Source organism: Bradyrhizobium sp. Pha-3 (assembly GCF_042258325.1).
Lineage (GTDB): Bacteria > Pseudomonadota > Alphaproteobacteria > Rhizobiales > Xanthobacteraceae > Bradyrhizobium > Bradyrhizobium elkanii.
Window position 1 is genome coordinate 3,582,496 of the sequence record NZ_CP170151.1, and the last position, 57,029, is coordinate 3,639,524.

A 57,029-nucleotide genomic window follows, 5' to 3' on the forward strand; every position below is an offset into this window, starting at 1 on the left:
GATGGCGAGACACTCGCAGCGTTTGCCGCGACCGGCGCGGTGCTGGCGATCCATCTTTCGATCCATCTGCTCGACAAGGTCGTGGCCGATCTCACGCCGCACTATGGCGCGGATTGCCCGGTTGCGATCGTCTGGCGCGCGAGCTGGCCGGACCAGCGCATCGTGCGCGCCACGCTCGCGACGCTCGATACTGCCGTCGGCCCCGAGCTCGAACGCACTGCGCTCATTCTGGTCGGCAAGACGCTCGGCGCGGACGAATTCGCCGAGAGCCGTCTCTATGCAGCCGACTACGACCGCCGCTACCGTCCGGTCGGGGTGGCGCCGCGCTTTCCGGAATCGTCGCCGGAATCATCGCAATGACCGCGGGGCTTGTCATCTCTGCGCCGGCATCCGGCGTCGGCAAGACGACGCTGACCCTGGCGTTGGCGCGCGCCTATCGCAATCGCGGCGTGAGGGTGCAATGCCTCAAGAGTGGGCCTGATTACATCGATCCCGCCTTTCACGCGGTCGCCACGGGACGCGCGTCAGTTAACATCGATAGCTGGGCGATGGCGCGCGAAGCGATCGCGCAATTGGCAGGCCGCGGCGCGGATGCCGATCTCGTGCTGGCGGAAGGCTCGATGGGATTGTTCGACGGCGTCGCCGCGCGTGGCGTCTCGGGGACCGGCGCCACCGCCGACATTGCCGAGATGATGGGTTGGCCGGTGCTGCTGGTGATCGATCCCTCCGGTCAGGCGCAGACCGCGGCGGCGGTCGCTGCGGGATTGCGCGACTTTCGGGCCGGTGTGCAGCTTGCCGGCGTCGTCCTCAATCGCGTCGCGAGCGCGCGGCATGAAGCCCTGGTGCGCAATGCCATGGCGGGCGCGGGCATTCCGGTATTGGGATCGCTGCCGCGCCACGCCGAGATCGCCTTGCCGAAGCGTCATCTCGGCCTGGTACAGGCCGAAGAGCAGGCTCAGATCGACGGTTTGATTGACGAAGCCGCACGCTTCGTCGCCGAGCATGTCGATCTCGACGCCGTGCTGAAATCGGCCAAGGTCTGGTCGCCGCAACCAGCCGTGCGCAGCCTGGACATCACGCCGCCCGGTCAGCGCATTGCGCTGGCGCGTGATGCCGCATTCTCGTTCGTCTATCCTCACATGCTGGAAGCCTGGCGCGCGGCCGGCGCAGAGATCGTGACGTTCTCGCCGCTTGCCGACGAAGGCCCCGACGCGGACGCCGATGTGTGCTGGCTGCCCGGCGGCTATCCCGAGCTGCATGCCGGCCGGCTTGCGGCCAACGGACGATTTCTTTCGCAACTCCGCGCCTTCGCCGAGACGAGGCCGGTGCATGGCGAATGCGGGGGCTACATGGTGCTGGGCGCCGCGTTGACCGATGCCGACGGCTTGCGCCACGAGATGGCGGGATTGCTCGGCCTTGAGACGAGCTATGCCAAGCGCCGCATGCATCTGGGCTACCGGCTCGCCGAGCTTGCTGCACCGATGCCCGGCCACGGCCCCAGCGCACGCCTGCGCGGCCACGAGTTTCACTATTCGACGATCATCGCGCAGCCCGACACGCCGCTTGCGGTGGTGCGCGATGCGACCGGCGCGATCGTTGCGGAGACCGGATCGCGGCGCGGCTGTGCGACCGGTACATTCTTCCATCTGATTGCGGAGGACCGGTGAGCGTATTCGTTTCCTTCGTCTCGGCCGGTCCGGGCGATCCCGAGCTCCTGACGGTGAAAGGCGCCGCGCGGCTGCGCGAGGCCGATGTGGTGCTCTATGACGATCTTGCCTCGGGCGCGATCCTCGATCTCGCGCGCCCCGGCGCCAATCTCGTCGCGGTCGGCAAGCGTGCCGGCCGCCTGTCGGCGAAGCAGCACCATGTCAGCCGGCTGCTGGTCGATTACGCTGCCGCCGGCGTGGGGGTGGTGCGGCTGAAATCGGGCGACGCCGGCATTTTTGGTCGGCTCGAGGAGGAGATCGAAGCGCTGCGCGCGGCGGGCATCGGCTACGAGATCATTCCCGGCGTGACCTCGGCCTCGGTTGCCGCCGCGCAGGCCGGCATTCCGCTGACGCGACGGCTGACCTCGCGCCGGGTCCAGTTCGTGACCGGCGCCGATGTGACGGGCGAATTGCCCGCGGACCTGAACTGGGCGGCGCTGGCCGATCCGGAAGCGACCACCGTCGTCTATATGGGGCGGCGAACCTTCCCGGCATTGGCCGCAAGGCTGATCGCGCACGGCCTCGCGCCCGACACGCCCGCGCTGCTGGCGGAATCGCTCGGCCACGCCGACGAGCGGCTGCTTCGCACCACGATCGCAGCGCTGGCCGAAGAGCTCACGCATGCCGGCGCGGCCACGGCGGCTGCCGTTATCCTGTTCGGTGCGCTGGCGCCGGAACGAGGGTGACGCGGCCATGTTGACGCTGTCCCTGATCGGCATCGGTTGTGGTGATCCCCGGCAGCTCACTTTCGCTGCGACCGCCGCGATCAATGCCGCCGACCTGATCCTGATCCCGCGCAAGGGGACGGCGAAGTCGGATCTCGCCGAGTTGCGTCGAACGATCTGCGCGGAAGCGTTGAGCAATGACCGCACACGCATTGCCGAGTTCGACCTGCCGGTGCGTGACGCCGGCGAAGAGGATTATCGCAAGGGTGTGGACGATTGGCATGATGCGATCGCTGCGACGTGGTCGCAGGAAATTGCGCGCAACCTCGGCGGGGAGGGACGCGTCGCCCTGCTGATCTGGGGCGATCCCTCGCTCTACGATTCGAGCCTGCGGATCGCGCGGCGGCTCGATCCGTTGCCATCGATCGAGGTGATCCCGGGCATTACGTCGATCCAGGCGCTGTGCGCAGCGCACGCGCTGCCGCTCAATGAGATCGGCGAGCCGTTCCTCGTGACGACCGGCCGACGGCTGCGCGAGGGTGGCTGGCCGCCCGGCATCGACACCGTGGTCGTGATGCTCGACGGCGGCGCCGCGTTCCAGACGCTGGATCCTGCCGGGCTGCAAATCTGGTGGGGCGCCTATCTCGGCATGCCCGATCAGATCATCATGGCGGGCGAACTGGCAGAGGTCGGCCCTCGCATCGTCGCCGCACGACGAGAGGCACGTGAGCGGCACGGCTGGATCATGGACAGCTATGTCCTGAAGCGGAAATCGTGATCCAGATTTTGCTCCGGCATTCCATGCAGACGGCCGCTAGGTCTTCAATCCGCGAATCGAAGGTTGGATGGTCAGGCGGTAGGCGACGAGCCTGTCGCCATCGAACTGCTCGAGGGTCGTCTCGCAGACCGGGCAACGATACTCGCCCTTGCTTCCAGATCCGGACGCCAGCTCAAGGCGTCGGAATCCGGCCCCGCAGCGCGGGCATGTAACGTCGTCCTTCTTCATCAACTCACCCCAGAACAACACCGGCGCTGCTTTTTAGCGCAGACCGCGCGGCGGAACTATGTTCATGGCCGCGGAGCGACGGATCATTCGTGCATGGAAGCAACGACGCGACCACGATGGTGCTTGAGGCCGCGCAGCCAGATGGTGCGGAACGAACCAGCGATTTCAATGCATTCCGCAAATTCGGCAATGGGTTGGCTTGGCGGGGTCAGGTGTCTCGGTGCTGCGTCGCAATAATGGCTGCCATGTCGCTGTGCCGGAGATTCTGCGTCTGCTCAATCCCTCGGCAACGCGCGATCGCCGGTGCGCATGGGGCCCACCGGCGATCAATCGCGATCAGCTATTGCCGGATCAGACGGACCACGTCCTGCCTCAGCAGGTAGAGCGAGACGGCGAGCAGCACGACGTCCTTCATCAGGAACGGCACGTTGCCGGTCATCGCGGGGAAGCCACCGGCGGCAACGTCCCAGCCATCGGGCATGAACGGAATGATGGTGACGGTCGCGATGAAGGTGCCGGTCGAGCCGAGGGCGCCGAGCACGCCGAGCCGCTTGTCCCAGAAGCCCGCGAGCAGCAGCGAACCGAACGTCCACTCTGAGGCGCCAAGGAAATAGCTGGCGCCGGCATGGCCGAACGCTGGATAGAGCCACCAGATCAGCGGCCCGTTGCTGATGAACGGGACCAGCCGTTCGAATTCATACGGAAACCACTTCTGGTAACCGAAGAACAAGAACATGATCACCATCGCGGCCCGGACGACGTGATAGTCGAGATCCTCCGCCAGCAGGCCGGACCTGTCGAGCGCGCGGACAAGCGGATTGTGTGTGGTGTTAGCAAGCGTGGTCATGGTCGTGATCCTTTCGCGTGACATCGCTCGGTCGCTTCACGCGACTGCCGGGAAGTCGATGTCGGTGTCGTTGATGCGGTTGAAGACGTTGGTGAAGACCGTGGTCGCAAACGCCAGGCTGATCTCGACCAGCTGCGCGTCGCTGTAGCCGGCGGACTTGATCGCGGCGAAATCCTCGTCGCTGACGGTGCCGCTGGACTGCGCGAGCTTGCGGACGAAATGCACGAGCGCATCGCGCTTGGCGTCACCGGTCGGCGCACCGTTGCGGATCTGCTTGAGCACATCCGCATTCACGCCGGCGAGCCTGGCGAGATGCGAGTGCGCGGCGACACAATAATCGCAGCCGCCGGCGGCGCTGATGACGAGCTTGACGATCTCCAGGTCGCGCCGGGGCAGGCTGCCGCCAGTCAGCACGGCATCGGCCGCGAGGATCGACTTGAGCGCGGCCGGACCGTGGGCCGCAATCGCCGCGTAGGTGTTCGGGACGCCGCCGATCGCCTTCTTGATCTGGGCGTAGACCTGGCCCGACGGGCCGGTATCGGCTTCGAGGTTCGGAACTGAAAGACGAGACATGGTGGCACTCCTTGTTCGGGGTGGTGAACGATTGCGGAGTGACGATATGATCGGGATATGAGACATTGAATGTTCATACTGCTCGTTTATATGCTCAATCGTCTCATGCGCTGCTTCAGGGGGATTGGCCATGGATTGGCTCAGCCGGCTGTTCGAGATGATGCCGGTGCGCGGGCGGCTCGACTTGCGCTGCAGCTACAGCGTGCCCTGGCGTATCGAGCAGGGACCGGGCCTAACCAACGAGATCCCCTATCATGCGGTGCTTGCCGGCTCGGCGATCCTGGACGCCGCCGCGGGCGGACGGCCGTTGCTGCTGAAGCCCGGCGACATCCTCCTGCTTCCCGGCAACCCGCGACACGTGATGCACGACGGAAGCGGCGCGACACCGCTGCCGGCGCGCAACCGGGCGGCGGAGAATTTCACGATCAGCGAAAACCTCGGATCGGACGAACGGCTTGACCTGTTGTGCGGGCACTTCGCGATTGCACCCCCGCACGACCGCCTGTTGCGCAATTATCTTCCGCCGCGTCTTGTCGTGCATGCCGGCACGCGCGCGGGAAAGGGAACGGCTGCGCAGCTCGCCGGGCTCGTGTCGCTGATGCGCAGCGAAACGGCCGACGATCATCTCGGCGGCCACGCCATGCTGAATGCGCTGTCCACGGCAATGTTCGCGCTTGTGCTGCGGCTTGCGAGCGAGACCGATGCAACGTCACGGGGACTTCTCGCCCTGGTCGGTGATCCCAGGCTCGCGCCGGCCGTGGCCGCCATGTTCAAGGAGCCCGCGCGCGCGTGGTCGCTGCCGGAGCTCGCACGGCTCTGCAACATGTCGCGCGCCACGCTGGCGCGCCAGTTCCAGGACAAGCTCAGGCGATCGGCCAGCGATCTGCTCACCGATATCAGGATGACGCTTGCGGCGAACGAGTTGAAGGGATCGTCGCTTTCGACCGGCGCCGTGGCGGAGATGGTCGGGTATCAATCGGAGGCCGCCTTTCAGCGCGCCTTCAAGAGCCACATGGGCGTGACGCCGGCGCAGTGGCGAAAGACGCAGCCGCCGGAACAGGAGGTGTCGCTGGGACCTGCTGCACCGGCTGATCGGAAAGGCAGTTCGCCGACCGTGGATGCGTAGCGTGCCCCGTGCCTCGCTCACGTTTCGGTGCGGGAGGCGCAGAGTGCGCTCGATCAAGACTTGCGATGCCTTGCGTTGACCGCGATCGCGGCGGCGGCGGTGCGGTTCTCGACGCCGAGCTTGGCGTAGATCTGCTCGAGGTGCTTGTCGACGGTGCGCGGGCTGAGGCCGAGGATCTGCGCGATGTCGCGGTTGGTCTTGCCCTTGGAGAGCCAGGACAGCACCTCGCCCTCGCGGGTGGTCAGGCCGAGCTCGCTGGAGAACTCGGCCGGCATGTCGCCGCTGGTGTCCTTGGCGAGCCGCAATAGGAATTCGTTGGGCCCGAGCTTGCCCATGTATTGCAGCCGCAGCTGCTCGTTGCCGGGGAATGACGCCACGGTCGCCGTCTTCTTTCCCGTGCCGCCCTTCTGCGCCTGCTCGAGCCATTGCGGCATCGGATCCGGCAGCGCGAAATTGTCGGCTGCGTCGGCGAGCGTATCCGACAGCAGTCGCTGTGCCTGCGGCGTCGCCCACAGCAGCGCGCCAGCGCTGTTCACGGCGAGCAGATAGCGGCCGGAGACGTCGAGCGCCGCGCGGGCGCTCTGCGTCATTCGCGCATTGGCGAGATGGACCCGGATGCGCGCCAGCATCTCCTCGACCACGATCGGCTTCGTCACATAGTCGACGCCGCCGGCCTCCAGCCCGCGCACGATATGCTCGGTTTCGGCGAGACCCGTCATGAAGATGATCGGCACGCCGTCGAGCCCTGCGTCGCGCTTCAGCCGCCGGCAGGTCTCGAAACCGTCCATGCCGGGCATCACGGCATCGAGCAGCACGATATCGGGCGTGATCTGGTCGACGATGCGCATCGCCGAGGCGCCGTCGAGCGCCACCATCACGGTCATGCCGGCGCCGTCGAGGGCGTCGGTCAGCAGGCGCAACGTCTCGGGCGAGTCGTCGACGACGAGCGCGACGTCGCGCTTCTTCTGTTCAATGGTCATAGCTGTGCAATGTCTTCAACGTCGCCATATATTGATCGAGATCGAACCGGTCGATCAGCGTGTGCATCTGGCCGACGAAATCGGCATGTTCGGGACACTCATTGCCGATCTCGTCGAGCTTGAGCTGGATCGCCCTGACATAGCCGAGCTGGCCGAGGCTGATCAGCTCTTCGACATATTTCACCGGCGGCCGCGAGCCGCTCTCGGGCTTCCATTGCGGAGGCGGAACCGGCTCGGCCTCATACTGCCACTCGATCTTGAGCAATTGGCGGATGGTCTCGAGCAGCCGCGGAATGTCGATCGGCTTCATCAGGTATCCGTCATGGAATGGCTGCGCCAGCGGCGCACCGTGGGCCTCCAGCGCGCTGGCCGAAATCATCAGGATGCGTGCCTGGTGATGGCCTTCGGCGCGCAAGGTTTCGGCGACCGTCCAGCCGTCCATGCCCGCCATCGAGATATCGAGCAGAAACAGGTCCGGCCGGCAATGCTGCGCGAGGGCAAGACAGCCTGGCCCGTCCGGCGCGCTGAGCAGGATGAAGCCGAGCGGCGTCAGGATCTCACGCAACAGGTCGCGGTGGGTCGGGTCGTCGTCGGTGATCAGGATGGTCTTGCGCGGACCGTGATAGCCGTACACGGGAGCATCGACCGGCGCATCGCGGCGTGGATTGGTGACCTCCGACAGCAGCAGCTTGACGCGGAACGTGCTGCCGATGCCGACCGTGCTCAGGACCTTGATGTCGCCGCCCATCACACCCGCGAGCAGGCGGCTGATGGTGAGGCCGAGCCCGGTGCCGGTCTGCGGCTGGGTGACGCCAAGCGCGCCGCGCTCGAACGGCGCGAATATCCGCTCGAGGTCGTCGGGCTGGATGCCCGGCCCGGTATCGATTACCTCGAACTCAGCGACGGGGCTGCGGTAATGCACCACGAACTGCACCTGGCCGGATTGCGTGAACTTGATCGCATTCGACAGCAGGTTGATCAGGATCTGCCGCAGCCGCTTCTCGTCGGCATAGACCACGACCGGCAGCACGGCCGGCCGTTTGAACACGAAATCGATGCCCTTTGCCGCCGCCTGTAGGCGGAACATGCCGACCAGCTGCTCGAGGAAGTCATTCAACCGCACCTCGTCGCGCGACAGGTAGAGCCGGCCAGCCTCGATCTTGGAGATATCGAGGATGCCGTCGATCAGGCCCGAGAGATGATCGGCGCTGCGGCGGACGACCCGCACCTGCTCGCGCGGCCGCACCTGCAGGCTGTCGTCCTGTTCCAGCAATTGCGCGTAGCCGGAGATCGCATTCAGCGGCGAGCGAAGCTCGTGGCTGAGGCCCACGACGTACCGACTCTTGGCGAGATTGGCTGACTCCGCGACCTCCTTGGCACGTTGCAGTTCGGCATCGGTGCGCTTGTGGGCGTCGATTTCCTGGATCAGCAGCGTGGTCTGCCGGCGTGTTTCCGCTTCCGCGGCGCGTCGGCTTTGTTGCGCCAGCACGAACAGCCAGGCGACGACGCCGATGATGAGGGTCAGCGCGAAGAATACCTTCCAGAGCACGTCGGCCAGCAGTTCGTTGGCATGCACGGCCGCCGTGGTCTGCAGGTAGATCAGGCCGAGCACCAGCGCCACCAGGCCGGCCGAGACGGCGAACACGCCGAGGTAATGCCCGAGCTGCGAGTTGATGCGGGCATAGATCGGCTGCGGCATCACCTTGCCCAGCGCATCCGACACCTGCGCGCCGATCCGGCCATGCGGCTTGCAGAGGTCATGGCAGCGTGCGTCGAGCGAGCAGCACAGCGAGCAGATCGGGCCGGCATAGGCCGGGCAGGAAGCCATGTCCTCGGGCTCGAACGCATGTTCGCAGATGCAGCACTGGATCGATTCAATGTTCTGCCAGCTCCGCTTCGGCTTGCGCGCGATGTAGTATTTGCCGTCGGTCGCCCAGGCAATGAGGGGAGCCGTGACGAAGGCGACCGCAAGTGCAACGAAGGCTGACAGCGCTTTCGCGGTCGGGCCGAACAGGCCGTAGAACGCGCTGATCGAGACCACGGTGGCGATCGTCATCGCGCCGACGCCGACCGGATTGATATCGCAGAGATGGGCGCGCTTGAACTCGATGTGCTGCGGCCGCAAGCCGAGCGGCTTGTTGATGACGAGATCGGCCACCAGCGCGCCGACCCAGGCGATCGCGACGTTGGAGTAGAGCGCCAGCGTCTGCTCCAGCGCCTTGTAGACGCCGATCTCCATCAGCAGCAGCGCGACGACGACGTTGAACACCAGCCACACCACGCGGCCGGGATGCGAGTGGGTGAGGCGGGAGAAGAAGTTCGACCAGGCGATCGAGCCGGCATAGGCGTTGGTGACGTTGATCTTGACCTGCGACAGGATCACGAACGTCCCGGTCAGCGCCATCGCCAGATCCGGCTGCGACAGCACGTAGCGGAACGCCTCGAGGTACATGTTGGCGGGCTCGGCCGCGTGCTCGGCCGAAACGCCGTGGCTGAGCGCGAAGAAGGCGAGGAACGAGCCGGCCAGCAGCTTGAGCGCACCGAGCACGATCCAGCCGGGACCGGCGCTCAGCAGCGCGATCCACCAGGCCTTGCGCGAGGTGCGGCGGTCGCGCGGCAGAAAGCGCAGGAAGTCGACCTGCTCGCCGATTTGCGCCACCAGCGCAAACACGACGGAGGCCGCGGTGCCGAACAGCAGCAGATCGAGATTCCCTGCGGGATCGCCGTGATCGCCGGCGAATTTGCGCCACTCGGTGAACGAATGCGGATTGGCCCAGGCGATCGCCGCGAACGGCATGATGTGGAGGATGACCCACAGCGGCTGGGTCCAGAGCTGGAAGCGGCTGATCAGCGTGATGCCGTAGATCACCAGCGGAATGATCACGACCGCGCTGATCAGATAGCCGATCGGCCGCGGGATGCCGAAGCACATGTCCAGCGCGCTGGCCAGGATCACCGCCTCGATCGCGAAGAAGATGAAGGTGAAGGAGGCGTAGATCAGCGAGGTGATGGTCGAGCCGATATAGCCGAAGCCGGCGCCGCGGGTCAGCAGGTCAATGTCGATGCCGCTTTTCGCGGCATGGTAGGCGATTGGAAGTCCGCAGAGGAAGATGATGACGCTGACCACCAGGATCGCGGCGGAGGCGTTCATTGCGCCGTAGTTCAGCGTGATGGTGCCGCCGATCGCCTCCAGCGCAAGGAACGAGATCGCGCCGAGCGCGGTGTTGGCGACCCGGGCGGCGGACCAGCGCCGCGCGCTCTTGGCGGTGAAGCGCAGCGCGTAGTCTTCCAGCGTCTGGTTGGCGACCCATTGATTATACTGGCGCCTGACGCGGTCTATCCGCTGCCGCCCTGCCACTCGTTTGAACTCCTGGTCCACGATGCGCTGATCGCGGGCAAATCCCGTACCAAAAACCTACGTCGCTATTTTGCGGTGCAGTATACGCGATCTCACGTATCAGTGCGCTGCACAAAAGTGAGCAATCCTAGCCTCATCAATAAGCGTTCTTGAACCAATGGGGTGCTCATGTCAGACGATACAAAACCAGGACTGCCGTCTCCGCTCCGCCGCAAGCTCTTGATGGGAATGGCCGCTTTGCCGGCCATGTCGATGCTGGGCCGTCCCGCATTTGCCGACGTTCCTGCAACCTCTGCGGTCAACACCACCGGTCTTGCAGTCACCGATAGCGAGGTCACGGTCGGCATCCTGCATTCGGTGACCGGCACCATGGCGATCTCCGAGACCGGGTCGGTCGAGGCCGAGAAGCTCGCGATCGAGCAGATCAACGCCGCCGGCGGCGTGCTCGGCCGCAAGATCAAGTTTATCCAGGAGGACGGCGCCAGCGACTGGCCGACCTTCGCGGAAAAGGCCAAGAAGCTGCTGGTCAACGACAAATGCGCGGCCGTGATGGGCTGCTGGACGTCGGCCTCGCGCAAGGCGGTGCTGCCGGTGTTCGAGCAGTACAACGGCATGCTGTACTACCCGACCTTCTATGAAGGCCTCGAGCAATCCAAGAACGTCATCTACACCGGCCAGGAGGCGACCCAGCAGATCATCGCCGGTCTCGACTGGGTCAACAAGACCAAGGGCGCCAAGAGCTTCTACCTGCTCGGCTCGGACTACATCTGGCCGCGCACCTCGAACAAGATCGCGCGCAAGCACATCGAGAACCATCTGCAAGGCTGCAAGGTGGTCGGCGAGGAATACTTCCCGCTCGGCTCGACCCAGTTCAACTCGGTCATCAACAAGATCAAGCTGACCAAGCCGGACGTGATCTACGCGATCATCGTCGGCGGCTCCAACGTCGCATTCTACAAGCAGCTCAAGGCGGCCGGCATCGACTTGTCCAAGCAGACGCTGCTCACGATCTCGGTCACCGAGGACGAGATCGACGGTATCGGCGGCGAGAACATCGCCGGCGCCTATGCCTGCATGAAGTACTTCCAGTCGCTCGACAATGCGAACAACAAGGCCTTCGTGCCCGCCTTCAAGAAGATGTGGGGCGAGAAGACCGTGATCGGAGACGTCACCCAGGCTGCCTATCTCGGCCCGTGGCTGTGGAAGTTGACGGTGGAGAAGGCCGGCTCCTTCGACATCGACAAGGTGGCGGCGGCGTCGCCCGGCGTCGAGTTCAAGGGCGCGCCGGAAGGTTACGTCCGGATCCACGAGAACCATCATCTGTGGTCGAAGACCCGCGTCGGACGCGCCAAGGCCGACGGTCAGTATGAGCTGATCTACGAGACCGCCGATCTCGTCGAGCCGGATCCGTTCCCCAAGGGATACCAGTAGCCAGTAGCCCGCATGAGCGGAGTTATATGCGGGACCGTCCCGGGTATCGCTACCGCTCACCCGGGCTACGAAGCTCTACAACGCATCGCGGCGTGGACGTCGTCGTCCGCGCCACGGAACGAGCGTCGCTTGACCGGCGGCGCGTGCCCCTTGGACTGGAGGACATCATGTTCGGCGACTATTCGATCAGCGATCTCGGCGCCATCCTTGCGATGCAGGGATTTGCCGGGCTCATCCTGTTCTCCGTCTATGTGCTGATGGCGCTGGGGCTCGCCATCATCTTCGGCCAGATGGGCGTCATCAACATGGCCCATGGCGAGTTCATGATCCTCGGCGCCTACGTCACCTGGATGACGTCGAACGCCGTGCAGCATGTCGCGCCCTGGCTGTTCCCCGGCTACTTCTTCATCGCAATGATCCTGGCGTTCATCGCCTCCGCTGCGCTCGGCATGCTGGTCGAATGGGCGCTGATACGTCATCTCTACAAGCGTCCGCTCGACACGCTGCTGGCGACTTGGGGTCTTAGCCTGATCCTGCAACAGGCCTATCGCTCGATCTTCGGCGCGCGCGAGGTCGGCGTCGAACTGCCGGAATGGATGATGGGCTCCTGGCAGGCGACCGACTCCATCCAGATCCCGATCAACGGCATGTTCGTGATGGCGCTGACCATCCTGATCACGATCGCGGTCGCCTATGTGCTGTTCTGGTCGAGCTGGGGCAAGCAGGTACGCGCCGTGGTGCAGAACCGCGTGATGGCGGGCGCCGTCGGCATCAATACCGAGAAGGTCGATCGTTACACCTTTGGCCTGGGTTGCGGCATCGCCGGGATCGCGGGCTCGGCCTTCACCATGATCGGCTCGACCGGACCGACCGCCGGCCAGCTCTACATCGTCGACACCTTCCTGGTCGTCGTGTTCGGCGGCGCCGCGTCGTTGTTCGGCACCATCGCTTCCGCCTTCTCGATCTCGCAGACCCAATCGACGCTGGAATTCTTCCTGTCGGGATCGATGGCCAAGGTGATCACGCTGCTGACGATCGTCGCGATCCTGATGGTGCGTCCGCAGGGGCTCTTCGCGCTCAAGGTCCGCAAATAAGAACAAGCAGGCTGGTCATGATCATCAACTCGCGCTTTTTCAATCGCTCCGAACTGCTCGGCTTCCTTGCGCTCGCGGTGCTGCTGTTTCTCATCCTGCCGCTATCGCTCGATATCTTCCGCCTCAACCTGGTCGCCAAATATCTGACCTACGCCTTCGTCGGGATCGGCCTCGTGCTGTGCTGGGGCTATGGCGGCATCCTGAGCCTGGGGCAGGGCGTGTTCTTCGGCCTCGGCGGCTACTGCATGGCGATGTACCTCAAGCTCGAGGCGTCCTCGGTCGCGAACACCAAGATCCAGTCGACGCCGGGCATCCCGGACTTCATGGATTGGAACCAGCTCACCTCGCTGCCCTTCTTCTGGAAGCCGTTCCACAGCTTCCCGGTAGCGCTGATCGCGATCATCGTGGTGCCGGCGATCTTCTCCTTCATCATCGGCGCTGCGATGTTCAAGCGCCGGGTCGGCGGCGTCTATTTTGCGATCATCACGCAGGCGATCGCCGCGATCATGACCATCCTGATCGTGGGCCAGCAGGGCTACACCGGCGGCATCAACGGGATCACCGACCTGCGAACGCTGCATGGCTGGGATATCCGGACCGATCACGCCAAGTACATCCTCTATTTCGTGGAGGTGGTATTGTTGTTTGGCTGCATCTGCGCCGCGCAGTTCATCCGCCTGACAAAACTCGGGCGCATCCTGGTGGCGATGAGAGAGCAGGAGGATCGCGTGCGCTTCTCCGGTTACAGCGTCGCCAACTTCAAGATCTTCGCGTTCTGCGCCGCGGCCGTGTTCGCTGCGATCGGCGGCGCCATGTTCACGCTCGAGGTCGGCTTCATGTCGCCGTCCTTCGTCGGCATCGTGCCGTCGATCGAAATGGTGATCTACACCGCGGTCGGCGGCCGGATGTCGATCTTCGGCGCAGTCTGGGGCGCGCTGCTGGTCAATTTCGCCAAGACCAGCCTCTCGGAGTCCTTTCCGCAGCTCTGGCTGTTCGGTCTCGGCGCGCTGTTCATCGCGGTCGTGCTCGCCTTCCCGAACGGGCTCTCCGGCATCTGGGCTGACCACGTCCAGCCGCGCATCGATCGCCTGTTGGCATCACGCAAATCGAAATCGGCGGCCGGCCTGATCGCCGACGGCGCACCGGCCGAGTGAGGAGGGATCATCATGCTCGTCGGCCATCAGCCCAAGGACTTCCTGCTCGCGGTCTCCGGTCTCACGGTGTCCTTTGACGGCTTCAAGGCCGTCAACGATCTCTCCTTCTATGTCGAGGAGAACGAGATCCGCGTCATTATCGGCCCGAACGGTGCCGGCAAGACCACGGTGCTCGACCTGATCTGCGGCAAGACAAGGGCGACGTCAGGCTCGATCCAGTTCCGCGGCCGGGAGCTGACCAGGTTGCGCGAGAACGAGATCGTGCAGGCCGGGGTGGGGCGCAAGTTCCAGACGCCGTCGGTGTTCGAGGATCTCACCGTGTTCGAGAACCTCGAGATTTCCTTTCCGCGCGGCCGCACCGTGTTCGGTTCGTTGACCTTCCAGCGCGACGACACCGTCAAGCAGCGGGTCGAGGAGGTCGCCGAGATGATCTTCCTGAAGGACAAGCTCAATACCTTTGCCGACCAGCTCAGCCACGGCCAGAAGCAGTGGCTCGAGATCGGCATGCTGCTGATCCAGGATCCGGACCTCTTGATGCTCGACGAGCCGGTCGCCGGCATGAGCGTCTCCGAGCGCGCCAAGACCGCCGAGCTGCTCAACCGGATCATCAAGGACCGTTCGGTCCTGGTGATCGAGCACGACATGAAGTTCGTCGAGGACATCGCGCACAAGGTCACGGTGCTGCACCAGGGACAGATCCTGTCCGAGGGGACGATGGAGCACGTCAAGAACGATCCGAAAGTCATCGAAGTGTATTTGGGCCACTGAGGAACTGGGACGATGCTGGCAATCAATGATCTTCACGTTGCCTACGGCCAGAGCGAGGTGCTGCACGGCCTCAACGTCTCGGTCGCGCCCAACGAGATCGTCGCGATCATGGGCCGCAACGGCATGGGCAAGACCACGCTGATGAAGTCGCTGATGGGTATCCTGCCGGCCAAGAGCGGCAAGGTGACTATGGACGGCACCGAGCTCGGTGCGATGAAGAGCTACGAGCGGGTAGCGAAGGGGCTCGCCTACGTCCCTCAAGGCCGCATGATCTTCTCCACCATGACGGTCAAGGAGAACATCGAGACCGGGCTCGTGGTGTCCGGCGGCTCCGAAGTGCCCGGCGATATCTACGAGCTGTTTCCGGTGCTGCTCGAGATGAAGGGCCGCCGCGCCGGCAATCTCTCGGGCGGGCAACAGCAGCAGCTCGCGATCGCCCGGGCGCTGGCGACCAAGCCGAAGGTGCTGCTGCTCGATGAGCCGACCGAAGGCATCCAGCCGTCGATCATCAAGGACATGGCGCGCACGTTGAAGCGGATCCGCGATGAGCGAGGGCTTTCGATCGTCGTCTCCGAGCAGGTTCTCAGCTTCGCGCTCGACATCGCCGACCGCGTGCTCGTCATCGAGAACGGCGAGATCGTCCGCGACGATCCGCGCGCCAGCGTCGATGCCGCGCAGATCTCGAAATATCTGTCTGTGTAACCACCAGTAAACGAAGGGGAGCAATGCGATGCCAGATACACTGATCAAGGTCGATCTCAGCAAGTCGGCCTATGAAAACGACAAGATCCATAACCGCTGGCATCCGGAGGTTCCGATCGTCGAGTGGGTCAGCCCCGGCGACGACTTCATCATCGAGACCGTCGACTGGACCGGCGGCTTCATCAAGAACAACGATTCCGCCGACGACGTGCGCGACATCGACCTGTCGATCGTGCACTTCCTGTCCGGCCCGATCGGCGTCAAGGGCGCCGAGCCCGGGGATCTCCTCGTCGTCGACCTGCTCGACGTCGGTCCGTTGAAGGAGAGCCTGTGGGGCTTCAATGGCTTCTTCTCCAAGCAGAATGGCGGCGGCTTCCTTACCGACCATTTCCCGCTGGCGCAGAAGTCGATCTGGGACATCAAGGGCCTCTACACCTCGTCGCGCCACGTCCCCGGCGTCAACTTCGCCGGCCTGATCCATCCCGGCCTGATCGGCTGTCTGCCCGATGCCAAGATGCTGGCGGCCTGGAATGCGCGCGAAGCCGAGCTGATCGCGACCAACCCGACCCGGGTGCCGGGCCTTGCCAATCCGCCGTTCGCGCCGACCGCGCATGCCGGCCAGGCGAGGGGCGACGTCAAGGCCAAGATCGGCCTCGAGGGCGCCCGCACCGTGCCGCCGCGCGAGCATGGCGGCAATTGCGACATCAAGGATCTGTCGCGCGGCTCGAAGATCTACTTCCCGGTCTATGTGCCGGGCGGCGGGCTCTCGATGGGCGATCTGCATTTCAGCCAAGGCGACGGCGAGATCACCTTCTGCGGCGCCATCGAAATGGCCGGCTGGCTGCACATCAAGGTCGATGTCATCAAGGACGGCGTCTCGAAATACGGTATCAAGAACCCCGTGTTCAAGCCGTCGCCGATCACGCCGAACTACAAGGACTATCTGATCTTCGAGGGTATCTCGGTCGACGAGGCCGGCAAGCAGCACTATCTCGACGTCCACATCGCCTATCGCCAGGCCTGCCTGAACGCGATCGAATATCTGAAGAAGTTCGGCTACTCCGGCGCCCAGGCCTATTCGATCCTCGGCACCGCGCCGTGCCAGGGCCACATCTCCGGCGTGGTCGACGTGCCGAATGCCTGCGCCACGCTGTGGCTGCCGACGGAGATCTTCGACTTCGACGTCATGCCGTCGTCGGCGGGACCGATCAAGCATATCAAGGGCGACGTGCAGATGCCGATCTCGCCCGACAAATGATCCCTGAGTGATCCCTGCGCGAAGGGTGCGGGACGGCTCGCGTATTGGCCGCCCCGCATCCATCGCCGGATGTCACACGACTGCGCAAGGATTAAGGAAATGCCGATCTACGAATATCTCTGCAACGACTGTGGGCCGTTCACCGACATGCGGCCGATGGCGGAATGCGACCTGCCGCAGGATTGCCCGCAATGCGAGGCGACGTCGCCGCGCGTGATCCTCACCGCGCCGGCGTTCTTCTGCATGCCCTCGGACAAGCGCAAGGCGCACGCCACCAATGAGCAGAGCCGGCATGCGCCGAAGACGCTCGATCAGTACAAGGCCGCGCACGGCCCGGGCTGCGGCTGCTGCTCCACCGGAAAGAAGAAGCCGGCGCGGCTGATGACCAAGACCAAGAGCGGCGCCAAGGGCTTTCCGACCGCGCGGCCCTGGATGATCAGCCACTAGAAGCGTTTTCGAGCGAAGTGGATACCGGTTCGCGTTAAGAAAACGCGTCAAACAAGAGTCTGGAGCCCATCCCGATTCAATCGGAACGGGAAAGGCCCTAGAAGCGCGGCTGGTCGTCAAGCTTGCTCAGCGACCTTCAGGGCTTCGGTGCGGATCTCCTCGACCAGCCGTTCCTTCAGGGCGACGAATTCAGGCGTGGTCTTGATCTTGTAGGAGCGGGGATGCGGCAGGTCGACGGCGATCTCGGCCTTGATGCGGCCGGGCCGCGCGCTCATCACGATGACGCGGCTGCCGAGGAAGATCGCTTCCTCGATGTCGTGGGTGACGAACAGCACCGTCTTCTGGTCGCGCTCCCAGATCCCGAGCAGCATCTCCTGCATCAGCGCGCGCGTCTGGTTGTCCAGCGCGCCGAACGGCTCGTCGAGCAGCAGGATCTTTGGATCGTTGGCCAGCGCGCGGGCGATCGCGGTGCGCTGCTGCATGCCGCCCGACAGCTGCTTGGGCCAGTGATTTTCGAAGCCCGATAGCCCGACCCGGCGGATGAACGCATCGGCGATGTCGTGGCGCTCGCCTTGCGCAACGCCGCGCTCGCGCAGGCCGAAGGCGATGTTCTCCCGCACCGTCAGCCAGGGGAACAGGGTGTAGGACTGGAACACCATGCCGCGGTCGGCGCCGGGGGCCGTGACCTCGCGCCCGTCGAGCGTGACGCGCCCGCTGGTCGGCCGGTCGAGCCCAGCGATGATCCGGAGCAGGGTGGACTTTCCGCATCCGGAGGGGCCGAGGATCGTGACGAAGTCGTTGTCGCCGACGTCGAGCGTGGTCGGCTCGAGCGCTCTCGTCGGCGCGTTGCCGGCACGGGCGGCGAAGGTTCGCGAGACCTGATCGATCCTGAGCGCGGTCATGCGAGCTTCCACGGGAACAGCCAGGCGTTGAAGGCCTTGAACAGGAAATCGGAGATCAGGCCGATCAGCCCGATCACGATGATGCCGAAGATGATCTGGCCGGTGTTGAGCAGCGCCTGGCTGTCGGTGATCATGTGCCCGATGCCCGACGACGAGCCGATCAACTCGGCCACGATGACGTAGGTCCAGGCCCAGCCCAGCACCAGCCTGAGAATTTCAGCGATCTCGGGCGCGGCGGAGGGCAGCAGCACGCGGCGGATGATGCCGCGGTCGCGGGCGCCGAGCGTGTAGGCGGCCTCGACCAGGTCGAGCCTTGTGGCACCGACGGTCACGGCCACCATCAAGATGATCTGAAACACCGCGCCGATGAAGATCACAAGCAGCTTCTGCAACTCGCCGATGCCGGCCCACAGGATCAGCAGCGGGATGAAGGCGGATGCCGGCAGATAGCGCGCAAAGGACACAAACGGTTCGAGAAAGGCCTCGATTGGCTTGTAGGCGCCCATCAAAACGCCGAGCGGCACCGCGATGACGGCAGCAAGCACAAACCCGCCGATCACGCGCCAGATTGTCATCCCGATGTCGAATAGAAAGCCCTGCTTGGCGAGCAGCTCATAGCCCTCCTGCACCATGGTGAGCGGGTTGGCGAGGAAAGTCTTCGACACGTGGCCGCCGAACGTCGCCCAGGACCAGAGGGCGACGAACAGCACGAAGAAGGCGAGGCCATAGGCCACGCGCTGCTTCGATGTCGTGGGCTCGAGAGGACGCATCAGATGATCCGGGCGTATCTTATGCGCCGGTCCCGCCGCTGTGTCGCGAGGCGGGACCGGCCGAAATGGTTGCTGCGTTACTTGATGAAGCTTGCGTCGTAGATGTCCTCGACCTTCGGCGCGGCCTTGATGATGCCGACCTCGAGCAGGAGCTCGGCAGCGTCCTTGTTGAAGGTGAGGAAGTCGCCGGCGAAGAATTTCTGGTTGGCGGCCTTGTCCTGCCAGCGCAGGTACTTTGCCGAGTTGCCGAACTGCTCGCCGCTCTGCTTCACGTCAGCGCCCATGATCTCGTAGGACTTGGCCTGGTCCTTGGCGATCATGTCGAGCGCCTCGAAATAGCTGTCGGCCAGCGCCTGGGCCGCCTTCGGATTGTCGGTGAGGAATTTCGGCGTGCAGCCGAAGGTGTCCATCACGATCGGGTAGTCGAGCGTGGTCGCGATGATCTTTCCCTTGTCGGGAGCGGCGCGCACCGTCGACAGATAGGGCTCGTAGGTCATCGCGGCATCGTTCTGGCCGGAGACGAAGGCCTGCGCCGCGGCGGCCGGCTCCAGATTCACCACGGTGACGTCCTTCACCGTGAGGCCGTTTTTCTTCAGCATCCAGGCCAACGCGAAATAGGGCGAGGTGCCCGGCGCCGATGCCGCGACGGTCTTGCCCTTGAGGTCCTTGATCGCGGCGACATCGTTGCGCACGGCCATGCCGTCGGCGCCATAGCTCTTGTCGAGCTGGAAGATCTGCTTGGTCGCGACGCCGTTGGCGTTCCAGGAGATCCAGGTCTCGACCGTCGTCGCCGCGCACTGGATGTCGCCCGAGGCGATCGCGAGATGGCGGTCCTTCTGCGGGATCTTCTTCAAGGTCACGTCGAGGCCGTTCTTCTTGAAGATGCCGGCCTCCTTGGCGAGCGTCAGCGGTGCGAAGCCGGTCCATCCTGAGATGCCGACGCCGACCTTGACGTCATCCGCTGACGCGGCGGTGGACGCGAGCAACACTGCGATTGCGGGCAATAGCTTGAAGGAACGCATGATTGTCGACCCCTTGAACGATGGATTGAACCCAGTTGATGTCTTCACGTCAGTGATGTCTTCACGTGAGTCGCGGCGGATTGCCGCATGAAGCATGTCGGCGGATGATGGCCCATGATGCATTGCATGAAATATGCCGCGCAAGCTGCCCTCAGCCTCCCTTGAAGCGAGCCACCAGGCGATGCGTCTCGCCCGGATAATGCAGCCGCACCGCCGTTACCGTGCGCGCGCTGCGCCAGGTGTAGCGGTCGATCACGAGACAGGGCGCGCCGACCGCGATGTCGAGCGCCGCGGCCGTGCGATCGTCGGCGACGACGGCGCTGATCGTATGCTCGGCTTCGGTCCACGGCACGTGATGCAGCAGCCACGACCCCGGCGGCTCGCGGGCAAAGTCCGCGTTTGCGGCCTCCGGGACCGTGGAGAGATCGATCAGCCTGTCCTCGACGGCGAACGGCACATTGTCGGCGCTGTGCCGGCAGGCGATCGCGACCACCTTGCCGGCCTTGTCCATGCCGAGCCGGGCGCGATCGGCTGATGTTGCGGTACGGCGCCGGCAATCGATCAGCTGATAGTCATAGCTGCGGCCGAGTGCGGTGATCTCGGCGCGGATGTCGGCGATCTTGAGCACCGCGGACAGATGCTGCGGACGGCGCACGAAGCTGCCGGCACGGCGCCGCCGCTCGATCAGGTCGGCCTGCGCCAGTTCCGACAACGCCTTGTTGACAGTCATGCGCGAGCAGCGATAGCGCGCCATCAATTGGTGCTCGAACGGGATGCGATGCCCCGGCGGCCATTCGCCGGTCAGGATCCGGGTCTCGATGTCGAGCCGGATGCGCTTGTAGAGCGTCGGTTTGCCGGCAGCATTCGGCTTGGCCTGGTCGGAGGCGAGACTCATGCGACGAGCCTCCGCACGCTTGCACTGAACCGCTCGCGCGCCTTGTCGCGCAGCCGGTGCCGTCCGCCCGCGACCACCTTGTCGCCGCCGGCCCAGACGCAATCGATCGCGTCGCTGCCGGTTGCAAACAGCCAGCCGTCGAGAACCGCATCGCCCGACCGTCCCGCGAGGGACGGATGCGCGGTGTCGAGAGACACGATGTCGGCGCGCGCGCCGGGCGCGAGCCCAGCCTTGGTCTGTGCCAGGGCCTGCGCGCCGCCAGCGAGCGCGTGATCGAACAGGGCGCGGCCGGTGGATGCGCCGGGACGCCCCGAGAGCACGTTGCGCTCGCGGTGCTTCAGCCGCTGGCCGTATTCGAGTTGGCGAAGTTCGTCGGCGACGCCGACCAGCACGTTGGAATCAGTTCCGATGCCGAACCGGCCGCCCGCCGCGAGGAATTCGCGCGCGGAAAAGATGCCGTCGCCGAGACTCGCTTCGGTGACAGGGCAAAGGCCGGCAACCGCGCCGCTACGGGCGAGCGCTGTGACCTCCTGCTCCGTCATGTGGGTCGCGTGAATCAGGCACCAGCGTTGATCGACGGGCGCATGTTCGAGCAGCCATTGCACCGGCCGCTGTCCCGACCAGGCGAGGCAATCTTCCACCTCGCGCACCTGTTCGGCTGCGTGGATGTGGATCGGATCCGCTCCGGCAAGCGGGATGATCGCGGCCAGCTCCTCCGGCGCCACGGCGCGCAGGCTATGCGGAGCGATGCCGATGTTGGCGCCAGGTAGATCTCGGATTGCCTCGCGCGAGGCAGTCATCAGCGCGGCGAACTGATCGACCGAGCAGATGAAGCGGCGCTGCCCGGCATGCGGTGCGACGCCGCCGAACGTGCTGTTGGCGTAGAAACTTGGCAGCAGCGTGAGCCCGATGCCGGAGGCGCTGGCGGCCTCTGTGATGCGCACGGCCATCTCGGCGGGATTGGCGTAGGGCGCGCCGTCCCGATCATGGTGCAGATAGTGGAACTCGCCGACGCGGGTAAAGCCCCGCTCGAGCATCTCGACATAGAGCAGGGTTGCGACGGCGGCGACGTCGTCCGGTGTCATGGTCAGCGCGAAGCGATACATCGTCTCGCGCCAGGTCCAGAACGTATCAGTCGTGTCGCCGCGCAGTTCGGCGAGGCCCGCCATGCCGCGCTGAAACGCGTGGCTGTGCAGGCTCGCCAATCCCGGAACCGCCAGTTGGTGACGTTCGTCGCCGGCGGCAGGCGCGACGCCCGCCGTCACCGAGGCGATCGCGCCATTGGCAACGACGACCTGCACGTCATTGGCCCAGCCCGAAGGCAGCAGCGCGAATGCGAAATGCAGTCGTGTCATTTTTCCACGCCGGCTGGACAGAACCCGAACACGATTATATGTCTAGACATATAAGTCAAGCATCCCACATCGAGGGGACGATAGCATGGCAGAGCGCTTCGACCGTATCTGGCACAACGCCCGGCTCGCCACGATGCGCAGCGACCGCGCTGATCTCGGCGAGATCGAGCGGGGGCTGATCGCGGCGCGTGAAGGCCGCATCGTCTATGCCGGCGTGCAGTCGGATTTTCCTGTGGATGCGGACGCCGTTGAACGGATCGATTGCGCCGGCCGCTGGATCACGCCCGGGCTCGTCGATTGCCACACCCATCTCGTCTTCGGCGGCAACCGCGCGCACGAGTTCGAGCTGCGCCTGAAAGGCGCGAGCTATGAGGAGATCGCGCGCGCCGGCGGCGGTATCGTCTCGACCGTCGCGGCGACGCGCAGCGCGACCGAGGCCGAGCTTGTCGCCGGCGCGCTGCCGCGGCTCGACGCGCTAATCGGCGAGGGCGCAACAACGGTCGAGATCAAGTCCGGCTATGGCCTCAATGCCGAGACCGAGATGCGGCAGCTTGCGGCGGCACGCAGCCTCGCCCGCCTGCGGCAAGTTGCGATCCGCACGTCGTTCCTCGGAGCACATGCGCTGCCGCTGGAGGCCAATGGCGACAAGGACGGTTACATCGATCTGGTCTGCAACGAGATGCTGCCGGCCGTGGCCAAGGCCGGCCTTGCCGATGCCGTCGACGGCTTCATGGAGGGGATCGCGTTTTCCGGAGAGCAGACGGCGCGGGTGTTCGAGGCGGCGCGCGCGTTGGGACTGCCCGTCAAGCTGCATGCGGATCAGCTGTCCAATCTCGGCGGCGCGGCGCTGGCCGCAAAATTTTCGGCGCTCTCAGCCGATCATCTCGAGCACACCGATGAAGCTGGCGCCGCGGCGATGGCGAAAGCCGGCACCGTCGCGGTCCTGCTGCCTGGCGCGTTCTATTTCATTCGTGAGACGCACAAGCCGCCGGTCGAGCTGTTTCGCAGCCACGGTGTGAACATGGCGCTGGCGACCGATTGCAATCCGGGCAGCTCGCCGCTCACCTCGCTCCTGCTGGCGATGAACATGGGTGCAACGCTGTTCCGGATGACGGTCGCCGAATGCCTCACAGGGGTGACGCGGGAAGGCGCGCGTGCGCTGGGCATGCTCGCCGAGACCGGCACGATCGAGGCCGGCAAATGGTGCGATCTGGCGATCTGGGACATCGAGCGTCCGGCCGAACTGGTCTACCGCATCGGCTTCAACCCGCTGCACAGCCGGGTGTGGAGGGGACAATGAACGATCGGGATTCGCCCGTCGTCGTAACGCCCGGAACCGTCGGCCTCGACGTCCTGGCGCGCGTGCTCGCCGGTGCGCCCATTGTGCTCGATCCATCGTGCTGGCCGCGCGTCGAGGCGGCCGCGGAGATCGTGGCGAAGGCGGCGCGCATCGACATTCCCGTCTACGGCATCAATACCGGTTTCGGGAAGCTGGCATCGACGCGAATCGCGCCTGATCAAACCGCGCTGCTTCAGCGCAACCTCATCCTGTCGCATTGCTGCGGGGTCGGTCCGAACACGCCCGAGCCGATCGTGCGCCTGATGATGGCGTTGAAAGTGATTTCGCTCGGGCGCGGCGCATCCGGCGTGCGCCGCGAGGTGATCGAGCAGTTGCAGGGCATGCTGGCGCACGGTGTCACTCCGCTGGTGCCGCAGCAGGGCTCGGTCGGTGCCTCCGGCGATCTGGCGCCGCTCGCTCATATGACCGCGGTCATGATCGGGGAGGGGCAGGCAATCCTTGATAGCAAAGCCGTGCCGGGCCGCGAAGCGCTTGCCGCTGCCGGCCTCGCGCCGTTGACGCTCGGCCCCAAGGAGGGGCTCGCGCTGATCAACGGCACGCAGTTTTCGACCGCCTATGCCATCTCCGGCCTGCTGCGTGCGCATCGCCTGGCGTGCGCCGCGCTGGTGACCGGCGCGCTGTCGGTCGATGCGGCGATGGCCTCCACGGTGCCGTTTCGTCCGGAGATTCAAGCTTTGCGTGGCCACGACGGGCAGATCGCCGCGGCCGCTGCCTTGACCGGACTGCTCGACGGCAGCGACATCAGGCAATCGCATCTCGAAGGCGACGAGCGCGTGCAGGATCCATATTGTCTGCGCTGCCAGCCGCAGGTTGCGGGCGCCGTGCTCGACCTGCTCGCGCAGGCCGCGCGCGGGCTGACCATTGAGGCCAATGCCGTGACGGACAATCCGCTGGTGCTGGTGGAGACCGGCGAGATCGTATCGGGCGGCAATTTCCACGCTGAGCCGGTGGCGTTCGCCGCCGACCAGATCGCGCTGGCGCTCGCGGAGATCGGCGCGACCAGCGAGCGCCGGATCGCGACCCTCGTCGATCCCGCCTTGAACTTCGGCCTGCCGCCGTTCCTGACGCCCGAACCCGGCATCAACTCCGGGTTCATGATTGCCGAGGTGACGGCCGCGGCGCTCTATGCCGAGAACAAGCAGCGTGCATTGCCTTGCTCGATCGACTCCACGCCGACCAGTGCCAACCAGGAGGATCATGTCTCGATGGCCGCCCATGCCGCGCGCCGGCTGTCGGACATGGCCGACAATCTCGCCGCCATCCTCGGCATCGAGCTGCTGGTCGCGGCGCAGGGCATCACGCTGCGCGCACCGCATGCGACCAGCGCACCGCTCGCGGCAGTCATTGCCGTGCTGCGGCAGCACGTTCCCGCACTCGCCGCCGACCGCTACATGGCCGACGATCTCGCGCGGGCCGCTTCGCTGATCGAAGCCGACACGTTGCCCGCCGCTGCGATCGCGGTGCTTTCGACCGATCCATTTCCAAGACTGACTTAGAAGACTCTGACCTAAAAGACTTGCTTAGCAGGGACATCCGTCATGAACCGCCGACTGGACAACGAACGCATCATCCGTGCACCCCGCGGCACCGACATCAGCGCCAAGAGCTGGCTGACGGAAGCACCGCTGCGCATGCTGATGAACAATCTGGACCCTGATGTCGCCGAGCGTCCGAGCGAGCTCGTGGTTTATGGCGGCATCGGCCGTGCGGCGCGCGACTGGGAGAGCTTTGACCGCATTGCCGCCTCGTTGCGCACGCTCGAGGGCGACCAGACGCTGCTGGTGCAGTCCGGCAAGCCGGTCGGCATTTTCCGGACCCATGCCGACGCGCCGCGCGTCCTGATCGCGAATTCCAACCTGGTGCCGCATTGGGCAACGCTCGATCATTTCAACGAGCTCGACCGCCAGGGCCTGATGATGTTCGGCCAGATGACGGCAGGCTCATGGATCTATATCGGCAGCCAGGGCATCGTGCAGGGGACTTATGAGACGTTTGTCGAGGTCGGCCGCCGGCATTATGGCGGCAGTCTCGTCGGCAAATGGATCCTGACGGCAGGTCTCGGCGGCATGGGCGGCGCCCAGCCACTGGCCGCGACGATGGCCGGTGCCTCGATGCTCGCGGTCGAATGCCAGCCGAGCCGCATCGAAATGCGGCTACGCACAGGTTATCTCGACCGCCAGGCGACGACGCTCGATGAAGCGCTGGCGATCATTGCTGAAGCGGCCAAGACCCATAAGCCGATGTCGGTCGGCCTGCTCGGCAATGCGGCCGAGATCTTTCCCGAGCTGGTGCGCCGCGGCGTGCGCCCGGCCATCGTCACCGACCAGACCAGCGCGCATGATCCGATCAACGGCTATTTGCCCAAGGGCTGGACGCTCGCCGATTGGGAAGCCAAACGCGCGGCCGACCCGAAGACGGTCGAGACCGCAGCCAAGACCTCGATGGTCGATCACGTCCAGGCCATGCTGGATTTCCACGCGCAGGGAATCCCGACGCTCGATTACGGCAACAACATCCGCCAGATGGCCAAGGACATGGGCCTGAAGCAGGCGTTCGATTTTCCGGGCTTCGTTCCGGCCTATATCCGCCCGCTGTTTTGCCGCGGCGTCGGACCGTTCCGCTGGGCGGCGCTGTCGGGCGATCCCGAGGACATCTTCAGGACCGATGCCAAGGTCAAGGAGCTGATGCCCAACGACAGCCACCTGCACAATTGGCTCGACATGGCCAAGGCGCGTATCAAGTTTCAGGGATTGCCGGCGCGGATTTGCTGGGTCGGGCTCGGCGACCGCCATCGGCTTGGCCTTGCCTTCAACGAGATGGTGGCGCGCGGCGAGCTCAAGGCACCGATCGTGATCGGGCGCGATCATCTCGACAGCGGCTCGGTGGCGAGCCCGAACCGCGAGACCGAGGCGATGCGCGACGGCTCCGACGCGGTGTCCGACTGGCCGCTGCTCAATGCTTTGCTCAACTGCGCGAGCGGCGCCACCTGGGTGTCGCTGCATCACGGTGGCGGCGTCGGCATCGGCTATTCGCAGCACGCCGGCATGGTGATCGTCGCTGACGGCACGCCGGAGGCGGCGCGCCGGCTCGAGCGTGTGCTGTGGAACGACCCGGCGACGGGCGTCATGCGCCACGCCGACGCCGGCTATGACACGGCGATCGAATGCGCCCGCGCCAACGGGCTCGATCTGCCCAGCCTGCGCTGAGGGGACTCCTGATCGGGAGTTGTTCGCGGGTTCAGCGGCATCTCCCGATCGCGGCGCAGGTTAACGAGCAATCTCGTCGCAGCTCTCAACCTTCCGGTTGATGTACGCGAGGTGACCGGCCGGACATGCCTTGATACGGGAAATCGGTGGTGCAGCTACCGGAGATAGGTGGCCCGTGGAGCGCTGCGCCTTTGATCCGTCGCGGGTGACACATTAATCTGCCTGCTTTCGCGTCAGCTTCGCTGACAGGATGAGCGGCCAGGGTCCTTGTCTCGCGGCAGATGGCATGCAATCTTCCGCAGCCGGCAATGCTGTTCGAGAGCAACAAGAACAATAATCCCTCTCGTCCCTCCAATTCTGTCGAGGGCCTGATCATGTCGAACCTTTCCCAAACGACATCCGCTCCGTGGCGGATAGGAGTGCTGTTCTCGCGAACCGGCTTCATGTCGGTCATCGAGGAGACCCAGTATCAGGGCACGCAACTCGCGATCGAAGAGGTGAATGAAGCGGGCGGCGTCTGCGGCCGCGAGCTGGTTCCCGTTGCCTATGACCCCGGATCGGACTCGGCCGCCTATGGCCATTACGCCAAGCGGTTGATGATCGAGGATCAGGTCAGCACGATCTTCGGCTGCTACACCTCGTCGAGCCGCAAGGCGGTGCTGCCGGTGGTCGAAAGGCTGAACGGTCTGCTCTGGTATCCGACGCTTTACGAAGGGTTCGAGGCGTCGCCCAACGTCATCTACACCGGCGCCTCGCCCAACCAGAACAGCCTCGCGCTGTGCCGCTATTTGATGGATACGTTCGGAACACGGTTCTATTTCGTGGGGTCGGATTATATCTATCCGCGCGAGTCCAACCGGGTGATGCGGGAGCTACTCAAGAGCAATGGCGGCTCGGTCGTTGGCGAGCGCTATGTCAATGTCTATGCGCGCTGGCAGGATTTTGTGCCGATCATCCAAGATATCAAGCGTGTCAGGCCCGACGTGATCTTCTCGACCGTCGTTGGCGAGGGCACGGTGTTCCTCTATCAGGCCTATGCGAATGTCGGGCTCGATCCAAGACAGGTGCCGATCGCCAGCCTGACCACGACGGAAGCCGAAATCGCCGCCATGGGCTTCGACGTCGGCGAGGGACACGTCACGGCGGCATCGTATTTCCAGGGCGTCGAGGGCAGCGCCAACAATGCGTTTGTGCAGCGCTTCAAGAAGCGGTTCGGCGCCGACATCTCGACCAACATGTGCGCCGAGGCGTCGTACTTCCAGCTGCATCTGTTCGCGAAGGCGCTTGAGCAGGTCAATTCGCTCGACACCGAAGTGCTCCGCTCGATGGTGTTCGGCACCAGCTTTGATGCACCGCAAGGTGCGGTCACCGTCAACCCGATGTCGGGTCATACCGACCTCTGGACCCGCATCGGGCGCGCCAACCGCCAGGGCCAGTTCGATGTCGTCAGCCAGTCGAAGGAGCCGGTGCATGCGGATCCGTTCCTGATCGGATATGGTCGTGCAACGCAAACAGGAAGCGTCCAATGAACGAAACGTCGCGTAAGCCGTCGCTGAGCCGAGACGTCGGCGGACGCAAGACCATGGTTCAGGAACTTGCCGATCTGTCGGCGGTGGTGGTCGCGCCGGTCGACGATCAGGTCGGCATGTTGCTGCGCGAGTTGCAGCGGTTCCGGATGCGGGTGCGGCAGGTCTGGCCGATGCCGGAGAGCGTGCCGGCCGATGCCGACGTGGTGTACTGCGAATATTCTCCTGACCTGGCGCGGCGCCTGCCATGGATTCCCGGCGATGCGCGCTCGGCGCTGGTTGTGATCTTGCCGGCGACGGAAACCGTTCACGCCGATGCGCTGTGTCATGCGACGCCGAACGCCATTCTGCCGCGGCCGTTCACGCAGAATGCAGTGCTGTCCAGCCTGGTGCTGGCGCGCAGTCAATTTGGTTATGAACGGCGGCTTCGCAGCAAGATCGAGAAGCTCGATGACAATCTGCGCTCGATGCGCACGGTGGAGCGCGCCAAGGCGATCCTGATGGCGACGCGGCAGATGCCGGAAACCGAGGCCTATGGCTTCATCAGACGACAGGCGATGGATCGTCGCGTGTCGGCAAGTGCAGTCGCCGCGGCGATTGTTGACTCGTTCGAACTGCTTGGCTACGATCATCAACAGTAAGCCCCAATAGCGGGGCCGGTGGCGACAGCGCCGCCTTCGACACAACCGGCAACAAAGCCCTCCCAATGCTCGCGTAAGCGCGCATCGGGAGGGCTTTTTGTTTTTTCAGTCCTGAAGGGAGCTAGGGATGAGCATTTCACGGCGGACTTTGCTGAGGAATACCGCGGCGCTTGGCGCGTTTGCCGGCGCCGGACTGCCGCACATCTGGATCAAGAACGCCGACCTCGCTTACGCCGCCGGCGGCGAGATCAAGGTCGGCGTGCTGTTCTCGCTGACGGGAACGACCGCGATCATCGAGGAATCGCTCAACAAGGCAACGCTGCTCGCCATCGAGGAGATCAATGCCGCAGGCGGCATCAAGGGCAGCAAGATCGTGCCGATCGTCGAGGACCCCGCGTCCGATCCGGCGACCTTCTCGGAGAAGGCTCGCAAGCTCGTCGTCGGCGACAAATGCGTCAGTGTGTTCGGCTCCTACACCTCGGCAAGCCGCAAGGCGGTGCTCCCGGTGTTCGAGCGGCAAAACAATCTCTATTGGTATCCGACGCTCTATGAAGGCCGCGAGTGCTCGAAGAACGTCATCTACACCGGCGCGGTGCCGAACCAGCAGCAGGACGAGTTCGTGCCCTGGCTAGTCAAGAAGTTCGGCAAGAAGTTCTACCTGATCGGCTCCAACTACATCTATCCGAAGGAAGAGAACAACTACTGCAAGAAGCTGCTTGAGAAGCTGGGCGGCGAGGTCGTGGCGGAAGAATATGTGCCGCTCGGCCATTCGGAATTCTCTTCCGTCATCAACAAGATCCGCTCGACGCAGCCGAACGTGATCTTCTCCACCGTGGTCGGCGATTCCGTGGTCGCGCTGCATCGTCAGTACAAGGCGGCCGGCCTCGATCCCGAGAAGATGCCGATGGCGAGCCTGACGACCTCCGAGAACGAAGTCGCCGCGATGGGCGGCGAGGCGGCCGCCGGTCACTTCACCTCGGCGCCGTACTTCATGGTGCACAAATCGCCGGAGAACGAGAAGTTCGTCGAGGCCTACAAGAAGCGTTGGGGCGCCGACAAGGTGACGCATTTCGTGTCGGAGGCCTGCTACTTCCAGACCTACCTGTTCAAGCAGGCGGTCGAGAAGCTCGCGACCAGCGACCTCACGCCGCCGAATATCCGCGACGCGGTCAAGGGTCAGGAAGTGATTGCACCGCAGGGCAAGGTCCGGATCGAGCCGGAGAACCTGCACACCTGGCTGTGGCCCAAGATCGCGCAGGCGAAGTCGAACGGACAGTTCGAGATTCTGGTCGAGGCCAAGGAGTGGCTGAAGCCGGTGCCTTACGCGGCCTATCCCGGACAGTCATGCACCGAGAAGGGCCTGGTCGAGAAGAGCTGACGACGGGGGCTGACGAAGGCCGTCGGCGTGCGGCGCCGACGGCCAGCGTCCCGAAACGAATGCGGCCTCTCGCACGAACGGGTGCGAGGGGCAGGGCGCACAAAACGAACATCGAAAGCGGATCCCGACGTGGACCAATTCATCGAACAAATCGTCACCGGCCTCAGTATTGGATCGATCCTGCTGCTGGTCGCGCTGGGCCTGTCGATCATTTACGGCTCGATGGGCATCATCAATCTCGCCCATGGCGAGTTCGTGATGCTGGGCGCCTACGCGGCCTGGGTGTTCCACACCTATCTCGGGCTCGGCCTGCTGGCGAGCCTGGTGCCGATCTTCCTCGTGGTCGCCGCGTTCGGCTGGGTCATCGAGCGTTATGTCCTGAGCCTGCTCAACAACCGGCCGCTGGACACGATTCTTGCGACCTGGGGCGTCGGCATCATGCTGCAGCAGGCGGTGCGGCTGATGGTCGGCAGCGAACTGCGCTACGTGCAGCTGCCGCCGGCGCTGTCCGACAGCATGGACGTGTTCGGCATCTCGGTATCGTCCTATCGGGTGTTCCTGTTCGTGGTGTCAGTCGCGCTGTTCGTGGCGACCTGGTTGCTGATGAACCGCACCACAGTCGGAATGAAGCTGCGCGCGATCATCCAGGACCGTTCGGTCGCCGCCTCGTTCGGCATCAACGCCAAACGGGTCTATGCGCTGACTTTCGCCTATGGCGCGGGACTGGCGGGACTGGCCGGCGCGCTGGTGTCGCCGCTGAAGAGCGTCTCGCCCGATATGGGCACCGGCTATGTGGTCGATGCCTTCATGGTGGTGGTGCTCGGCGGCGTGCAGAGCCTCGCCGGGACCGTGGCAAGCGCCTTCATCCTCGGCGAGCTCTCCGGCGGCATTGCCTTCCTGCAGAACGACACGGTGGCCAAGGCGATCGTGCTGCTCGCCATCGTCGTGCTCATCCGTTTCCGCCCCGAGGGGCTTTTCACCGCACGCGTGCGGGCCTGAGACAGATCGCTCATCTATGCCGTCGCATGTTCCTAACTCCAGCGGATTGCAGCGCCTGATCGCGCAGCTTGCGCCTCTGCTGATCGTCTGCGCCGCGGTGTTCGCGCTGCCGGTGCTGCTCAACAACGACTTCCTGCTCAACAAGGTCGCGCGTTATCTGGTGCTGGGAATCCTCACAGTATCGCTCGGGCTGTCCTGGGGATTCGGCGGCATCCTGAATCTCGGCCAAGCGATGAGCTTCGGGCTCGGCTCCTACGCCATGGCGATGGCGCTGAAGCTCAAGACCGTGCCGGTGCATACGGGAGCGAGCGGACTGCCCGACTTCATGGTCTGGAACAATGTCCAGCATTTGCCGTGGTTCTGGGAGCCGTTCCGCTCGTTGACCTTCGCGATCGCCGCCGGCCTGATCGTGCCGGCGCTGGTTGCGGCGGCGCTCGGCTGGTTCATGTTCCGGGGCCGCGTCACCGGCGTCTATGTCTCGATCATCACGCTCGCCACCATGGTGGTGATCAATCTCGTGATCATCGACCAGCAGAGCTACACGGGCGGCTTCAACGGCATCACCGATCTCGCCCAGCTCGAGATCTTCGGCGTCGCGTTCGATGCCTATGGCCGGGCAACCTACTATCTCGTTGCCAGCTGTGTCCTGCTCAGCCTGCTTGTCGCCTTTGCCTTCACAAGAACCAAGGCCGGCCTGATCGTGCAGGCGATCCGCGACCATGAGAGCAGGGTGCGCTACTTCGGCTACGACGTCGCGCTCTACCAGATCTTCGTGTTCGCGCTGTCGGCCGCGATCGCGGGCCTTGCCGGCATGCTCTACACGGTGGTGATGGAGTTTGCCTCGCCGACCTTCCTCGGCGTGCAGCTCTCGCTTTCGGTGGTGGTGTGGTGCGCGGTCGGCGGCCGGCAGAGCCTGGTCGGTGCGTTCCTTGGCGCGGTGCTGGTGGCGGGCATGCAGGGCGCGCTGTCGGAGTCCGCAGCGTTCCTGGAGACCTGGACGCTGGTGATGGGCGCGCTGTTCGTGCTCGTGGTGCTGTTCCTGCCGAAGGGGCTCGCCGGCCTCGCGCAGGTCGTGCTGCGCTGGATCGTGCAGCGCCGCCATGCGGCCGCGGGCGGGGTGGCGCAAGGCGTTGGCCAGACGGAGGGCAGCACATGAGCTCCCATCTCGATCTCCGCGACGTCTCGGTCAGCTTCAACGGTTTCAAGGCGCTCAATGCTCTCAACATGAGCGTGCGCAAGGGCGAGCTGCGCTGCCTGATCGGGCCGAACGGCGCCGGCAAGACCACGGCGCTGGACATCATCTGCGGCAAGGTGAAGCCGAGCGCCGGCACGGTGAGCTTCGATGGCACCGCGCTGCAGGATCTCGAGGAATACGAAATCGCCCGCGCCGGCGTTGGCCGCAAGTTCCAGGTGCCGAGCGTATTCCGCGAGCTCTCGGTCTCCGAGAACCTTGAAGTGGCGCGAGCCCACCGCACCTCCGTGCTTGGCAATTTGCGCTGGAATATCGGCAACTCAGGGCGCGAGCATGTCGAGCGTCTGGCCGAACTGGTCGGGCTCACCGAGCAGCTCGACCGGCCGGCCGCCTACCTGTCGCACGGTCAGACCCAGTGGCTGGAGATCGGCATGCTGGTCGCCCAGGACGCCGAGCTGATCCTGATGGACGAGCCCACCGCGGGCATGACGGCGCAGGAAACCCGCAAGACCGCTGAACTGTTCGCGCGGCTGAAGGGCAAGCACACCCTGATCGTGGTCGAGCACGACATGGGCTTCGTCAAGGCGATCGGCGACATCATCTCGGTGATGCATATGGGCCAGATGCTGGCGGAGGGCACCGCCGCTGAAGTCGAGGCGCATCCGGAAGTGCGCCGCGCCTATCTCGGATCGGGAGGCATCAGCCATGCTTGAGCTGACCGACGTCGACGCCTTCTACGGCAACAGCCGCGCCCTGCAGGGCATCAACCTGACGGTTGGCAATGGCGAATTCCTCTCGGTGCTCGGCCGCAACGGAGTCGGCAAGACCACGCTGATGCGCAGCATCCTCGGCCTGATGGACCGGTGTACCGGACGGCTGTCGCTCGACGGTGCCGACATCTCGCCGCTGCGGACCTATCAGCGCGCCAAGGCCGGTATTGCCTATGTGCCGCAGGGCCGCGGGATTTTGCCGAAGTTCACGGTGCGGGAAAACCTGACGCTCGGGACCTTCGCCGCGAAATCTGCCAACGGCATCGAGGAGTGGGTGCTCGAGCTGTTTCCGGTCCTCAAGGACTTTCTCAATCGCTATGGCGGCAACCTCTCCGGCGGCCAGCAGCAGCAGCTTGCGATCGCGCGTGCGCTGCTGGCCAAGCCCAAGGTCATCCTGCTGGACGAGCCGACCGAGGGTATCCAGCCGAACATCGTCGAGCAGATCGAGGACGTGATCGTCAGCCTCAATCGCGAGCGCCGCATCACGGTCGTGCTGGTCGAACAGAATGTCGCGTTCGCGCGGCGTGCGTCTCATCGCTTCGCGTTGCTCGAAAAGGGACGCGTCGTCGCCAAGGGCGCGATCGGTGAGCTCACCGATGATCTCATCCAGCTGCACATGGCCGTGTAGCGGGAATTATCGCTCAGGAAAGGGAGTCGAGACATGTTGCATGGAGACATATCGAGCAGCAAGGACACGGTCGGCGTTGCCGTGGTCAATTACAAGATGCCGCGCCTGCACACCAAGGCCGAGGTGCTGGATAACGCGCGCAACATCGCCAAGATGGTCGAGGGCATGAAGCTTGGCCTGCCGGGCATGGACCTCGTGATCTTTCCGGAATACTCGACCCACGGCATCATGTACGACTCCAAGGAGATGTACGAGACCGCGTCGTCGGTGCCGGGCGAGGAGACCCGCATCTTCGCGGACGCCTGCCGCAAGGCCAAGGTCTGGGGTGTGTTCTCGCTGACCGGCGAGCGCCACGAGGAGCATCCCAACAAGGCGCCGTACAACACGCTGATCCTGATGAACGACAAGGGCGAGATCGTCCAGAAGTATCGCAAGATCATGCCGTGGGTGCCGATCGAGGGCTGGTACCCCGGCGATTGCACCTACGTCTCGGACGGGCCGAAGGGGCTGAAGATCAGCCTGATCATCTGCGACGACGGCAACTATCCGGAGATCTGGCGTGACTGCGCGATGCGCGGCGCCGAGCTGATCGTGCGCTGCCAGGGCTACATGTATCCGGCCAAGGAGCAGCAGATCCAGATCTCGAAGTCGATGGCCTGGGCCAACAACTGCTACGTCGCGGTCGCCAACGCCTCCGGCTTCGACGGCGTCTATTCCTACTTCGGCCATTCCGCGCTCATCGGCTTCGACGGAAGGACGCTCGGCGAGTGCGGCACCGAGGAGAACGGCATCCAGTACGCGCAGCTCTCGGTGTCGCTGATCCGCGACGCCCGCCGCAACATGCAGTCGCAGAACCATCTCTTCAAGCTGATGCACCGCGGCTATACCGGCCTGATCAACTCCGGCGACGGCGATCGCGGCCACGCGGTCTGCCCCTACACCTTCTACAAGAACTGGATCACCGACCCCGAGGGCACCCGGGAAATGGTCGAGGCCATGACCCGTCCGACCGTCGGAACCGACGAATGCCCGATCGAGGGCATTCCGAACCAGAAAGTCGCACATCGTTGAGTGACATCGACGATCGGCGCCGGCGCGATGTTTCGCGCCGGCGTGGTTCGATGCAACGGCGGACACTTCCTCGCGGAGGAAACAGGGGGACATCATGAGCGGTCAATCGAATAGCGGGCTGGTTCATCAGACGGAAGGGCAGATCGACGACCTTCTCGGCCATGAATTCGAACACGAGCCGGTGCCGATGAGCGCCCGGCGCAGCGCCTTCTCGGTCACGATGGTGTGGCTGGGCTTTCCGATGATCATCACCGGCGCGATGACCGGATCGCTGCTGGTGCTGGGCATGGGGTTCAAGAATGCACTGGTGGCGATGATCGTCGGCAATCTGATCATGTTCGCCTATGTGGGCGCACTCGGCCTGATCGGCACCAGGCGCGGCATGAACTTCGCGCTGATCGCCAGCATCGTGTTCGGAAAGAAGGGCTATGTGCTGGCGTCGGGCCTGCTGTCGACCCTGCTGCTCGGCTGGTATGCGGTGCAGACCGGCATCACCGGCGCACTGATCTCCTCGACCTACGGCCTCAATTATGTGGCGATGACCATCGTTGCCGGCGTGCTCTATATCGGGATTACCTTCGTCGGCGTGAAGGGATTGCACTGGATCGGGCTGGCGTCGGTGCCGCTGTTTGTCGTGCTCGGCCTCTGGGTCGCGGCTGATGCCGCCTCGACCACGACGTCGGCGGCGATCTTCGCCTATGCCGGCAACAATGGCGTCGCCAGCATGTCGATGGGCGTCGGGCTTACCGTGGTGCTCGCGCTGTTCGTCGATGCGGGCACAGTGACAGCGGACTTCAACCGCTGGGCGCCGAGCGCGCGAGCGTCGCTGTTCGCCACGTTCAGCGCCTTTCCGTTCGCCAATCTGGTGGCGATGCTGGTCGGCGGCGTGATGACGGCGGCGCTCGCCGTGCCGAACGCCAATCCGTTCGGTGTCGACAACATGTTCGGCTACATGAACGGCAAGCAGCTGACCTGGCTCAGCATCCTCGCGTTCATCTTCCTCTATGCCAATCTCGGCTCGGTCTGCTCGCATTGCCTGTACAATGCGGCCACCGGCTGGTCGCGCATCCTTGGGACCAATATGCGGCTGATGGCGGTGGTGCTCGGCGCGCTTGGCATCCTGGTCGCTGCCGGCAATGTCTGGGCGTTCTTCATCCAGTGGCTGTCGCTGCTCGGCATCCTGGTGCCGCCGATCGGTGCGATCATCCTGGTCGACCAGTACCTGCTGCGGGCCGAGGCGCGGGCGGACGTGGACTGGCGTGCGAAGCCGTTTATCGCCTGGGGCATCGGGTCGCTGTTTGCCTTTGCGGTTGAAAACCTGATGCCGGGACTGTCCACTGCGATCTCCGCCGCGGTGGTCGCAGGCATCGTGTACGGGGCGATCGCACGGGTGGAGTCTCCGACCGAAAAGGTGGCGCGCCCCGCGTAAGCGATCAGCTCGATCAAGCAAGAGGATACATCAATGAGCGTCGACTATCAGATCCATGATCTCGGCAATTTGACCTTGCAGCGCGGCGCGACCATTCGCGACTGCAAGCTCGCCTACAAGACCTATGGCCAGCTCAACGCGGCCAAGGACAACGTCATCGTCTATCCGACCTGGTACTCGGGTCAGCACTACGACAATGAGTGGCTGATCGGACCGGGCAGGGCGCTCGATCCGGCAAAGTACTTCATCATCATTCCGAACATGCTCGGCAACGGGCTGTCGTCGTCGCCGAGCAACACGCCGGAACCGTATAATGGACCGCGTTTCCCGCAGGTGACGGCCTATGACAATGTGCGCGCCCAGCATCGGCTGGTGACCGAGAAATTCGGCATCAAGCACATCCGTCTGGTGGTCGGCTGGTCGATGGGCGCGTTGCAGACGTTCCATTGGGGCGCGCTGTATCCGGATATGATGGATCTGTTGGCGCCGTTCTGCGGCTCGGCGAAATGCTCGCGCCACAACTTCGTGTTCCTCGAAGGCGTCAAGGCGGCACTCACCGCGGATGCTGCGTGGAAGGAGGGCTGGTACACCGACAAGCCGGCCCGCGGCCTGCGCGCCGCCGCGCGTGTCTACGCCGGCTGGGGCTTTTCGCAGGCCTTCTATCGCGAGCAGCTCGACATCAAGGCGCTGGGCTATTCGTCGCTGGAGGACTTCCTGGTGGCGTTCTGGGAAGGCTTCTTCCTGCCGAAGGATCCGAACAACCTGCTGACCATGCTGTGGACCTGGCAGCACGGCGACATCAGCGACAACGAAATCTACAACGGCGACTTCAAGGCCGCGCTGAGAGCGATCAAGGCCAAGGCCTATGTCATGCCGGGTCAGACCGATCTCTATTTCCCGCCGGAGGACAGCGCGTTCGAGGTCGAGAACATGCCGAACGCCAAGCTCGTGCCGGTGCCGTCGATCTGGGGCCACTTCGCCGGCGGGCCGGGGACCAATCCGGTCGATGTCGCCTTCATCGACGGCAAGCTCAAGGAGCTGCTCGCATCGTGATATCGACCGGTTGCGAACGGCTGCCTGCGCGATCATGGGAGGCGTGAGCTTGTCCAATCCCGCTTTGCTGCTCGACCAGTACCGCATCCGCGAAGAGCCGTATTACCGGCCGCTCAAGGATGAGGTCGAACTGTTCGGTGCAGCCTATGCCAACCGCATGCCGGTGATGCTGAAAGGCCCGACCGGCTGCGGCAAGACCCGTTTCATCGAATACATGGCGTGGCGGCTCGGCCGCCCGCTGATCACGGTCGCCTGCCACGAGGACATGACGGCGGCGGATCTGGTGGGGCGCTGGCTGCTCGATGCAGAGGGCACGGTGTGGAGTGACGGGCCGCTCACCACAGCCGTGCGTCTTGGCGCGATCTGTTACCTCGACGAGATCGTCGAGGCGCGCCAGGACACGACGGTCGTGATCCATCCCTTGACCGACGATCGTCGTGTGCTGCCGCTGGAGAAGCGTGGTGAATTGATCCACGCCCATTCCGACTTCCAGCTCGTGATCTCCTACAATCCGGGCTACCAGAGTGCGATCAAGGACCTCAAGGAATCCACCAAGCAGCGCTTCGCGGCGCTGGATTTCGGCTATCCCGACCGGCCGGCGGAGACCGAGGTGGTGTCGCGCGAAGCCGGCATCGAGCCGAACCTCGCCGATCTCCTGGTGAAGATCGCCCAGCACAGCCGCAACCTGAAAGGCCAGGGGCTCGATGAAGGCGCCTCGACCCGGATGCTGGTCAATGCCGGCCGCCTGATCGGATGTGGCATCAGCCTCGAAAAGGCCTGCGAGACCACGATCGTCGTTCCCCTGACAGATGACGCGGACACCAGAAACACGTTGCGTGACGTGATCTCGGCCTGCGGGTAAGTGGACGTTTGCAGGTGGCGGTCGCGCAAATCAGTTCGCTCGATAGCTTCCGGTCCGGACGTCGGCTTACGGCCCTCTTGCGCGGCCATGACGATGTAGCTGCGGCCGTGCAGGCGGCGCGCGCCGCTCTGCAGCGAACCGGTTGGTTCGATCACCTGGCGGTCTGGGACGAGGCCGTGCACGCCCTGTTCGAGGCCAATCTCGGTCAAGCCGTGGTGCAGGGCTTTCTGCGTCTATCGGAGCAATGGCCGGCGCAGCGATCGGCCGATGATCTGATCGCGATCGGTCGTGCGGTGCGGGACATCGGCTGCAGTGCCGGAAGCCGCGTCGCCCATGCGTTGCTGACCGAATTGTCCAAGCTGCTGCCGCGGCTTGCGGGTGCAGGAGAACTCGCCGCGGTCCTCGTCGCGCTCGCCCAACTCGCCGCCACTGGGCCGGAATCGGCGAGCCTCGCGATCGGTCGGCTGGGGCAGTTTCTGGCGCATGCCGGCGGCGAGGAGTTTGCGGCGTGGGTTTCCGCCGGCTTGCGCGCGAGCGGCGGTCGCGCATCGCGCCGCCGCGCCTATTTCGCGCTCGACGATCAGCTTTCGGCGCAGCTGTTCGCAGCCGGCCGAAGCGGGGATGATTTCGCGCGGCTGGAGAAGCGCCTCGTTGCAACCACGATCGCGTTGTGGAACAGGAAGCCGCGTTTCCGCAAACTTGCCGTTACCCCGACGCCGGTGCCGCGGCGGACCTCGCTTGCCGCTGGTCTCGTCGGTCTGCCGCAGACCTTTCCCGGCTTCGAAGGCGAGGCAGCGGACGCTGTCTATCTCGCGGCGGTCGCGCATGCCGGCGCGCATCTGGTGCATTCCAACGCCCGCTTTCCGGTGGGGCGACTGAAGGCGCTGCAGATCGCGCTGGTCTCGCTGATCGAGGATGCCCGGGTCGAGACGCTGGCGCTCCGCGAGATGCCGGGGCTGCGCCGGCTGTGGCTGCCATTTCACAGCGCGACGCCGGCCGGCCAGGCAACCGCAGCCGGACTGATGATGCGGCTGACGCGGGCGCTGATCGATCCCGATTATCAGGATCCGGATGCGTGGGTGGCCAAGGGACAACAGCTGTTTGCCGCTGCCGCCGACCGCTGGAGCGATCCCGCCATCAGCCGCGAGATCGGTGGCCTGCTCGGCAACGACATCGGGCAGATGCGGCTGCAGTTCAACGCCAAGAGCTATGTCGTCGAACCTGCCTATCGCGACGACAATCTGGCGCTGTGGGATTTCGGCGACCAGCCGGACAGTCCGGTCGAGACGATCGAACTTGCCGTCGATTCCGTCCGGATCGAGCGGCGCGACGATGCGGGTGCCCAATCGGCCGACGACAACGCCAAGCCGGACGAGACGCTGCGCGCGAAGGCCGGCGCGGTCACGCTGCTGGACGGTTTTCCGGTCGCGACCTACCCGGAATGGGACTATGCGGCGCGTACCGAGCGGCCGGACTGGACCACGATCCTGGAGGCCGATGCCGCCGTTTCCGCGCAGCCCTTCGATTCCTCGACGGACGCCGAGGCGATGCGCTGGATCACGGAGTTGACCCGCGACGCGTCGATCGGCCGCCGTATCAGACACAAGGGCCAGCGCGACGGCGACGCGCTCGACATTGATGCGGCGATCGCCCTGACGATCGAGCGGCGCACCGGCAATATCAGCGAGCCCAGGGTCTACCAGCGCGATGCGCCCGGACCGCGCGATCTCGCCATCCTGCTGCTCTTGGACCTGTCGCAATCGACCGCCGATCGTGACCGCCGCGGCCGGACGGTCCTCGACGTCGAACGCAAGGCGGCCGCGATCATGGCGGCCGCGGTCGAGGCCGCCAATGATGCGATCGCGGTGCACGGTTTCAGCTCCGATGGCCGCGAGCGCGTGCGCTATCTGCGCATCAAGGGCTTTGCGGAGCCGATGGACGTAGTGGTTCGTGCGCGCCTCGCGGGCCTAGGCAGCAGCCATTCCACCCGGCTGGGCGCGGCATTGCGCCATGCCGGGGGCTACCTCGCCGAACGACGCGCGTTCCGGAAAGTGCTGCTGGTTCTGACCGACGGCGAGCCGTCCGACATCGACGTGCCGGATACGCAATATCTCGTTGAGGACGCTCGCCGTGCCGCGCAGCAGCTGCGGCGGCGCGGCACCGATATTTTCGCCTTTGGCATCGGCGAGCACAGATTTCCTCAGCTCGATCGGATTTTCGGCGAGCGCTATGCGCTCCGCGTGCCGCGCATCGAGGTGTTGCCGCAACGGGTGATGCAGCTCTACGCGGAACTGAAGAAATAGTCGCCGGCGCTAGCCCGTTGCCCGGGGCAGGGAGCCTTTTGCGGTGATCTCCGCCGAGAGTTCCTCGATCGTCTTGCGCTGCTCCATGGCGGCGCGGCGGATCAGCGCAAAGGCAGCCGGCTCGGCCAGCGCATGGGTGTGCATGACCTGAAGGACCGCGGCGAGCACGACGCGGCGGGATCGCAGCCGCTGCTCCAGCTTGAGCACCTGCTGCTTCAGCTCGCTGGTGCGCTCGCTTCGCTCGAAAGCCAGGACGAGCGCGGCATAGATGCCGGCCGATCGCAGCGGCTTCACCAGAAATGACGCCGGATCGAGGTCGAGCACCAGCTTCAGACGGCTCGGCGTCTCGGTGCCGAGCAGGGCGATGACCGGGCTTCGCCCAAGCGACGTCCGCAGTGCCGGCGAGGTGAGCGGCAGGAACTCGTCATCGATCAGCGTCACGTCGGGACGGCAGTCGATATTGGCGCCGGGCTCCCATGTGACGATCTCGATCCCGAGGCGCTCGAACTGACGCCTGACGATCGAGGCATCGCGCTCATCCTTGATGGCGACGAGCGCCTTGCGCCCCCGCAGCGAAAACGAAGACGGTTTGCTCATTTCACAACCCGCAAATGCGGCGCATTCGGCAACGTTCCATCCCTTGCCGGGCTGGCGGCGGTGTCGAGCTGCGTCAGATAAGGATCCGGCCTGACCGGTGCTTCAGCTTCCCAGAAGATGTCAAACTGTCCTTCGGCGTTCGAGACGGCCAGCCGCGGCGTCAGGACGCAGTGGTTGTTGCTGCCGTCGATCCAGACCGGACCTTGCGGCGAATTGTAGCGATGGCCGGCCGCGGCGCGCCGCACCTCGCCGATATCGGATGTGCCGGCGCGCTGCAGCGCGCGGGCCAGCAGATAGACCGCGACATAGGCGGATTGCCCGTCGACGGACGGGCTGCTGTGTTCGCCGTGGCGCGCCTTCCAGCGCGCCACGAAGGCCCGGTTCTCGGGCAGGCGAATGCTTTCGAAATAGGCCGACGAGGTGATGCATCCGGCCGACGCGGGACCCGCGATCTTGAGCTCGGGCTCGCACAGGCTGCAGCTCAGCATCGGGATGTCGAGGCCGGCCGCGGCGGTCGCCGCATGAAAGGCGCGGATGAAGTCGTAGCTCGAACTGCCGACCAGCGTGTTGAAGACGACCGGCGGCCGGCGCCGCACGATCTCGTCCACGATGTGCGTGACCGCGCTTTCACCGAGTTCGAGCAGGCGTTCGGCGAGAATGCGTCCTTTGGCCGCCGTCACCAGCTCGCGGGTGACGCGATTGGTTTCCCACGTCCAGACGTAGTTGGAGCCGACACAGAAGATTTCGCGCGACAGATTATCGAGCACGTAACGCACCAGCGGCAGCACGTTGTGATTGGGTGAGGCGCCGACATAGATGACGTTGTCGGAGCATTCGAATCCCTCGTAGCGCGCCGGATACCAGAGCAGGCGGTCGGTGCGCTCGACGATGGGCAGCACCTGCTTGCGCGAGGCTGAGGTGTAGCAGCCGATGATGTGCTCGACGCCGACATTGCGAATGAGGTCGTCGCAGACCGTATGGTACTCCGAGATGATTCCACGGGGATCGCGGACATGCGCAGATATCGCGAAGTCGAACTCGTCCTGATTGTTGATTTCGTCGACCGCCATCATGGCGCTCTTCAGGATCTCGCGTCCCATGGCCTGATAGGGCCCGTGCTGCGAGCAGATGATGCCAACTGGAATGGAGGGCTTGGTCATTGAGTGCTTTCGGCGGCGCGACCCATCAAGGAAATCATCTTCGCAGAGGTCGGTGCAAGGGGTCATGCCGATTTGCTGCGCATGCACCTCGCGAAATTTGTGCAGCCAGCCTCGTTGACAACGCGCTGCACACCTCCTTAGAATTTTCTCCTACAGGGATTCCTGTCGAACCTTGCGTGCGTCGATTTGGCCGATGACGTCCCGATCGCCGCGCAGAGTGCTCCGTTCGACCCCGGACCCATGCGATAGTTCATAGCCGCGGCATTTGGGCCATTCGTCACCTTCGTTTCGGAGGGGCGGGTGGTTTTTTGCTTTTGCCGCTAAACAAATTGGCGACACGTCCGTGTCGCCAAGCCGGAGGCGCACGCGCGGTGATGGGCAGTGCCTGCGCTTGCGTCATGTCAAGTGCGGGGATGAGAAACGATGCCGACGACGGATCTTCACTATCTCGGGCTCATTGAGATCGGGCAGCAAATCCAGGCCAAAAAGCTCTCGCCGGTCGAGGTGACCAAGGCGATGCTCGGGCGGATCGAGCAGCTCGACGGCAAGCTCAAGAGCTACGCCTATGTGATGGGCGAGGCGGCGCTGGCCGAAGCGGCGGCAGCCGAGAAGGACATCGCGTCCGGCAAGATCAAGGGACCGCTCCACGGCGTGCCGATCGCCGTCAAGGATTTGTGCTGGGCGAAGGGCGCTCCGGCCGCGCACGGCATGACCATTCACCGGGACTTCCGGCCGAGCGAGGATGCCACGGTCGTCGCGCGACTGAAGGATGCCGGCGCTGTTATCCTCGGCAAGCTGCAGCAGACCGAGGGCGCCTATGCCGACCATCATCCGAAGATCGATCCGCCGAAGAATCCGTGGAATGCGGATTTGTGGTCGGGCGCATCGTCGAGCGGTTCCGGCGTCGCCACCGCCGCGGGGCTTTGCTTCGGTTCGCTCGGCACCGATACGGGCGGCTCGATCCGCTTTCCATCGGCCGCCAACGGCATCACCGGGCTGAAGCCGACCTGGGGACGCGTGAGCCGTTATGGCGCGTTCGAACTCGCGGCAACGCTCGATCACATCGGGCCGATGGCGCGCAGCGCGGCCGATTGCGGCGCGATCCTCGCCGTGATTGCGGGCCAGGATCCCAAGGACACCACCTCCGTGCCGCTGCCCGTGCCGAACTATCTCGCCGACCTGTCCGGCGATTTGCGCGGCGTGACGATCGGGGTCGATCGGCGCTGGACCAGCGAGGGCACCGACGAGGCCGCCGGCAAGGTGCTCAGCGAAGGGCTGCGCGTTGCCGCCGATCTGGGCGCGAAGATCAAGGACATCACGTTCCCCGATCCCAAGGCCGTGATCGAGGACTGGTTCCCCTTGTGCGGCATCGAAGTGGCGGTCGCGCACGAAAAGACCTATCCCGCACGCAAGGACGAATATGGTCCCGCGCTCGCCGGCCTGCTCGATCTCGGCCGGGCGCAATCCGGCATGAACTATCAGAAGATCGTGCTGCGGCGCGAAGCATTCCGCGGCGCGGTGCGGCTGTTGTTCGAGACGGTCGATCTGATTGCCGTTCCGGCCCAGGCATTCGCTGCGCCGACATTGGCCAAGATGGCAGCGCTGGGTGAGGACCCGTCGCTGATTACCGGGCTGCTGCGCTTCACCTGTCCGTTCGACATGACCGGCAGCCCGACCGTGACGCTTCCCGGCGGCTTCGCGCCGAACGGCGGGCCCGTCGCCTTCCAGTTCGTCGGCCGACACTTCGACGAAGCAAGCCTCGTTCGCGCGGGCGATGCCTTCCAGCGCGTCACCGACTGGCACAAGCGCCATCCCGCGATCTGAATCGAGGAGCCGTTCGCATGACCGAAGACTGGTTGAAGAGTTCCATCATGGCTAAGCGCGCCCTTGCCAAGGGCGCGACCGGCACGACCCATAGCCTGACGATCGAGCAGCAGGGTGGCTTCCATTACGTCTATGGGCCCTATGCCAAGCCGACCCTGTCGATCGACCCGGGCGGGGTCGTCGTTGTCGAAACCGAAGACGCCTTCGGCGGCGTGCTCACCAGCGAAAGCGACAGCCCCACGGCGAAGCTGAACTTCCCCTATCTGAACCCGCAATGCGGGCCGATCGCGGTCAAGGGCGCCAGGAAGGGCGATTGCCTCGCCGTCTACATACGCGACGTCGAGACCCGCGGTGCGCAGCCGGCCGGAACGACCTGCATCATTCCGGAATTCGGCGGCCTGGTCGGGACCGCATCCACGGCGCTGCTCAATCCGCCGCTGCCCGAACGCGTCAAGAAGCTGCATGTCGACCGCAACGGCGTGCGCTGGAACGACAAGATCACGCTGCCCTATGAGCCGTTCATCGGCACGATCGGCGTCTCGCCCGAGATCGAGGCGATCTCCTCGCTGCAGCCCGATTATCACGGCGGCAACATGGACCTGCCCGACGTCGCACCGGGCGCGATTATCTATCTGCCGGTGCATGCCGAAGGCGGGCTGCTCTATGTCGGCGACTGCCACGCCACGCAAGGCGATGGCGAACTCTCGGGCGTCGCGCTCGAGCAGCGCGCGACTGTCACTTTGCAGATCGATCTGATCAAGAACTGGAGCTTCGCCTGGCCGCGGCTGGAGACGCGCGACTTCATCATGACGATCGGCAGCGCGCGCCCGCTCGAGGACGCTGCGCGTATCGCCTATCGCGAGCTCGTGCGCTGGATGAGCGCCGATTACGGCTTCGATGAAATCGACGCCTACATGCTGCTCAGCCAGGCCGGCCGCATGCGGCTCGGCAACATGGTCGATCCCAAATACACGATGGGGGCGTCGATCCTGAAGAATTACCTCAAGGCGTGACTTCAAACATCCTTCAACGACAGAGGACATCGCGATGTATTCGGGGCGTATAGTCGGAATGGCTTTGCTTGGTGCAATGCTCGGGACCGCGGCAATAGGTGCCGCCCAGGCGGCGGAGCCGCCGCTGAAGCTCGGCTTGCTGGAGGACGTCTCCGGCGATCTCGCCTTCATGGGCATGCCGAAGCTGCACGGCTCGCAGCTGGCGGTCGAGGAGATCAACAAGAGCGGCGGCATTCTCGGCCGGCAGATCGAGTTGATTCACCTTGATCCCCAGGGTGACAATGCCCGCTATCAGGAGTTCGGCCGCCGGCTGCTCAATCGCGACAAGGTCGACGTGCTGATCGGCGGCATCACCTCGGCCTCGCGCGAGGCGTTGCGCCCAATCGTCGATCGCACCACCACGCCGTACTTCTATACGAACCAGTATGAAGGCGGTGTCTGCGACGCCAGCATGATCAGCATGGGCGCGGTGCCGGAGCAGCAGTTCTCGACCCTGATCCCCTGGATGGTCCAGAAGTTCGGCAAAAAGGTCTACGTCATCGCAGCTGACTACAATTTCGGCCAGATCTCCGCGGAGTGGAACCGCAAGATCATGAAGGACCTCGGCGGCGAGGTCGTGGGAGAGGAATTCATCCCGCTCGGCGTGTCGCAGTTCGCGCAGACGATCCAGAATATCCAGAAGGCGAAGCCGGACTGGCTGCTGACGATCAATGTCGGCGCGGCGCAGGACTCCTTCTTCGAGCAGGCTGCCGCGGCCAACCTCAACCTGCCGATGGGCTCTTCGATCAAGATCATGCTCGGCTTCGAGCACAAGCGGTTCAAGCCGCCGGCGCTCAATAACATGCATGCGACCGCGAACTGGTTCGAGGAGATCGATACCCCCGAAGCCAACGATTTCAAGAAGCGTTGGCACGCAAAATTCCCCGATGAACTTTACATCAACGATATGGGCTACAACGCCTACAACGCGCTCTACATGTACAAGGCGTTGGTCGAGAAGGCGAAGTCGACCAAGCTCGAGGACATGCGCAAGGTGATCGCAACGGGCGATGCCTGCATCGACGCTCCCGAGGGCAAGGTCTGCATCGACCCGAAGAGCCAGCATACGTCGCACCGCATGCGGCTGATCTCGGTCGGGCCCAAGCATGAGGTGACGGTGGAGAAGGACTACGGGACGATCCAGCCGTACTGGCTTGGCGAGATCGGCTGCGACCTCACCAAGAAGAACGACAAGGATCAGTACACGCCGAGTCATCTCCCCAGCAAATCGTGATGCACGCAGGCACGAATCTTGCTCGTGTTGTGCGTCACGACTTCGAACCGAGCCGGCGCCGCAATGATGCGGCGCCGCGATCAGGGAGACCGGAATGTCGGCTGAACTCTTCTCGGTATTCTATCAGTTCGCCGATGTCTTCGCGTTCCTGATCCTGTCGGCGGCGGGCCTTGCCATCGTGTTCGGCATGATGGGCGTCATCAACATGGCGCATGGCGAGTTCATCATGTGCGGCGCGTACGTCACCGTGGGGCTCGTCAACCTCGGCGTCCCGCTTCCGATTGCCCAGATCCTTGCTGCGCTGACCGCGGGGATCATCGGCATGATCGTCGAGTACCTCGTGGTGCGGCGCTTCTACAAGCGCCCGCTCGACTCGCTGCTCGCCACCTGGGGCCTCAGCCTGATCGTGACGCAGTCGATGCTGCTGATCGTCGGCTCCGCGGTGCGCGGTATCGGCACGCCGGAAGGAAGCTTTGCGATCGGAGGCTACACGTTCTCGACCTACCGCCTTGTGCTGTTCGGCTGCGCTGTGGCCGTGCTCGCCGGTCTCTACATCATCTTCATGAAGACGCGCTTTGGCGTGATCGCGCGCGCCACGATGCAGAATGCGGCGATGGCCAAGGCGCTCGGCGCGCGCACCGGGCGGATCTATTCCATCAGCTTCGGCATCGGCACCGCGCTCGCGGGGCTCTGCGGCGCGCTCTACGCGCCGACCATGACGCTGATCCCGACCATGGGAGCGACCTTCGTGGTCGAGAGCTTTGTCACCGTGGTGATCGGCGGCGCCAATGTCCTGCTCGGAACTGCGCCGGCCGCCGTGTTCCTGGCGATGATCCGGATGGCATTGAATGCCAGCTATGGGCAGATCATCGGCCAGATCGGCATGCTGTTTGCAGTCATCCTGATCATACGTGTGCTGCCTGAGGGACTATCCAGCGTGCTGGTTCGTCGTGGGCGCTAGACGGGAATTTCTGATGTTGAAGCTGCTCGAGGGCCCGCAGACGCTCGGACGCGGGAAGATCTTCTGGTCCTGCTTCCTCGCCGTGCTGGCGGGGGCACTGATCTATCCGCTGTTCGCTGATTCCTATGATGTCGGCAATTTCGCCTACTTCCTGATCTGGATCTTCATGGCGCTCGGCCTCTGCCTGATGTGGGGCTACGGCGGCATGCTGTCGTTCGGCCAGACCTTCTTCTTCGGCATCGCCGGCTACGGCTACGGCGTGCTGGCCATCAATATGGGCGGAGGGACGACCACGATCGCGGCGCTGGTTCTCTCCGTGGTCATCGCGATGATCGCGGCCGGGATCCTCGGCTATTTCATGATCTGGGGCGGCATCAGCGGGATTTTCTTCGGCATCGTGACGCTGTCGGCAACGCTGGTGCTTGCCTTCTTCCTCGGGCAGACCGCGGGGCCGGAATGGCATATCGGTCCGGCCCGGTTGAACGGCTTCAACGGCATGAAGGGAATGGACCCGCTCACGGTCGGCAACTTCGACATCGAAGGATCGGCGCTCTATTATGTCATGATCGCGCTGATAGTGATCGTCTACATCGCGCTCCGCATGCTGGTGAACTCGAGCGTCGGCAATGTGATCGTGGCGACGCGGGAAAATCCGCAGCGCGCCGAGATGCTCGGCTACGACGTCCGCAAGTATCAGCTGCTGACCTTTGTGATCGGCAGCGGGCTCGCAGGCCTCAGCGGTGCGCTGTACACGTCCTGGGGGCAGTTCATCACGCCATCCAGCATCGGCCTGCCGGCGGCGGCGATGCCGATCGTGTGGGTGGCGTTCTCAGGGCGCAACGATCTGACGGCGACCCTGGTCGGATCGTTCCTGCTGCTGTTCGGCTTCCAGACTATCACGGTCTACAGCCAGCAGGCGGCGCTGGTGCTGATGGGCGTACTGCTGCTCGCCACCGTGATGCTGGCGCCGCAAGGCTTCGTGCTCGGCATCGGTAAGCTGGTCGTCGACTGGTGGACGCGGCGTCGGCGCCGCGACGAAGCCCCCGCGCTGGCCGATACCGCCCGCCTGCAATCGGATGAGACCTGAATCATGGCGTTGGTCGACGTAAAAGGCGTATCGAAACGTTTCGGTGGATTGACCGCCGTGTCCGATGTCGACCTGACGGTCAATGCCGGCGAGGTGCACTGCCTGATCGGGCCCAACGGGGCCGGGAAGAGCACGCTGTTCAAATTGATCGTCGGTCTCTATCCGCCAACCACGGGCAGCATCTTTTTCGACTCGATCGATATCACCGCCGAGCGGCCTTACGCGCGGGTGCAGCGCGGCATGAGTATCAAGATGCAGGCGCCAAGCGTGTTCAAGGAGCTGCCGGTGCGGCAGAACATCCAGATCGCGCTGCAGGAACGCATTTCGGGCGCGGAATGCCGTGCCGAAGAGGAGCGGCTGCTCGCGTTGCTCAATCTCGCTGATGATAGCGGCAAGCTTGCCGGTGCGCTGTCGCACGGCCAGCAGCAATGGCTGGAGATCGGGATGGCGCTGGCGCTGCAGCCGCAGCTGCTGCTGCTGGACGAGCCGACCGCCGGCATGTCGCCGGAAGAGACTTTCAAGACCGGCGAGCTGATCAAGTCGTTCAATGCCGAGGGCATGACCGTCCTGGTCGTCGAGCACGACATGGCGTTCGTGCGTCAGGTCGCCCAGCGCGTCACCGTCCTGCATCTTGGCAAGATCTTCGCACGTGGCAGCTTGGAGGCGATTTTGGAAGACGAGAAGGTCGCTGAAATCTACCTGGGTAAGACCCATGCCCACTGATCGCATTCTGGAGGTGTCGGGACTTTGGGCGGGCTACGGCGCGACGCCGATCCTGCAGGGCGTCAGCATGTCGGTCTCGCGCGGCGAGATCGTCGGCGTGATCGGCCGCAACGGCGTCGGCAAGTCGACCCTGATGCGGTGCCTGATCGGTCTGCTGCAGACCTGGCGCGGCACCATCAGCTTCATGGATCAGGATGTCACGCAGCTCGAGGCCGATGCGCGGGCGCGCGCCGGCTTCGGCTACATCCCGCAGGGCCGCGACGTGTTTCCGCAAATGAGCGTCGAGGAGAATTTGCAGGTCGGCGAGTTGATCGGCGGGCCCGAAGGCAAGAAGCTGCCCGAGCTCGTCTACGAGTATTTTCCGCGCCTGAAGGAGCGCCGGCGCCAGATCGCGGGCACCATGTCGGGCGGCGAACAGCAGCAGCTTGCGATCGGCCGCGCGTTGATCGGAAATCCGGCGCTGATGATCCTCGACGAGCCGTCCGAGGGCATCCAGCCGTCGATCGTGCAGCACATTTGCGAGGCGCTGAAATCGTTCCGGGCGGAGCTCGGGACCACGATCGTGTTCGTGGAACAGAATCTCGACACCATCCTGGAGATCGCGCAGCGCTGCTACATCATGGAGAAGGGCAAGATCACGCGATCGCTGGCCGGCGAAGAGGTCAACGCGGACAACGTTCGCGCACAGCTGTTGCTGTGATCGACCGCGCCATGCGGTAAGGATCATTGCGTCGCATAATTGATAATAACGGAGGGAATGGACATGGATCTCGGACTCAAGGGAGCGAAGGTTCTCGTTACCGGCAGCACCAAGGGCATCGGCAGGGCGATCGCCGACACGTTCGCGGCCGAAGGCGCTAATGTCGGAATCTGTGCGCGCAACCAGGGTGACGTCGACGCTGCGGTGACCGCGCTCAAGGCCAAGGGCGTTGCGGCGTTCGGTAGTGCCGTCGACGTCTCCAACGGGCCGGCCCTGAAGGCCTGGGTCGCCGACATGGCGTCCAAGCTCGGCGGCATCGATGTCGCGGTCGCCAACGTCAGCGCGCTGTCGATCGGGCAGGACGAGGAGAGCTGGGAGAAGGAGTTCTCCACCGACATGATGGGCACGGTGCGCCTCGTCAACGCGGCGATGCCGCATCTCGAGAAGAGCGGGGCGGCCGCGATCGTCACGATCTCGAGCGTGTCGGGACGCGAGGTCGACTTTGCCAGCGGTCCCTACGGGACGTTCAAGGCCGCGATCATCCACTACACGCAGGGCCTCGCTTACCAGCTCGCGGCCAAGGGCATCCGGGCCAATTCGGTGTCGCCGGGCAACACCTACTTCGAAGGTGGTGTCTGGAACATGATCAAGGACGGCAATCCTGAACTGTACAAGACCGCACTGGCGCTCAACCCGACCGGCCGCATGGGCACGCCGCAGGAGATGGCGAACGCCGCCGTGTTCCTGGCGAGCAAGGCGGCGAGCTTCATCACGGGGACCAACCTCGTGGTGGACGGCGCGTTGACGCGCGGCGTCCAGTTCTAGGCGGGTCGCGCCGTCAGCAGAGTCGCGAGATCGCCGTCCGCGACGGCGGTCCGGGCAGGCATTTTCCGATAACAGCAGGGCGTCAGATGTCAGCGGATTCATTGCACTACAAATCCATCACCGAGATCTCCGAGCTCGTTCGCCGCAAGGAGGCGAAGCCCTCGGAGATCACCGAGGCGATGCTGAGCCGGATTGCGAAGCTGGACGGACAGTTTCACGGCTATGCGCTGGTCCTTGCGGAGCGGGCGATGGCTCAGGCCAAGCAGTACGATGCGGAGATCGCCAAGGGCATCTGGCGCGGCCCGCTGCATGGCGTTCCGATCGGGCTGAAGGACCTCTGCTACACCTCGTTTGCGCCGACTGCCGGTGGCACCACGATCCATGCGAAGTTTGTGCCGTCCTTCAATGCCACGATCGTGGACCGGCTCGAAGTCGCCGGCGCGGTGACGCTCGGCAAGCTGAAGATGACGGAGGGGGCCTACACCAGTCACCATCCGGCCGTTCAGGCCCCGCTCAACCCGTGGAATGTGAACTACTGGGTTGGCTCCTCGTCGACCGGATCGGGCGTCGCGACCTCGGCGGGGCTCTGCTACGGCTCGATCGGCAGCGACACCGGCGGCTCGATCCGCTTTCCGTCGGCGACCTGCGGGTTGACCGGGATCAAGCCGACCTGGGGCCGGGTCAGCCGCTACGGCGTCTTCCCGCTGGCGGACTCGCTCGATCACGTCGGGCCGATGTGCCGCAGCGCTGCGGATGCCGCGGCGATGCTCGGCGTCATCGCGGGTGCTGATATCAACGATCCGACCGCCTTGCGGGCGCCGGTGCCGAACTATCTGGCCGGCATCGGCGACGGCATCAGGGGCCTCAGGATCGGCGTCGACCGCAGATACACGCAGGAGGGCATCGATCGCCAGGTCGTGACCGCCTTGCTGCAAGCCGAACGCACGCTCGCCGCGCTCGGTGCCGACATCCACGAGGTGCATTTCCCGCCCTATCAGAAGCTCGTCAGCCAGTGGATTGCGATGTGCTCGGTGGAGACGGCTGAGGCGCATCTCGACACCTACCCGTCGCGCAAGTCGGAATACGGACCGGACCTCGCACAGCTGATCGAGCAGGGCCGGGCGACGAGTGGCGTCGATATAGCCGCGATCCATCACGAGCGGCTGAAGTTTAGTGGCAGCCTCGCCGCCATGTTCGAAGATATCGACCTGCTGCTGATCCCGACGATGCCGGTGCCGATCCCGACGCTCACCAAGATGAGCGAATACGGCGCCGACCCCGGCGTGCTGCTGAGCATTCTGCGCTTCACGGCGGTGTTCGACTTCTCGGGCAGTCCGACCATCACGCTGCCGATGGGCATGGCCGCGGACCAGATGCCGCTCAGCATGCAATTGGTCGGCCCGCATCTCTCCGAAGACGTGCTGGTCCGCGCCGGCGCCGCGTTCCAGTCGGTGACGGATTGGCATACGCGGCGGCCGCCGATCGAATAGGGGCCGCTAGCCGGTCTTGTCGACATTCCAGAACAGCGGCACCGGCGCGCAGACGATGTCCTTCAGCGCCTTGCGCGTCGCGGCCGGTTGATTGTACTGCCCGGTTGGGACCAGGGGAATCGCATGTGTGCGCGTGCAAGTAGTTGCCGAATCGAAGGAAAGGGATTCTGAAGGCAGTTCCTGATCTGAAGGGAGCGGCCGATGCAACGATTTGCCGAGTGCTTTGAGGATTTGCCGGACCCGCGGGCCGACAACGCGCTGCATGACCTGACCGAGATCTTGTTCATCGCGCTGATGGCGACGCTGTGCGGGGCGACGAGTTGCACCGATATGGCGCTGTTTGCCCGGATGAAGGCCTACCTTTGGCAGGATGTGCTGGTGCTCAGGAACGGCCTGCCGAGCCACGACACGTTCAGTCGGGTGTTCCGGATGCTCGACCCGAAGGCGTTTGAGGTCGCGTTCCGGCGTTTTATGAAGGATTTTGCGCAAGGCGCGAAGATCAAGCGGCCGCGCGGTGTGATCGCGCTCGACGGCAAAGCGTTGCGACGCGGCTACGAACGCGGCAGGAGCCACATGCCGCCGGTGATGGTGACCGCCTGGGCGGCGCAGACGCGCATGGCGCTTGCCAATGTGCTGGCGCCGAACAACAACGAAGTCGACGGTGCCCTGCAGTTGCTTGAGCTCTTGCAGCTCAAGGGCTGCGTAGTCACGGCCGATGCCCTGCATTGCCACCGCGCGATGGCCAAAGCGATCGTGGCACGGGGCGGTGACTACGTGCTGGCGGTGAAGGCGAACCAGCCCGCTCTGTTGGAGGATGCCAAAGCCGCAATCTGCGCCGTCAAACGCAAGGGCAAGACTTCGCTCGCCACCACCGATGCGGACCATGGACGCACCGACAAGCGTGTTGCTCTCGTTGCGCCGGCTCCCGGCATGGCCAAGAAGCACGACTTCCCGGGCCTCAAAGCTGTCGCCCGCATCACCAGCAAGCGTGGACAGGACGACACGGTCGAGCGCTACTTCCTGATGAGCCGCCCCTACAGCCGCAAAGACGTCCTGCGTATCGTCCGCGCTCATTGGGGCATCGAAAATAACCTGCACTGGCCGCTCGATGTCACCCTCGACGAGGACCTCGCCCGCAACCGCAAGGACAACGGGCCGGCCAACCTGGCCGTGCTCAGGCGCCTGGCCCTCAACGTCGCCCAAGCCCACCCGGACACGACAGGCTCCTTGCGCGGCAAGCTCAAACGCGCCGGATGGAACGATGCGTTCCTCTTCGAACTCCTCGGTCACATGCGATAGCCCTGCGGTTGGGACGTGGGTGACCACCTCGTAGGCGCGTGCCTGGATATTGTCGGCCAGCGCCTTCTGGTCCGGCGACGCCGCGGTGCGGGCAAAGCTGTCGCGCAGCCGCTCGAGCTCGGTATCCTCGACCCAGCCGAAGAAGCCGCCGTTCTTGCCCTTGCCGTTGACGCAGGCATTGCCGATCGGATTGGCGAGGTCGGCGCTGGCCCAGGTCGAATGGTAGAGCGACCAGCCGCCCTCGGCCGGCATCGACTGTTTGGCGCGTCGCGCCACCACCGAACCCCAATCCATCGCGAGCAGGTTGACGTTCATGCCGATCGAACGCAGCGCCTCGGCGGTCACCGTGCCGAGCGCGGTGATGATCGGGGCGTCAGTCGCGTGCAGGATCGTGATCGGCTCGCCCTTATAGCCGCCCTGCTTGAGCAGCTCCCTGGCTTTTGCGGTGTCCGCCTTGGTCGACCAGCCGACCGCGCTTTCGAACGGCGTGCCCGCGACGAAGATCGCCGGCGTGATCTTGTAGTAATCGGGATTGCCGATCTGGGTGTCGAGCCAGTCCTTCTGGTTCACGGCGTGCAGCACAGCCTGGCGGATCTCTGGCCGGTCGAACGGCGGCACCAGCCAGTTCATCCGGCACATGCCGGAGAAGCCCAGCGTGTTGTAATCGGTCAGCTCGACAAAGGAGGCGCGCGCGAGAATCGGATGATGGTCGTGCGGCGGCACCTCGAAATAGTCGATCTCGTCGTTGACAAGCGCGTTGGTCGCGATCTGGAAGTCCGGCACGCTGATCCATTCGTAGCGACCGATCTTGACCACCTTGCCGCCGCCGGTGCCGTCGGACGGCTCGTCGCGGGAAACGTAGTCCGGGTTCTTCTCATAGGCGGCCTTGACGCCGGGCTGGAATTCCGCTGTCACGAAGCGGAATGGTCCGGAGCCGACATGATCTGATATGGCCTGGTCGGCGGGCGTCGCGGCGATCCGCGCCGGCACGATGAAGGGCACGTTGGCGGTCGGCTTGCCGAGCGCCGCCAACACGAAGCCGCACGGCTCTTTCAGCGCTATGCGGAAGGTGCGCTCGTCGATCGCCTTCAGCTCGGCGACGAATTCGAACAGTTTCTGGCCCATCGTGTCGCGCCGGGCCCAGCGCTGCAGCGAGGGGATTACATCGGCCGACGTTACCGCGCTGCCGTCATGGAATTTGAGGCCGGGCCGCAGGCGGAACGTGTAGGTCAGGCTGTCGGCGGAGACCTCCCAGGCCTCGACCATCTGCGGCTTGATCTCGAATTTCGAATTGGTCGAGAACAGCGTGTCATAGATCATGTAGCCGTGGTTGCGCGCGGTCCACGCCGTCGTCATGATCGGGTCCGTTGCGCGCAGCGGCGCGTGCATGACGGCCGTGATCGTCTTCGAACTGGCCCGCGCGACGCGCGGCATCGCGATGCCGAGGCTTGCTCCCGCGCCGATCTGCAACAGACGGCGCCGGTTGATCGATGGTCCCATGATGTCCCCCTGCAACCGGTCAGGCCTTGCCGGCAAGCCTGGCCGCGATCGCGCGATAGCCGCGCATCCACATGTGATCGAGATCGAGATCCATCGGCAGCGGCTGCGAGGAGACGCGCGCGATCACGGTCTCGTTGGTGGGATCGATGTAGATCCACTGGCCATGGATGCCGACCGCGGCAAACGGCGTTTCGCGCCGATCGAGCGTGTACCACTTGTTGCGGTAATTGCCGTTTGGAAACACCTTCGTCAGGTCGCCGCGCGACCAGGCCTCGGCATTGCCGTTCTGCCTGATGTCGTCGATCCACCAGCCGGGGACGACCTGTCGTCCGTTGCTGATGCCGTGATTGCGCATCATCTCGCCGAAGCGGGCGAGATCGCGCAGTGTCGCGCAGATGCCGCCGGCGACGCGGCCTGCGCCGCGCGAATCGACGGTGATGTAGGCGTCGTGCTCGGCGCCCATCGGCTGCCACAGATAGTGCGAGAGGATTTTTGCGTAGGACAGGCCGCAGGCGCGCTCATAGACCCAGCCGAGCACATCGGTGTTGGTCGAGACGTAGTGGAAGGTCTCTCCATGCGGTGCGCCGTTCGGCCGCAGCGTGCGCAGATAGTCGCGCAGATTGCTCGGCGGCATCGCCGGATCCGGCAGCTCCCACCCGGTCGAGCGCCGGTAGTTCATGACGTCGCCGTCGCGCGCCATGTAATCTTCGTCGAAGCGGATGCCGACGCTCATGTCGAGCAGATGCCGCACCGTGCAGCTGCCGCCATAGACCGAGCCTTCCATCTCCGGGATGTAGCGCGTCACCGGCGCGTCGGGGTCGAGCTTGCCGTGATCGGCGAGGATGCCGCCGAGCGTTCCGGCGACCGACTTGCTGACGGAGAAGATCAGGTGCGGGGCGTCGGGCGTCAGGCCATGGGCATACCATTCGAACGCGACCTGTCCGCGATGCGACACCACGATGCCGTCGGTGTGGCTGGCCCGCAGCGCATCGCCGACGCCGACCGTCTCGCCGCGCGGGTTGGCGAAGCTGACGTCGTCGAGATAGCGCGGCGCAAAGGACAGCGGCGCCGGCGCTGCAGCGCGCGCGATGTTCGCGGTGGGCAGCAGTTCGCGGACATTGCGGAATGCCTACTCGTTGAAGGGATGCTGACGCCAGTTGGCGAGCGTGACCTGTTCGTCGGCCGTCGACGGGAAGGCGGCCATGATGCGACGCGAATTCATTCTTGACCCAGCAATGACATCGGATGATGTGCGAAAGTTCCGCATGGCTCGCGTCGCTCGCAATCAACCGGATGGTGGAGGGGGCCGTTGGGTTACTTCGGCGTAACCGTTTCCCCGGATGCGGGCTTCGTGCGCTTGGCCCGCAATTTGCTTGACTATGGCCCGCGGCTGCCTCAGCGTGACGGGCATGCGACGCGCAGACGTTCGCCATCGGGAAACATCGGGAGGTAGGTCATGATCGCGCTTCTGGGCCGACCGGATCCGGCAACCACGCAGGCCATTCAGTTCGCGCGCGGCATTCTCGAGGGGTCGGCGACCGCGTTCTACGAGGTCGACGGCAATTTGACCCTCAACCGCTTCGTGCTCAGCAGCAACGTGCCGCCGAGTTTCCACGACCAGTATCTCGCCGGCATGAACCGGCTCGATCCGTTGCATCCACGCTCCGCGAGCAACCGGCCGATTGCGCGGCTGAGCACAGCTCTCGACCAATGCGCGACCCAGGAGGCGGCGACCTATCGCGCCTTCGCCGGCCAATGCGGCGTCGCCGACATGATCGAGTTCTTCTTCCGTCGCAACGACCGGATCGTCGCCGGAATGAGCGTGCTGTGGGCGCCGGGCTGCACGATTCCCGACGGCAGCATGCACATTGCGGAGAAGATCCACGACTATCTCGAGTTCAACCTGACCAGCCGCCCGTCGTCGAACGCCGACGAGCCGGCGCGCTTTGGCCTGACCTCGCGCGAGATGGAAGTCGTCGAGCTCTTGTGCTGCGGACGAACCAACCGCGAGATCGGCGAATGCCTGAACATCGGTCTCGCGACGGTGAAGACGCATCTGATCCATATCTTCGAGAAGCTCGGCGTCGAGACCCGCTCCGC

At 64.5% G+C, this 57,029-nt stretch carries 51 protein-coding genes and 1 pseudogene (2 of these 52 only partly in view); 38 read left to right on the plus strand and 14 right to left on the minus strand.

All coding sequences use genetic code 11. From position 1 onward, the window contains the following. The 4 genes in view from cobM to cobF are tightly spaced (at most 7 nt apart) and all read left to right on the plus strand, a layout consistent with a single transcriptional unit that may run on beyond the window. Positions 1-360, plus strand: the 3' portion of a protein-coding gene (gene cobM, locus ACE10X_RS16595) for a precorrin-4 C(11)-methyltransferase (protein WP_038382090.1). 438 nt of this gene lie to the left of the window's left edge; 360 of the gene's 798 nt are visible here — the last part of the coding sequence; the start codon falls outside the window, past its left edge; the stop codon is at positions 358-360. After that, on the plus strand, positions 357-1,667 hold the full coding sequence (locus ACE10X_RS16600) for a cobyrinate a,c-diamide synthase (protein WP_038382089.1): 1,311 nt from the start codon (positions 357-359) through the stop codon (positions 1,665-1,667). The genes cobM and ACE10X_RS16600 overlap by 4 nt, the downstream gene beginning before the upstream one ends. Continuing rightward, the gene (cobA, locus tag ACE10X_RS16605; protein WP_304556391.1) at positions 1,664-2,392 is read left to right on the plus strand and encodes a uroporphyrinogen-III C-methyltransferase; all 729 of its coding nucleotides are present in this window, start codon (positions 1,664-1,666) and stop codon (positions 2,390-2,392) included. Before ACE10X_RS16600 ends, cobA begins: the two co-directional genes overlap by 4 nt. Positions 2,393-2,399: 7 nt before the next feature. Further along, complete coding sequence (gene cobF, locus ACE10X_RS16610; protein WP_375764308.1) at positions 2,400-3,149, plus strand: precorrin-6A synthase (deacetylating); 750 nt, start codon at positions 2,400-2,402, stop codon at positions 3,147-3,149. 36 nt (positions 3,150-3,185) lie between these two features. Here the strand turns inward: cobF and ACE10X_RS16615 are convergent, their stop codons facing one another. The 3 genes from ACE10X_RS16615 to ACE10X_RS16625 all read right to left on the minus strand — a co-directional run bounded on the left by ACE10X_RS16615 (position 3,186) and on the right by ACE10X_RS16625 (position 4,797). Then, positions 3,186-3,377, minus strand: a complete 192-nt coding sequence (locus ACE10X_RS16615) for a hypothetical protein (protein WP_038382082.1) — start codon at positions 3,375-3,377, stop codon at positions 3,186-3,188. A gap of 340 nt (positions 3,378-3,717) precedes the next feature. Beyond that, positions 3,718-4,224: a YkgB family protein gene (locus ACE10X_RS16620; RefSeq protein WP_375764309.1), complete on the minus strand. Its 507-nt coding sequence runs from the start codon at positions 4,222-4,224 to the stop codon at positions 3,718-3,720. A 36-nt stretch (positions 4,225-4,260) separates the two neighbouring features. After that, complete coding sequence (locus ACE10X_RS16625; RefSeq protein WP_038382081.1) at positions 4,261-4,797, minus strand: carboxymuconolactone decarboxylase family protein; 537 nt, start codon at positions 4,795-4,797, stop codon at positions 4,261-4,263. A 130-nt stretch (positions 4,798-4,927) separates the two neighbouring features. Here ACE10X_RS16625 and ACE10X_RS16630 point away from each other — a divergent pair, with 130 nt between their 5' ends. After that, entirely contained in the window at positions 4,928-5,923 is a 996-nt protein-coding gene (locus ACE10X_RS16630; RefSeq protein ID WP_375764310.1) for an AraC family transcriptional regulator, read from the plus strand. Positions 5,924-5,976: 53 nt separating this feature from the next. On the opposite strand, the gene ACE10X_RS16635 is transcribed toward ACE10X_RS16630, so the two are convergent. Both ACE10X_RS16635 and ACE10X_RS16640 read right to left on the minus strand, forming a co-directional pair. Then, a complete protein-coding gene (locus ACE10X_RS16635; RefSeq protein ID WP_212054995.1) occupies positions 5,977-6,903 on the minus strand; it encodes a response regulator transcription factor in 927 nt (308 codons plus the stop codon). Further along, the gene (locus ACE10X_RS16640) at positions 6,893-10,261 is read right to left on the minus strand and encodes a hybrid sensor histidine kinase/response regulator (protein ID WP_038382085.1); all 3,369 of its coding nucleotides are present in this window, start codon (positions 10,259-10,261) and stop codon (positions 6,893-6,895) included. Before ACE10X_RS16640 ends, ACE10X_RS16635 begins: the two co-directional genes overlap by 11 nt. Positions 10,262-10,429: 168 nt before the next feature. Between ACE10X_RS16640 and urtA the strand changes: the two genes are divergently transcribed. The 7 genes from urtA to ACE10X_RS16675 all read left to right on the plus strand — a co-directional run bounded on the left by urtA (position 10,430) and on the right by ACE10X_RS16675 (position 17,115). After that, positions 10,430-11,692 carry an urea ABC transporter substrate-binding protein gene (urtA, locus tag ACE10X_RS16645; RefSeq protein ID WP_038382078.1) on the plus strand — a complete coding sequence of 421 codons (1,263 nt, stop codon included), beginning with the start codon at positions 10,430-10,432 and terminating at the stop codon, positions 11,690-11,692. A 167-nt stretch (positions 11,693-11,859) separates the two neighbouring features. Beyond that, a complete protein-coding gene (gene urtB, locus ACE10X_RS16650) occupies positions 11,860-12,786 on the plus strand; it encodes an urea ABC transporter permease subunit UrtB (RefSeq protein ID WP_038382084.1) in 927 nt (308 codons plus the stop codon). A gap of 17 nt (positions 12,787-12,803) precedes the next feature. Further along, positions 12,804-13,940, plus strand: a complete 1,137-nt coding sequence (gene urtC / locus ACE10X_RS16655; RefSeq protein WP_038382077.1) for an urea ABC transporter permease subunit UrtC — start codon at positions 12,804-12,806, stop codon at positions 13,938-13,940. Between the two features lie 12 nt (positions 13,941-13,952). Then, positions 13,953-14,708, plus strand: a complete 756-nt coding sequence (gene urtD / locus ACE10X_RS16660) for an urea ABC transporter ATP-binding protein UrtD (protein ID WP_038382076.1) — start codon at positions 13,953-13,955, stop codon at positions 14,706-14,708. 12 nt (positions 14,709-14,720) lie between these two features. After that, complete coding sequence (gene urtE / locus ACE10X_RS16665) at positions 14,721-15,410, plus strand: urea ABC transporter ATP-binding subunit UrtE (protein ID WP_038382075.1); 690 nt, start codon at positions 14,721-14,723, stop codon at positions 15,408-15,410. Positions 15,411-15,438: 28 nt separating this feature from the next. After that, positions 15,439-16,668: a formamidase gene (gene fmdA / locus ACE10X_RS16670; RefSeq protein ID WP_038382074.1), complete on the plus strand. Its 1,230-nt coding sequence runs from the start codon at positions 15,439-15,441 to the stop codon at positions 16,666-16,668. 99 nt (positions 16,669-16,767) lie between these two features. Next, positions 16,768-17,115: a zinc ribbon domain-containing protein gene (locus tag ACE10X_RS16675; RefSeq protein ID WP_038382073.1), complete on the plus strand. Its 348-nt coding sequence runs from the start codon at positions 16,768-16,770 to the stop codon at positions 17,113-17,115. Between the two features lie 116 nt (positions 17,116-17,231). Here the strand turns inward: ACE10X_RS16675 and ACE10X_RS16680 are convergent, their stop codons facing one another. The 5 genes from ACE10X_RS16680 to ACE10X_RS16700 all read right to left on the minus strand — a co-directional run bounded on the left by ACE10X_RS16680 (position 17,232) and on the right by ACE10X_RS16700 (position 22,059). Continuing rightward, entirely contained in the window at positions 17,232-18,017 is a 786-nt protein-coding gene (locus ACE10X_RS16680) for an ABC transporter ATP-binding protein (RefSeq protein WP_038382083.1), read from the minus strand. Beyond that, positions 18,014-18,787, minus strand: a complete 774-nt coding sequence (locus tag ACE10X_RS16685) for an ABC transporter permease (RefSeq protein WP_038382072.1) — start codon at positions 18,785-18,787, stop codon at positions 18,014-18,016. The genes ACE10X_RS16680 and ACE10X_RS16685 overlap by 4 nt, the downstream gene beginning before the upstream one ends. Positions 18,788-18,864: 77 nt before the next feature. Then, positions 18,865-19,809: an ABC transporter substrate-binding protein gene (locus tag ACE10X_RS16690; RefSeq protein ID WP_038382071.1), complete on the minus strand. Its 945-nt coding sequence runs from the start codon at positions 19,807-19,809 to the stop codon at positions 18,865-18,867. A gap of 151 nt (positions 19,810-19,960) precedes the next feature. After that, positions 19,961-20,704 (minus strand): histidine utilization repressor, encoded by a 744-nt coding sequence (gene hutC, locus ACE10X_RS16695; protein ID WP_038382070.1) that lies wholly within the window; start codon positions 20,702-20,704, stop codon positions 19,961-19,963. Beyond that, complete coding sequence (locus ACE10X_RS16700) at positions 20,701-22,059, minus strand: formimidoylglutamate deiminase (protein WP_375764311.1); 1,359 nt, start codon at positions 22,057-22,059, stop codon at positions 20,701-20,703. The genes hutC and ACE10X_RS16700 overlap by 4 nt, the downstream gene beginning before the upstream one ends. 85 nt (positions 22,060-22,144) lie before the next feature. On the opposite strand from ACE10X_RS16700, the gene hutI reads away from it, so the two are divergent. The 15 genes from hutI (at position 22,145) to ACE10X_RS16775 (ending at position 40,477) form a co-directional block, all read left to right on the plus strand. Then, complete coding sequence (gene hutI, locus ACE10X_RS16705) at positions 22,145-23,359, plus strand: imidazolonepropionase (protein ID WP_038382068.1); 1,215 nt, start codon at positions 22,145-22,147, stop codon at positions 23,357-23,359. Further along, positions 23,356-24,915, plus strand: coding sequence for a histidine ammonia-lyase (gene hutH / locus ACE10X_RS16710; protein WP_038382067.1), 1,560 nt, complete (start codon positions 23,356-23,358; stop codon positions 24,913-24,915). The genes hutI and hutH overlap by 4 nt, the downstream gene beginning before the upstream one ends. A 42-nt stretch (positions 24,916-24,957) precedes the next feature. After that, positions 24,958-26,625 carry a urocanate hydratase gene (hutU, locus tag ACE10X_RS16715; RefSeq protein WP_304556389.1) on the plus strand — a complete coding sequence of 556 codons (1,668 nt, stop codon included), beginning with the start codon at positions 24,958-24,960 and terminating at the stop codon, positions 26,623-26,625. A gap of 374 nt (positions 26,626-26,999) precedes the next feature. Then, positions 27,000-28,154, plus strand: a complete 1,155-nt coding sequence (locus ACE10X_RS16720) for a transporter substrate-binding domain-containing protein (protein WP_038382064.1) — start codon at positions 27,000-27,002, stop codon at positions 28,152-28,154. Then, the gene (locus tag ACE10X_RS16725) at positions 28,151-28,792 is read left to right on the plus strand and encodes an ANTAR domain-containing response regulator (protein ID WP_038382063.1); all 642 of its coding nucleotides are present in this window, start codon (positions 28,151-28,153) and stop codon (positions 28,790-28,792) included. The genes ACE10X_RS16720 and ACE10X_RS16725 overlap by 4 nt, the downstream gene beginning before the upstream one ends. 127 nt (positions 28,793-28,919) lie before the next feature. After that, on the plus strand, positions 28,920-30,170 hold the full coding sequence (locus tag ACE10X_RS16730) for a transporter substrate-binding domain-containing protein (protein WP_057015919.1): 1,251 nt from the start codon (positions 28,920-28,922) through the stop codon (positions 30,168-30,170). Between the two features lie 129 nt (positions 30,171-30,299). Further along, the gene (urtB, locus tag ACE10X_RS16735; RefSeq protein ID WP_304556388.1) at positions 30,300-31,169 is read left to right on the plus strand and encodes an urea ABC transporter permease subunit UrtB; all 870 of its coding nucleotides are present in this window, start codon (positions 30,300-30,302) and stop codon (positions 31,167-31,169) included. A 16-nt stretch (positions 31,170-31,185) separates the two neighbouring features. Then, the gene (gene urtC, locus ACE10X_RS16740; protein ID WP_038382058.1) at positions 31,186-32,325 is read left to right on the plus strand and encodes an urea ABC transporter permease subunit UrtC; all 1,140 of its coding nucleotides are present in this window, start codon (positions 31,186-31,188) and stop codon (positions 32,323-32,325) included. Beyond that, positions 32,322-33,074 carry an urea ABC transporter ATP-binding protein UrtD gene (gene urtD, locus ACE10X_RS16745; RefSeq protein ID WP_038382057.1) on the plus strand — a complete coding sequence of 251 codons (753 nt, stop codon included), beginning with the start codon at positions 32,322-32,324 and terminating at the stop codon, positions 33,072-33,074. Before urtC (ACE10X_RS16740) ends, urtD (ACE10X_RS16745) begins: the two co-directional genes overlap by 4 nt. Beyond that, the gene (urtE, locus tag ACE10X_RS16750; RefSeq protein WP_038382056.1) at positions 33,067-33,759 is read left to right on the plus strand and encodes an urea ABC transporter ATP-binding subunit UrtE; all 693 of its coding nucleotides are present in this window, start codon (positions 33,067-33,069) and stop codon (positions 33,757-33,759) included. Before urtD (ACE10X_RS16745) ends, urtE (ACE10X_RS16750) begins: the two co-directional genes overlap by 8 nt. A gap of 33 nt (positions 33,760-33,792) precedes the next feature. Next, a complete protein-coding gene (locus ACE10X_RS16755; protein ID WP_028331418.1) occupies positions 33,793-34,830 on the plus strand; it encodes an aliphatic amidase in 1,038 nt (345 codons plus the stop codon). Between the two features lie 94 nt (positions 34,831-34,924). After that, positions 34,925-36,259 carry a cytosine permease gene (locus tag ACE10X_RS16760; RefSeq protein WP_038382055.1) on the plus strand — a complete coding sequence of 445 codons (1,335 nt, stop codon included), beginning with the start codon at positions 34,925-34,927 and terminating at the stop codon, positions 36,257-36,259. A gap of 33 nt (positions 36,260-36,292) precedes the next feature. Next, positions 36,293-37,312, plus strand: a complete 1,020-nt coding sequence (locus ACE10X_RS16765; protein WP_038382054.1) for an alpha/beta fold hydrolase — start codon at positions 36,293-36,295, stop codon at positions 37,310-37,312. A gap of 34 nt (positions 37,313-37,346) precedes the next feature. Beyond that, entirely contained in the window at positions 37,347-38,174 is an 828-nt protein-coding gene (locus ACE10X_RS16770; protein WP_051002629.1) for a CbbQ/NirQ/NorQ/GpvN family protein, read from the plus strand. A gap of 14 nt (positions 38,175-38,188) precedes the next feature. Continuing rightward, entirely contained in the window at positions 38,189-40,477 is a 2,289-nt protein-coding gene (locus ACE10X_RS16775) for a nitric oxide reductase activation protein NorD (RefSeq protein ID WP_157787843.1), read from the plus strand. A gap of 9 nt (positions 40,478-40,486) precedes the next feature. On the opposite strand, the gene ACE10X_RS16780 is transcribed toward ACE10X_RS16775, so the two are convergent. Further along, entirely contained in the window at positions 40,487-41,074 is a 588-nt protein-coding gene (locus ACE10X_RS16780) for an ANTAR domain-containing response regulator (protein ID WP_038382053.1), read from the minus strand. Continuing rightward, complete coding sequence (locus tag ACE10X_RS16785; RefSeq protein WP_038382052.1) at positions 41,071-42,234, minus strand: transporter substrate-binding domain-containing protein; 1,164 nt, start codon at positions 42,232-42,234, stop codon at positions 41,071-41,073. Before ACE10X_RS16785 ends, ACE10X_RS16780 begins: the two co-directional genes overlap by 4 nt. A gap of 423 nt (positions 42,235-42,657) precedes the next feature. Here ACE10X_RS16785 and ACE10X_RS16790 point away from each other — a divergent pair, with 423 nt between their 5' ends. From ACE10X_RS16790 to ACE10X_RS16835, 10 genes are all read left to right on the plus strand, one after another. Then, positions 42,658-44,058: an amidase gene (locus ACE10X_RS16790; RefSeq protein WP_038382051.1), complete on the plus strand. Its 1,401-nt coding sequence runs from the start codon at positions 42,658-42,660 to the stop codon at positions 44,056-44,058. Positions 44,059-44,075: 17 nt separating this feature from the next. After that, the gene (locus ACE10X_RS16795; RefSeq protein WP_038382050.1) at positions 44,076-45,071 is read left to right on the plus strand and encodes an acetamidase/formamidase family protein; all 996 of its coding nucleotides are present in this window, start codon (positions 44,076-44,078) and stop codon (positions 45,069-45,071) included. A gap of 58 nt (positions 45,072-45,129) precedes the next feature. Further along, positions 45,130-46,344: an urea ABC transporter substrate-binding protein gene (locus tag ACE10X_RS16800; RefSeq protein WP_085970458.1), complete on the plus strand. Its 1,215-nt coding sequence runs from the start codon at positions 45,130-45,132 to the stop codon at positions 46,342-46,344. Positions 46,345-46,438: 94 nt separating this feature from the next. Next, positions 46,439-47,305 (plus strand): branched-chain amino acid ABC transporter permease, encoded by an 867-nt coding sequence (locus tag ACE10X_RS16805; RefSeq protein WP_018270848.1) that lies wholly within the window; start codon positions 46,439-46,441, stop codon positions 47,303-47,305. Between the two features lie 13 nt (positions 47,306-47,318). Continuing rightward, complete coding sequence (locus tag ACE10X_RS16810) at positions 47,319-48,392, plus strand: branched-chain amino acid ABC transporter permease (protein ID WP_038382048.1); 1,074 nt, start codon at positions 47,319-47,321, stop codon at positions 48,390-48,392. 3 nt (positions 48,393-48,395) lie between these two features. Continuing rightward, positions 48,396-49,115: an ATP-binding cassette domain-containing protein gene (locus ACE10X_RS16815; RefSeq protein ID WP_018270850.1), complete on the plus strand. Its 720-nt coding sequence runs from the start codon at positions 48,396-48,398 to the stop codon at positions 49,113-49,115. Then, entirely contained in the window at positions 49,105-49,815 is a 711-nt protein-coding gene (locus ACE10X_RS16820) for an ABC transporter ATP-binding protein (RefSeq protein WP_050386935.1), read from the plus strand. Before ACE10X_RS16815 ends, ACE10X_RS16820 begins: the two co-directional genes overlap by 11 nt. 63 nt (positions 49,816-49,878) lie before the next feature. After that, positions 49,879-50,640, plus strand: a complete 762-nt coding sequence (locus tag ACE10X_RS16825; protein ID WP_038382047.1) for an SDR family NAD(P)-dependent oxidoreductase — start codon at positions 49,879-49,881, stop codon at positions 50,638-50,640. Between the two features lie 86 nt (positions 50,641-50,726). Continuing rightward, on the plus strand, positions 50,727-52,130 hold the full coding sequence (locus ACE10X_RS16830) for an amidase (protein WP_304556387.1): 1,404 nt from the start codon (positions 50,727-50,729) through the stop codon (positions 52,128-52,130). A 201-nt stretch (positions 52,131-52,331) separates the two neighbouring features. Continuing rightward, a complete protein-coding gene (locus tag ACE10X_RS16835; protein WP_038389016.1) occupies positions 52,332-53,429 on the plus strand; it encodes an ISAs1 family transposase in 1,098 nt (365 codons plus the stop codon). Between the two features lie 270 nt (positions 53,430-53,699). Here the strand turns inward: ACE10X_RS16835 and ACE10X_RS16840 are convergent. Together ACE10X_RS16840 and ACE10X_RS16845 are read right to left on the minus strand one after the other, a co-directional pair. After that, positions 53,700-54,929 (minus strand): annotated as a pseudogene (locus ACE10X_RS16840) (ABC transporter substrate-binding protein); the annotation flags it as partial. A gap of 19 nt (positions 54,930-54,948) precedes the next feature. Continuing rightward, positions 54,949-55,887, minus strand: coding sequence for a serine hydrolase domain-containing protein (locus ACE10X_RS16845; protein WP_375764312.1), 939 nt, complete (start codon positions 55,885-55,887; stop codon positions 54,949-54,951). 498 nt (positions 55,888-56,385) lie between these two features. Between ACE10X_RS16845 and ACE10X_RS16850 the strand changes: the two genes are divergently transcribed. Continuing rightward, positions 56,386-57,029 carry the 5' portion of a LuxR C-terminal-related transcriptional regulator gene (locus ACE10X_RS16850; RefSeq protein ID WP_038382041.1) on the plus strand. 31 nt of this gene lie beyond the right edge of the window, so only the first 644 of its 675 coding nucleotides appear in the window; the start codon lies at positions 56,386-56,388; its stop codon lies off the right edge, out of view.

Coding starts and splice junctions, on each gene's coding strand:
- ACE10X_RS16600 (WP_038382089.1), top strand. CDS start 357: ATGACCGCGGGGCTTGTCATCTCTGCGCCGGCATCCGGCGTCGGCAAG.
- cobF (WP_375764308.1), top strand. CDS start 2,400: ATGTTGACGCTGTCCCTGATCGGCATCGGTTGTGGTGATCCCCGGCAG.
- ACE10X_RS16615 (WP_038382082.1), bottom strand. CDS start 3,377: ATGAAGAAGGACGACGTTACATGCCCGCGCTGCGGGGCCGGATTCCGA.
- ACE10X_RS16620 (WP_375764309.1), bottom strand. CDS start 4,224: ATGACCACGCTTGCTAACACCACACACAATCCGCTTGTCCGCGCGCTC.
- ACE10X_RS16625 (WP_038382081.1), bottom strand. CDS start 4,797: ATGTCTCGTCTTTCAGTTCCGAACCTCGAAGCCGATACCGGCCCGTCG.
- ACE10X_RS16630 (WP_375764310.1), top strand. CDS start 4,928: ATGGATTGGCTCAGCCGGCTGTTCGAGATGATGCCGGTGCGCGGGCGG.
- ACE10X_RS16635 (WP_212054995.1), bottom strand. CDS start 6,903: ATGACCATTGAACAGAAGAAGCGCGACGTCGCGCTCGTCGTCGACGAC.
- urtA (WP_038382078.1), top strand. CDS start 10,430: ATGTCAGACGATACAAAACCAGGACTGCCGTCTCCGCTCCGCCGCAAG.
- urtB (WP_038382084.1), top strand. CDS start 11,860: ATGTTCGGCGACTATTCGATCAGCGATCTCGGCGCCATCCTTGCGATG.
- urtC (WP_038382077.1), top strand. CDS start 12,804: ATGATCATCAACTCGCGCTTTTTCAATCGCTCCGAACTGCTCGGCTTC.
- urtD (WP_038382076.1), top strand. CDS start 13,953: ATGCTCGTCGGCCATCAGCCCAAGGACTTCCTGCTCGCGGTCTCCGGT.
- urtE (WP_038382075.1), top strand. CDS start 14,721: ATGCTGGCAATCAATGATCTTCACGTTGCCTACGGCCAGAGCGAGGTG.
- fmdA (WP_038382074.1), top strand. CDS start 15,439: ATGCCAGATACACTGATCAAGGTCGATCTCAGCAAGTCGGCCTATGAA.
- ACE10X_RS16675 (WP_038382073.1), top strand. CDS start 16,768: ATGCCGATCTACGAATATCTCTGCAACGACTGTGGGCCGTTCACCGAC.
- ACE10X_RS16680 (WP_038382083.1), bottom strand. CDS start 18,017: ATGACCGCGCTCAGGATCGATCAGGTCTCGCGAACCTTCGCCGCCCGT.
- ACE10X_RS16685 (WP_038382072.1), bottom strand. CDS start 18,787: ATGCGTCCTCTCGAGCCCACGACATCGAAGCAGCGCGTGGCCTATGGC.
- ACE10X_RS16690 (WP_038382071.1), bottom strand. CDS start 19,809: ATGCGTTCCTTCAAGCTATTGCCCGCAATCGCAGTGTTGCTCGCGTCC.
- hutC (WP_038382070.1), bottom strand. CDS start 20,704: ATGAGTCTCGCCTCCGACCAGGCCAAGCCGAATGCTGCCGGCAAACCG.
- ACE10X_RS16700 (WP_375764311.1), bottom strand. CDS start 22,059: ATGACACGACTGCATTTCGCATTCGCGCTGCTGCCTTCGGGCTGGGCC.
- hutI (WP_038382068.1), top strand. CDS start 22,145: ATGGCAGAGCGCTTCGACCGTATCTGGCACAACGCCCGGCTCGCCACG.
- hutH (WP_038382067.1), top strand. CDS start 23,356: ATGAACGATCGGGATTCGCCCGTCGTCGTAACGCCCGGAACCGTCGGC.
- hutU (WP_304556389.1), top strand. CDS start 24,958: ATGAACCGCCGACTGGACAACGAACGCATCATCCGTGCACCCCGCGGC.
- ACE10X_RS16720 (WP_038382064.1), top strand. CDS start 27,000: ATGTCGAACCTTTCCCAAACGACATCCGCTCCGTGGCGGATAGGAGTG.
- ACE10X_RS16725 (WP_038382063.1), top strand. CDS start 28,151: ATGAACGAAACGTCGCGTAAGCCGTCGCTGAGCCGAGACGTCGGCGGA.
- ACE10X_RS16730 (WP_057015919.1), top strand. CDS start 28,920: ATGAGCATTTCACGGCGGACTTTGCTGAGGAATACCGCGGCGCTTGGC.
- urtC (WP_038382058.1), top strand. CDS start 31,186: ATGCCGTCGCATGTTCCTAACTCCAGCGGATTGCAGCGCCTGATCGCG.
- urtD (WP_038382057.1), top strand. CDS start 32,322: ATGAGCTCCCATCTCGATCTCCGCGACGTCTCGGTCAGCTTCAACGGT.
- urtE (WP_038382056.1), top strand. CDS start 33,067: ATGCTTGAGCTGACCGACGTCGACGCCTTCTACGGCAACAGCCGCGCC.
- ACE10X_RS16755 (WP_028331418.1), top strand. CDS start 33,793: ATGTTGCATGGAGACATATCGAGCAGCAAGGACACGGTCGGCGTTGCC.
- ACE10X_RS16760 (WP_038382055.1), top strand. CDS start 34,925: ATGAGCGGTCAATCGAATAGCGGGCTGGTTCATCAGACGGAAGGGCAG.
- ACE10X_RS16765 (WP_038382054.1), top strand. CDS start 36,293: ATGAGCGTCGACTATCAGATCCATGATCTCGGCAATTTGACCTTGCAG.
- ACE10X_RS16770 (WP_051002629.1), top strand. CDS start 37,347: ATGGGAGGCGTGAGCTTGTCCAATCCCGCTTTGCTGCTCGACCAGTAC.
- ACE10X_RS16780 (WP_038382053.1), bottom strand. CDS start 41,074: ATGAGCAAACCGTCTTCGTTTTCGCTGCGGGGGCGCAAGGCGCTCGTC.
- ACE10X_RS16785 (WP_038382052.1), bottom strand. CDS start 42,234: ATGACCAAGCCCTCCATTCCAGTTGGCATCATCTGCTCGCAGCACGGG.
- ACE10X_RS16790 (WP_038382051.1), top strand. CDS start 42,658: ATGCCGACGACGGATCTTCACTATCTCGGGCTCATTGAGATCGGGCAG.
- ACE10X_RS16795 (WP_038382050.1), top strand. CDS start 44,076: ATGACCGAAGACTGGTTGAAGAGTTCCATCATGGCTAAGCGCGCCCTT.
- ACE10X_RS16800 (WP_085970458.1), top strand. CDS start 45,130: ATGGCTTTGCTTGGTGCAATGCTCGGGACCGCGGCAATAGGTGCCGCC.
- ACE10X_RS16805 (WP_018270848.1), top strand. CDS start 46,439: ATGTCGGCTGAACTCTTCTCGGTATTCTATCAGTTCGCCGATGTCTTC.
- ACE10X_RS16810 (WP_038382048.1), top strand. CDS start 47,319: ATGTTGAAGCTGCTCGAGGGCCCGCAGACGCTCGGACGCGGGAAGATC.
- ACE10X_RS16815 (WP_018270850.1), top strand. CDS start 48,396: ATGGCGTTGGTCGACGTAAAAGGCGTATCGAAACGTTTCGGTGGATTG.
- ACE10X_RS16820 (WP_050386935.1), top strand. CDS start 49,105: ATGCCCACTGATCGCATTCTGGAGGTGTCGGGACTTTGGGCGGGCTAC.
- ACE10X_RS16825 (WP_038382047.1), top strand. CDS start 49,879: ATGGATCTCGGACTCAAGGGAGCGAAGGTTCTCGTTACCGGCAGCACC.
- ACE10X_RS16830 (WP_304556387.1), top strand. CDS start 50,727: ATGTCAGCGGATTCATTGCACTACAAATCCATCACCGAGATCTCCGAG.
- ACE10X_RS16835 (WP_038389016.1), top strand. CDS start 52,332: ATGCAACGATTTGCCGAGTGCTTTGAGGATTTGCCGGACCCGCGGGCC.